The following is a 54347-nucleotide window of genomic DNA, read 5'->3' on the forward strand; positions in this document are numbered from 1 at the left end:
CAGCACGGGGCGGCCGTTGCGCATGGCGCCGGTCCAGCCGAACGCGTAGCCGCCCGGCACCAGGTCGCGCAGGCGCCGCACGTAGCCCGAGGGCAGCGGCGTGGCCTCGCCCTGCAAGGCGCGCAGGTGCCAGCGCAGCCAGCTGGCGTAGGTCGAGGGCGTGGTGGCGTACAGGCTGGCCGCACCAGCGCCTCGCGCCAGAGGCGCAGGCTGCCGGCGCCGGTTGCATCGGCGGTGCCGGCTTCGCGCCACGCGCCCGCGATGCCCAGCGGGCGTGCCACCTCCTGCTCGAACAGCGCGTGGTAGTTCTGGCCGCTGGCGCGCTCCAGCATGGTGGCCGCAAGCGCATAGCCCGCATTCGAATACAGGAAGCCGGTGTCGGCCGCGGGCGGTTGCTGCAGCAGCCAGCGGGCAAAGAACAGCCGGCGTCCGCTGTCGCTGGCGAGCTGCGCATCGGGGTGCGCGGGCAGCAGGCCGAGAAAGCGGCGGAACTCTTCCCTTGCCGTGAACGGCGGCAGGCCCGCGCGGTGCGCGAGCAGGTCGTCCAGCGTCGCGCCGCGGTAGGCCGGCAGCATTTCGCGCCGCAGCTCGGGCAGGGCTTCGGCGATGCGGGTGTCCCAGCGGATCAGGCCGCGCTCGACCAGGCGGGCCGCGATCACGGCCGTCATCGCCTTGGCATCGGCGTCGATGGCAAAGAGCGTCTTGCCGCCGGGGCCGTCCGGCCCGGCCGCGCCCAGTTCGTCGCCCGCGGGGGTGACGTGGCCCGCCACCGCGGCGACGACGCCTTGGGCAAGGCCCTGGGCCGCCGCCGAGACGGCGCGCAGGCGCAGCTCGGCGGCCGCCGTCAGCGTGCCGCCGCCGTCGTCGGGGGTGGTTGTCGCCGCACGCGGAAAGCAGTGCGGCGACCAGGAGCATGGCCGGGAGCGCCCGGCGCGAATTGGCGGCGATGAATGTGGTCACGCGGTGCGACTCCGTGAAGTTCCGGGCGGCTGTCGGTGCAATGAGAAGACCGCATTGTTCGACACCCAACCTTTGGGAATGCTTAAGGTTTCGGCGTGGACAATCCGGGCCATGCATCTCCTGCTCATCGAAGACGACCTGGACCTGGGCCGCGCCCTCTCGCAGGCCCTGAAGGCGGAGGGCTTCAGCATCGAATGGCTGCGCCGCATCGCCGACGCGCCGCGCTCCTTCGAGGGCGATGCCTGCGGCTGCGTGCTGCTCGACGTGAGCCTGCCCGACGGCTCGGGCCTGCAGTTGCTGTCGCGCTGGCGCCGCGCGGGGGTGACGGTGCCGATCGTCGTCATCACCGCGCGCTCGGCGCTGGAAGACAGGCTGGCCGGGCTCGACGGCGGCGCCGACGACTACGTGGTCAAGCCCTTTGCCACGCCCGAGCTGGTGGCGCGCATCCACGCCGTGCGCCGGCGCTATGCGCACCAGGCGAGCGACGTGTGGTCGTTCGGCGCGCTCGACATCGAGCCGCGCAGCCACGTGGTCAAGCTCGCGGGCGCCACGCTCGACCTGTCGCCGCGCGAGTTCCAGCTGCTGCTGGAGCTGGCGCGCGAGCCCGGCGCGGTGATCCCGAAGGGCTCGCTGTCGCAGCGGCTCGACCCGCTGGGCGAGCCGGTGGACTTTGGCGCCATCGAGGTGCACGTGTCGAACCTGCGCCGCAAGATCGGCGCCGAGCGCATCAAGACCGTGCGCGGCGTCGGCTACATGCTCGCGGCATGAAGTGGCTGTTTCGCCGCAGCCTGGTGCGGCGCGTGGCGCTGTCGCTGCTGATCGCCTTCACGCTGGCATGGCTCGCCGTGGTCGTGTACCTGTACGTGAGCTTCCGGTTGACCATGCACACCGACTCGGGCGTGGTGCTCCTGGGCCGTGAGCTCAACATCACCCTGGCCGACGTCGAGCGCGAGGACGTCGCCGTGGCGACGATCAAGGCGCTGTCGCGGCAGATCAACGCCATGCGCGCCTCCGAGGCGGAACTGCCCGGCGAGGTGGCCTTCATGCTGCAGGACCATGACGGAAAGCTGCTGTACGCGTCGCCCCAGATCGCCGGCCATGCGCTGCACGGCGAGCCCGGCCGCATGGTCGACGTGGTCCTGAAAGGCCAGCGGTACTGGCTCTACGAAGGGCGCAGCGCGCGGTGGACGGTGTGGGTGGCCGAGCCGAACGGCGGGCTCTCGTGGGTGCTGATGTTCATCGGCAGCTCGCTCTTCATGCCGTTCCTGATCGCGTTCCCCTTCGTGCTGGCGCCGGTGTGGATCGCGGCGGCGCAGGGCCTGAAGCCGCTGCGCATGCTGGGCGAGCGCATCGACACGCGCAGCGCCGAAGACCTGTCGCCGCTGGGCTTCGAGCCGCGCTATGCGGAGCTGGTGCCGCTGGTGAAGGCGCTCGAAGGGCTGCTTGCGCAGTTGCGCGGCAAGGTCGAGCGCGAGCGCTCCTTCGTCAACGACGCGGCGCACGAGCTGCGCACGCCGCTGGCCGTGATCGGCGCGCAGGCCCATGTGCTGGCGCGCTCCAACGACCCGCGCGAGCGCGAAGAGGCCGCGCAGCACCTGACGCATGCCATTGCGCGCGGCTCGCACCTGATCCAGCAGCTGCTGGAGCTGGCGACCATGGACGGCGGAGAGCATCCCCAGACCCAGCGCATCGACGTGGCCGAGCTGATGCGCCGGCACCTCGCGCAAGCCTCGAAGGACGCCGACACGCGGCAGCTGGAACTGGTGCTCGAATCGCCCGACAGCCTGCTGTTCGACCTGCCGGTGCCGCTGTTCGAGTCGGTGCTGCGCAACCTGCTCGACAACGCCGTGAAGTACGTCGAGGTGGGCGGGCAGGTCGTGGTCACGCTGCGGCACGCGGAGGGCGCGCTGGTGCTGTCCGTGGTGGACAGCGGGCCCGGCATTGCCGAAGCCGACCGGGCGCTGGTGTTCGAGCGCTTCCATCGCGGCGCGGACGCATCGACGCAGGGCACGGGCCTGGGGTTGGCGATCGTGCGGCAGGCCTGCCAGCGCATGGGCGGAAGCATCGAGCTGGCGCAGAGCCCCGGCGGGCGCGGGTGTGCGTTCACGGCCGTGATTCCCGGCCGGCTGCTGCCCATGCCGCCGCGCGCGGCGCGCGGCTGAAACAACGACAAGCGGGCAGGCGGGCAGGGGTCTACTTGCGCGCGGGTTCGCGGATGGCGGCGCGCGCCAGCCGCCATGCCGCGAACAGGAACGCCAGCGGCAGCACCACGGTCTGCAGCACGAACAGCGCAATGAGCTTCACGATGCGCTCGGCCCAGTCGGAGGCCGACTTCAGGATCTGGTCGTAGGTCGCCTTCAGGTTGGGCAGCTTCGGCAGCCAGCGCTCGACGCGGTCGCGCCAGCCTTCTTGCGCGGCGGGCGCTTCCTGCGTGGCGTCGACCACGGCGGTGGGCGACTTCTCGATGCCCGACAGCGCGACCTGGTAGTCGTCGGCCATGAAGGCGCGGTACAGGCCCTCGTTCGCCACGGCGGCCAGCGGCACCGCGAAGCGCACCAGCAGCAGGCCGATCAGCGCCGACTGCAGCCAGCGCGGCGAGCTGCCGCGCCGCCAGCGCCAGCCGATCCACAACAGCGCCACGCCGCAGACCAGCACCGACATCAGCTGGTGCGCCCCGATGTTCAGCAGCACCAGCTGAATGCCGAAAGACACGCTGGCCGCGAGCATGACCGACGCGAACTGTTCGATGAGCTCGTTCAGCGGCTTCAGCGCCTGCCCCGGCGCAAAGCTCACGCCGACGCCGCCCGGCGTGGCGTCGACCTGCGTGCCCTGTGCCACCGACACCACCGCGCCCAGCGCGCGCGCCGCGGCAAAAGTGGTCAGCGCGCGCTTGAGCCCGTCGTTGACCTGGGCGCGCGCGGGCGCGTCGATGGGCGCGACCCAGCAGCCGACGATCACCAGCACGGCGATAAGAACGAGGTAGGCGCGTTGCAGCAGAAGGGGCTTGGGCAGGGGCATGGGGGCATTCTCCATGCGGCGCGCCTAGCTTCTGCGCGACCCCGTGGTGGCGCGGGGCTTGCCCGGCGTGCCGGGCAGCAGGTGGTCCAGCGGCAGCGCGGTTTCCGACTTGATCTCGCGCAGCACGATGCTCGAGCGCACGTGCGTCACGCCGGGCAGGCTGAACAGCACCTCGTGCAGGAAACGCTCGTAGTGCTTCATGTCGGGCACCGTCACGTTCAGGATGTAGTCCGCCGGCCCGGTGGCCGACACGCAGCGAATGATCTGCGGGCTCGCGGCCACGGCCTCCTCGAAGCGCTGCACCATCGCCTCGCTGTGGCGGTCGAGGTTCACCTCGGCCACGGCCGACACATGCAGGCCCACCTGCTCGGGGTCGACCAGGGTGGTGTAGCCGCGAATGACGCCGGCGGCCTCCATGTCCTTGATGCGCTTCCAGCAGGGCGTGGGCGAGAGCCCGACGGTCTCGGAAATCTGCTGCACCGTCTGCCGGCCGTCGTGCTGCAGTGCAGAAAGAATCTTGAGGCAATGCTCGTCAAGAGAAACAGAACCGACGTTCATGGCGATTTCCGAGAAGATTATTCTTAAAACAAGGGTCTGCGCTAGTGTATTGAAGAAGCACTTCCGCAGTGTGTCGCAGAACAATTCCCGGCATGAACGCTCCCCACGACATGGCCGCACTCAGACGGCCCGGCTACCAACTCTCCGACAACCTCTGGGCCCCCTCGGGCTCGGTCTTCATCACCGGCACGCAGGCGCTGATCCGCGTGCTGGTGATGCAGGGCCGGCGCGACACGGCGCGCGGCCTGCACACGCAGGGCTTCGTCAGCGGCTACCGCGGCTCGCCGCTGGGCATGGTCGACCAGGCCATCTGGAAGGCCGGCGAGCGCTTCAAGGACACGGGCATACGCTTCGTGCCGGCCGTGAACGAAGAGCTGGCCGCCACGCAGGTGCTGGGCACGCAGCGCGTGGAGTCCGACCCCGAACGCACCGTCGAAGGCGTGTTCGCCATGTGGTACGGCAAGGGCCCGGGCGTCGACCGCGCGGGCGACGCGCTCAAGCACGGCAACGCCTACGGCTCGTCGCCGCACGGCGGCGTGCTGGTGGTGGCGGGCGACGACCACGGCTGCGTGTCGTCGTCGATGCCGCACCAGAGCGACCACGCCTTCATGGCCTGGCGCATGCCGGTCATGCAGCCTTCGTGCGTGGCCGAGTACCTGGAGTTCGGCCTCTACGGCTACGAGCTGTCGCGCTATTCGGGCGCGTGGGTCGGCATGGCTGCGCTGTCCGAGGTGGTCGAGAGCGCCGGCACGGTCGACCTGGACGAGATCAACGCGCGCGTCGAGGCCTGGGAAGACGCCGACACCGTGCGCGGCGCCACCGGCCACCGCGCGCCGGCCGACGGCCTGCACTACCGCTGGCCCGACCTGCCGTCGCTGCGCATCGAGTCGCGGCTCGAAGACAAGCTCGCGGCCGTGGCCGCCTTCACCAAGCGCAACAGCATCGACCGCGACGTGATCGTGAGCGCGCACGCCAAGGTCGGCATCGTCACCTGCGGCAAGGCGCACCACGACCTGATGGAGGTGCTGCGCCGTCTCGAGCTGTCGCCCGAGCAACTGGCGCGCGCCGGCGTGCGGCTCTACAAGATTGGGCTGAGCTTTCCCGTCGAGCAGACGCGCATCAAGGCCTTCGCGCGGGGGCTCGAGGAAATCCTCATCGTCGAAGAGAAAGGCGCCGTGGTCGAGACGCAGCTGCGCGACATCTTCTACAACGCGCCGCCCGACGCGCGCCCCGTGCTCGTGGGCAAGCACGACCGCGAGGGCCAGCCGCTGGTGTCGGCGCTCGGCGAACTGCGGCCGTCGCGGCTCATCGAGCTGGTGGCGCACTGGCTGGCCGTGCACTTCCCCGACAACCACGACCTGGGCGACCACCTGCAGCACGTGCGCGACTTCACGCCGCCCGAGCTGCTGGGCAACGCGAGCGATGCGGTCAAGCGCCTGCCGTACTTCTGCGCGGGCTGCCCGCACAACACCAGCACCAAGGTGCCCGAAGGCTCGACGGCGCGCGCGGGTATCGGCTGCCACTTCATGGCCAACTGGATGGACCGCAGCACGGCGGGGCTGATCCAGATGGGCGGGGAGGGCGTCGACTGGATCTCGCACGCCATGTTCACCAAGACGCCGCACGTGTTCCAGAACCTGGGCGACGGCACGTACTACCACTCGGGCTACCTGGCCATTCGCCAGGCCGTGGCGGCCAAGGCCACGCTGACCTACAAGATTTTGTTCAACGACGCGGTCGCGATGACCGGCGGCCAGCCGGTCGACGGCGTGATCAGCGTGGACGCCATTGCGCGGCAGGTCGAGTCCGAAGGCGTGAGCAAGGTGGTGGTCGTGAGCGACGCCATCGGCAAGTACGACGACATCAAGGGCCGCTTTCCGCAAGGCACCGAGTTCCACGACCGCGCCGCGCTCGACGACGTGCAGCGCCGCCTGCGCGAGATGCAGGGCGTGACCGTGCTCATCTACGAGCAGACCTGCGCGGCCGAGAAGCGCCGCCGCCGCAAGAAGGGCGAGCTGGCCGACCCGCCCAAGCGCCTCTTTATCAACGAGGCGGTGTGCGAGGGCTGCGGCGACTGCACCGTGCAGAGCAACTGCGTGGCCGTGCTGCCGCACGAAACGCCGATGGGCCGCAAGCGCAAGATCGACCAGACCAGCTGCAACAAGGACTATTCCTGCGCCAAGGGCTTCTGCCCCAGCTTCGTGGGCGTGACCGGCGGCAAGCTGCGCCGCAAGAGCGGTGCGCTGGCCGCGGGGCGCGATGCGTTCCTGCACCGCGTGGCCGCGTTGCCGCACCCCGCCGCGCATGCGTGGGCCGCGCCGTACGACCTGCTCGTCACCGGCGTGGGCGGTACCGGCGTGGTGACGGTCGGCGCGGTGATCGCCATGGCCGCGCACCTGGAAGGCAAGTCGGCCAGCGTGCTCGACTTCATGGGCTTCGCGCAGAAGGGCGGCTCGGTGCTGAGCTTCGTGCGGCTTGCCGATTCGCGCGAGCGGCTGAACCAGGTGCGCATCGACACGCAGCAGGCCGACGCGATACTGGCCTGCGACGTGGTGGTGGGCGCGTCGGCCGATGCGCTGCAGACCGTGCGGCACGGGCGCACGCGCGTGCTCGCGAACATCCACGAGATTCCGGTGGCGGAATCGCTGCGCAACCCCGACGCCGATCTGCACGTGGACCTGCTGCTGGAGAAGATGCGCTTCGTGGCCGGCGAAGAACAGGTCGAGACCTTCGATGCGCAGAGCCTGGCGGAAGAGTTCCTGGGCGACACGCTCGCGGCGAACATCGTGGCGACCGGCTATGCATGGCAGCGCGGGCTGGTGCCGCTGAGCCTGGAGGCGCTGATGCATGCGATCGAGCTCAACGGCGTGGCCGTGGCCGCGAACCAGTCGGCGTTCTCGCTGGGACGCTTGGCCGCGGGCGACCCGGCGGCGCTCGACCAGCTGCGCGCGGCGCCGGCCGATGCGCAGTCGGCGCAAGCCGATGAACGCTCCGTGGACCAACTGATCGCCGATGCGCGCCGCCATCTGACCGGCTACCAGAACGCCGCATGGGCCGCGCGCTTCGAGACGCGAATTCGCGGCCTGCAGGCGCGCGAGGCGGCACTACAGGGCGGCGATGCGAGCTTGCCGTTCACGCGCAACGCGGCGCGCAGCCTGCTCAAGCTCATGAGCTACAAGGACGAGTACGAGGTGGCGCGGCTCTACACCGACGGCGCGTTCCTCAAGAAGCTGTCGGAGCAGTTCGAAGGCGAGCTGAAGCTGGAGTTCCACATGGCGCCGCCGGTGGTGGCGCGCGGCGCGCACGGAAAGGCGCCCGCCAAGATCCGTGTCGGCAGCTGGATGCTGCCCGCGATGCGCTGGCTCGCGCACGGCAAGCGGCTGCGCGGCACCGCGTTCGACCCCTTCGGCCGCACCGGCGAACGGCGTGCCGAGCGCGAGCTGATCGTGCATTTCGACGGGCTGTTCGATGCGATGGCGTCGGAGCTGTCGGCCGACAACCAGGCGCTGGCCGCGCGCATCGCGGCGCTGCCGCTGTCGATTCGCGGCTTCGGCCATGTGAAGCTCGGGAACCTGGAAGCCGCGCAGGTGCAGGAGGCGGAGCTGCTGCACCGCTTTGCGCCGGCGCGCTACCCGAAGCCGGCGCGCACGGCGGGCGCGGGGCAGATCCGCGGCATCGCGATCGTGGCCGGCGCGCGGTAGCTGAAGCCGTTCAGCCTACCGCCTTGATGAGCTTGTCGCGCCCTGCCTTCGCGAGCATGGACGCGACCGCGCACGAGGCGAGCCGCGCCGATTCCGAATCGGCGCGGCTCGTGAGGATCACCGGCACCTTCGTGCCCAGCACGATGCCCGCCGCGTAGGCGCCGCCCAGAAAGGTCAGGCTCTTCGCGAGCATGTTGCCCGCGTCCAGGTCGGGCACGATCAGCACGTTGGCGCGGCCCGCCACCTGCGAGGTGATGCCCTTGATGCGCGCGGCCTCGGGGTCGATGGCGTTGTCCATGGCCAGCGGGCCGTCGAGCACCGCACCGGTGATCTGGCCGCGATCGGCCATCTTGCACAGCACGGCGGCGTCGAGCGTGGAGGGCACCTTCGTGTTGACGGTCTCGGTGGCCGACAGCACGGCCACGCGCACCGCCGGCATCTGCAGCGCGTGCGCCAGGTCGATCGCGTTCTGCACGATGTCGACCTTCTCTTCGAGCGTGGGCGCGATGTTGATGGCTGCGTCCGAAATGATCAGCGGCTGCGCATGGCCCGGCACGTCCATCACGAAGCAATGGCTGATGCGGCGCGAGGTGCGCAGGCCGCCTTCGCGGCGCACCACCGCGCCCATGAGCTCGTCGGTGTGCAGGCTGCCCTTCATCAGCGCATCGACCTCGCCGCGCAAGGCCATCGCAACAGCGGCATCGGCGGCCGCGTGGCTGTGCGGGGCGTCGACGATGGTGATGTGCGAAAGGTCGGCGCCGATTTCTTGCGCGGCGGCCTCGATCCTCGCGCGCGGGCCGACGAGCGTGGGGGCAATGAGGCCCAGCGCAGCCGACGCGAGCGCCGCCTCGAGCGACACGGCATTGGCCGGATGAACCACCGCCACGCGCAACGGCGGCAGGCCGCGCGCGGTGGCGATCAGGCGGTCGTAGTGCGGGTGGGCTGCGAGAGACGAAGACGCCATGCGGGCTCCTGGAGATGAATGGGAAGGATGCGTTGCCGCAACGGTACTTGAAAAAAAAGTCGCTCGAAGTGGTTGACGGTGAAGTAAAGACTATTTACAGTCCAACCCACTCGACGCCAACAGGACACACCGTGAACACCGCAACGATCCGCATCTACGACACCTGCCCCGAAACGGGCAACGTGTTCGTGCGCGTCGCATCGCATGCCGGTGTCGCCCTGGGCCTGCTGCCGTCGCTGCAGCAACTGCCGCGGAACCCCAATTCCGTGCCGCAGCCGCAAGCCAACCTGTGGCCGTGCGACAGCGACGATCGAATGCATCCGGGTGGAGTACGCGCATAGGCGCAGGACTCCCAAGCGCTCTTCAAAAGAGGCCCGGACACCGCAAGGTGCCGGGCCTTTTGTTTTTTCTTCTCGACTACCTTCCGACGCAGTGATCGTGCCGCGCGGCACAGGGCCAAGGCCTTGTGAATGCTCTTTTGAACACTCGCACCACATACATCGCCCCGGTGACGCAATTGGTAGACGTGTCCGCCTTAGAAGCGGAATTCTGGGAGTTCGAGTCTCCCCTGGGGCACCAATTTTTCTTGAACGGATTTCTCTGGGTGTACTGTCAATCTGGTAGACGGCCTGCCTTGGAAGCAGGAGGCTGCAGGTTCAAATCCTGCCACCCAGACCAGCATTTCTTGTTCGTCTTTTTTCTTCGCGTGTGTAGCTCAACTGGCAGAGCACTGGACTCCAAACCCAACGGTTGAAGGTTCGAATCCTTCCGCGCGCGCCATCTATTTTTCTTGTCGGCCCTTCGCCGATCTGCGCCATGGCGATGGACTTGCCGGCGCGGATCGCACCGATCAGGCCGATCCGCTTCGGTTCTCCATCCAGCGCACGACGCTGGGTCCATAGCTGCGGGGCGCCTTTGCGTCAACACGCCTCGACAGATCGGCCAGTGTCTGCCTGGCCAGCGCCTCGTGCATGCGTTGCTCGGCTTCCAGCATGACCTCATGTATCGAGCAGACACCCTGCGCGGCCCAGCGCGGTGCGTTGCCGTCGAACACGGCGCAACGCACGCGCACCTCACGGCATTCGAATAGCGGCTTGACGCCGTCGATCGCATGCACGACATCGAGCACGCTGATCTCGGAAGCCGGCTTGGCCAATCGAAACCCGCCGTTCTTGCCTTCGCTTGCAACCGTCAGGCCGGCCTTGCGCAACTTGGTGAAAAGCTTGGCCACGTAGTCGATGGACACGCCCTGCAGATCTGCCAGGTCACGCACGCTGGCGACAGTCACGCCGGTGGGCGGGCCGGAAAGATGAAGCAGGCAATGCAGGCCGTATTCGACGCCAACGCTGATATGACTCAATCGATTCCCCCGTGGTCCGGATGCAGGCTTGCTGGGATCCTGCTTGAAGTCCGTTACTTCTTGTCGATGGAAACCAGGTCTTTGTCGTTGCTGTCCGCGATGAAGATCGCAAGCAGTTTCGCTGGTTCGGTGGTGCTCGCATTGTCGCTCACGGCGTGGTGGGCACCAGGTGCTTCCGTCCAGCTCTCGCCCGCATGAAAGACCTGTTCCTTGCCGTTGTCCAGACGGCTGCGGATCGCGCCCTCGAGAACATAACCCACGACGAAGGCCTTGCCGTGGCGATGCGCCGGCGTCTTGCCGCCCGGCGCATAGCTGACGACCAGCGCGGTCATCGTCTTGCCGGGCACGTTGGCGATGGCATGCGCGAACGCAGGCGAGATGGTTTCGCGCGGCGCCGCAGGTTCGGCGGCAACGGCGCAACCCGCCGCCAGCATGACGGACGCGGCAAGCAATTTCATGGACATCGTCGGTAGATGCTTCATTCGAAGGTCCTTGGTTTTTGAACTACGATTCTATTTGTCCGAGTTTCGATGTCAATCCATGCCCTTGAAGTCCGTCAGCGGATCGCGAAGCGCTTGCTTTTCTTTACTACGACAAATAGAGTCGTAGTAAAGGTTCAGCGCCGATTCGCATCCCGTCGGGAAGGCGCGGGGCGATTCATGGGTTCAACAACGCTGGAGTATTGAGATGACAAAACGCATTCTGGTTATTGGTGCCGGTTTCGCTGGCATGTGGAGCGCATTGGGCGCGGCGCGCCTGCTCGACCAGGCTGGAAAGGCCGACGGCTCGGTCGAGATCGTGCTGGTGGCTCCCGAGCCTGCGCTGCACATCCGCCCGCGCTTCTACGAGCCGCCCGTGGACGCCATGAAGGCGCCCTTGACCGACGTGCTCAACGCCGTGGGCGTTCGGTTCCAGCAGGGCCGGGTGACGCAGATCCGTACCGGCAAGAAAGAAGTCGACTTCGTCACCGCCGAAGGGGTCGGCGAGACGCTCTCGTATGACCGACTCGTGCTGGCCGCGGGCAGCAGGGTTGCGCTGCCTCCGGTGCCGGGCTTGCGCGAGCACGGGCTGAGCGTCGACCAGTTCGACGAGGCGGTGCAACTCGACGCGCACCTGAAGAACCTGGCCGCGCTTCCCTCGACACCTGCCCGCAATACCGTGGTGGTGGTCGGGGGCGGCTTCACCGGCATCGAGACCGCCGCCGAGATGCCCGCGCGAATGAGGCAGGCGCTGGGCGCCGCTGCGGACGTGCGCGTCGTGGTCATCGAGCGCGAGCAGGCGATCGGCCCCGAACTCGGCGCCGGCCCGCGGCCGGTGATCGAGCATGCGCTGAAAGAGCAGGGCGTCACGTTGAAACTCGGTACTTCCGTGGAGTGCGTCGACGCCGAAGGATTGCTCACGTCGAGCGGCGAGCGCATCGATGCGCTCACCGTCATCTGGACCGGCGGCCTGCGCGCCACCGCGCTGACCGAGCAGATTCCCGGCACGCGCGATGCCGTGGGCCGTCTGCACGTGGACCGCAACCTGCATGTGCTCGGTGTCGAGCATGTCCTGGCAACCGGAGACGCGGCGTTGGCCGCCACGGACGACGACGGCAACTTCGCCATGATGTCCTGCCAGCACGCCATGGCGCTGGGTCGTTCGGCCGGCCACAACGTGGCCGCCGACCTGCTCGGCCTGCCGCAGATCGCGTACAGCCAGCCCAAGTACGTGACCTGCCTGGACCTCGGCCCGTGGGGCGCGGTGTACACCGAAGGCTGGAACCGCGAGGTCAAGATGGAAGGCGCGCAGGCCAAGGCGCTCAAGCACCAGATCAACACCGAGTGGATCTACCCGCCGGCGGGTGGACGCGCCGAGATCCTGCTGGCGGCCGACCCGCAGCGCGTGGTTGTTGCCTGAGGCCGTTGGGCTGGCGCGCATGCGCCAGGCAAACGCAACCCGAGCGCAGTCGAAAGGCCATCGGTAGATAGCCCGATAACACCTTTGCGTTCGCGCGGCGCAAGATGCGTATCCTGAAAATACCCAGGAGACAACGTGGGAGAACTTCTTTCTCTCCTGCGCTTTAGCGCCGGATCCGGCCATATCTGGCTGGACGAACAGCGCATGCTGTTGATGCACGCGCGGGCGCTGGCCGAACTTCGCAAGGAGCTGCTCAATTCGCTAGGCATCGAGAGGGCACGCGGCCTGCTCGTGCGCATGGGTTTCGCATCGGGCGTGCGCGACGGCGAAGTGGCGGTACGCGAACGCCGCGCGGGCATGCGCGCCGAAGATGCCTTCATGCTCGGGCCGCGCCTGCACTCCATCGAGGGCATCGCCTCGGTGGAGAAGACGCACCTCGAACTCGACATCGCCACCAAGCATTTCCACGGTGAGTTCCTGTGGACCAACTCGTGGGAGTGCGACGCGCACGTGGCCGACTTCGGCTACGGCGAAGACCCGCAGTGCTGGTCGCAGATCGGCTATGCGTCGGGCTACACCACCGCCTTCATGGGGCGCTTCGTGGTGTTCAAGGAGGTCGAGTGCACCAGCATGGGCGACAGCCGCTGCCGCATCGTGGGCCACCCGGCCGAGGAGTGGCAGGACGAGCACTACCTGGAGTATTTCCGCCCCCATCACGTGGCCGAGAACCTGATCGAGTTCAACCTCGGCCTGCAGCACATCCGCCGCCTGCAGCCGCGCCGCGAGTACGACCAGAAGCTGGTGGGCGTGTCACCGGGCTTTCGCGCCGCCTTCGACCTGATGCGCAGCGCGGTGGACAGCGCCATCACCGTGTTGCTGCTCGGCGAGACCGGCGTGGGCAAGGAGGTGTTCGCGCGTTGGTTGCACGACAACGGCCCGCGCGCCAAGCAGCCCTTCATCGCGGTGAACTGCGCGGCCATTCCGGCCGAGTTGATGGAGGCCGAGCTGTTCGGCGTGGAGAAAGGGGCCTACACCGGTGCCCACCACGCGCGCGCCGGCCGCTTCGAGCGGGCGCACGGCGGCACGCTCTTCCTGGACGAAGTAGGCGACCTGCCGCTGGCCGCGCAGGTCAAGCTGCTGCGCGTGCTGCAGACCGGCGAGGTCGAGCGACTGGGCGCCGAGCAACCCATCAAGGTGGACGTGCGCATCGTGGCGGCCACCAACGTCAACCTCCAGCAGGCCTTGCAGGCGGGGCGTTTTCGCAGCGACCTGTTCTACCGGCTCAACACTTTTCCCATCTCGATTCCGCCGCTGCGCGAGCGCACCGCCGACATCCCGGCACTGGTGGCCCGCTTCGTGGAGAAGTACAGCGCGCTCTACGGCAAGAAGCTGCGCGGCCTGACCGACAAAGCCGCGCGCGACATCCAGAAGCATGCCTGGCCCGGCAACATCCGCGAACTGGAGAACGTGATCGAGCGCGCCGTGCTGCTGGCGCCCGACCTCGGCGACATCGAAGCCAGCCACCTGTGGATGCAACCGCCAGGCGCGCCCGCCGACAGCCGCATCGACGCGAAGGGACAGATCAGCAGCGCCCCCGAGACCGGGGCCGATGGCAGCGAGCTCGACGCGCTGTGCCACCGCGTGCTCGAGCAGGGCATCGACATTGCCTCGCTGGAGACCCGGCTCATGCAGACCGCGATGCAGCGCGCCAAGGGCAATCTCTCGCATGCCGCGCGCCTCCTGGGCATCACCCGGCCGCAGCTGGCCTACCGGCTCAAGAGGGAAGGCCTGCCGCCGTCCTGAGCGGTGGCGGTTTTTCACCATTTGATCAAGCTGCACTGCAGCAAATGATCAAACGAGCATCCGGGACTTCCCGGTGCTTTGGCTTCGCAGGCGCAGCGAGCCCATGTAAATCAATCACTTAGCCGCGCTGGCACGCCCGTTGCCCTTATGAGGCCGGGCGGCGCCTTTGCCGTTCACCCCTTGATGGATTGAACAAGTGATTTCCTCGATACCGCCAGAGCACCGCAGCGGCAGCGCTGCACAGATGACCGGCCAGCCGTGTTTCGTGCGCGTCACCGGCACGCGGGCCGCGCGCTTCGTGGAGTTCGAGTTCGCCATCGGCGACCCCGAACTCGCGGTCGAGCTGGTGCTGCAGTTCGACCAGTTCCGCGAGTTCTGCACGCGCCACCAGGTGCGCCACCTGACGACCGAGGAGGGCGCCCGGCTCGACTTCGAACGCATGAAGTGGCGCTTCGGCGCGCCCGGCATCGACCACTGAAAACCCCCCGAGAAAACCCAAGGAGACCATCCCGTGCAAGTCGAAATCAAGACCTCCGACATCCGGCCCATCCGCCAGACCTTCTCGCACGTGGCGCGGCGGCTCGGCGACAAGCCGGCCTCGCGCTACCAGGAAGCCACGCTGGACATGCAGCCCACCGCCAACTTCCACTACCGCCCGCTGTGGGAGCCGCAGCATGAGCTGTACGACAAGCGCCGCACGGCCATCGTCATGGCCGATTGGTACAGCTTCAAAGACCCGCGCCACTATTACTACGGCGTCTACACCATCACGCGCGCCCGCCAGCAGGAGGGCGCCGACCGGCAATTCGAGTTTGCCGACAAGCGCCAGCTGCTGGCGCAGGCGGACGCCGCCACCCGCGAGTCGCTGCAGCAATTGCTGGTGCCGCTGCGTCACTACGAGTGGGGCGCCAACATGAACCACAGCTACTGCTGTGGCTACGGCTACGGCACGGCCATCACCCAGCCCTTCATCTTCGCGGCGATGGACCGGCTGGGCATTGCCCAGTACCTCTCGCGCATCGGCCTGCAACTGGACGGCAATTCGGGCCGCGCGCTCGACGCCGGCAAAGAGGCGTGGATGACGCTCCCCGCCTGGCAGGAGGTGCGCCGGCTGATGGAGAACCTCTTCGTCACCAAGGACTGGTTCGAGGTGTTCGTGGCGCAGAACCTGGTGTTCGACGGTCTGCTGTACCCCCTGGTGTACCGCCACTACGTGAACGCCAGGAGCGACGCCACCGGCAATGCGCTGGCCATGCTCACCGAATTCATGAACGACTGGTTCGACGAGAACGTGCGCTGGGTCGACGCCACGCTGAAGACCGCGGCCGAGGAGTCGCCGGCCAACGCCGAACAGCTGGCGCACTGGTATGCGAGCTGGCGCGGCCAGGTCGTCGAGGCCCTTGGTCCGCTGGCAACGCTGGCGCTGGGCAACGAGGGTGCGCAGCTGCTGCAGACCTTGCGCACGGCGCTCGACACGCGCGTCGCGCGCCTGGGCATCGCGGCCTGACCCCTCACCCGATTCGAGAAACCAAGGAGACCCCATGACAACCGCCACCGCAGAACTGTCCCGCCCGCCCGTCTTCATCGCGCTGCAGACCGGCGAGGCCGCGCGCGCCATCGTCGCGGCCATCCTGGCCGACAACCCGAAGGCCACGCTCACCGAATACCCCGCGATGGTGAAGATCGATGCGCCCGGCCGGCTGGTGATCCGCCGCGAGTCGGTCGAGTCGGAGGTCGGCCGCCGCTGGGACCTGCAGGAGCTGCACCTCAGCCTGATCTCGCTCTCCGGAAGCATCGAGGAGACCGACGACGAATTCACCCTCCACTGGGGCGCCTGAGCGCCCGCACAAGCCAAGGACAACGCCATGACACAACAAGCAGCAGCAAGTACCCCCGCCAAGCGCCTCGGTCTGAAGGAGCGCTACGCAATGATGACGCGCGGCCTCGGCTGGGAGACCTCCTACCAGTCGATGGACGACGTGTTTCCCTTCGACAAGTTCGAGGGCATCAAGATCCACGACTGGGACAAGTGGGAAGACCCGTTCCGCCTCACCATGGACGCCTACTGGAAGTTCCAGGGCGAGAAGGAGAAGAAGCTCTACGCCATCATCGACGCGTTCCAGCAGAACAACGGCCAGTTCAACATCAGCGACCCGCGCTACCTGAACACCCTCAAGCTGTTCCTCACGGGCGTGTCGCCGCTGGAATATGCGGCGCACCGCGGCTACGCGATGGCCGGGCGGTCGTTTCGCGGCGTCGGCGCGCGCGTGGCCTGCCAGATGCAGTCGATCGACGAGCTGCGCCACGCGCAGACGCAGTTCCACACCATCAGCCACTTCAACAAGTACTTCAACGGCATGCACGACCCGCAGCACATGCACGACCGTGTGTGGTACCTGTCGGTGCCCAAGAGCTACTTCGAGGACGCGATGAGCGCGGGGCCGTTCGAGTTCATCACGGCCATCTCGTTCTCGTTCGAATACGTGCTCACCAACCTGCTGTTCATGCCCTTCATGAGCGGTGCCGCCTACAACGGCGACATGGCCACCGTCACCTTCGGCTTCTCGGCGCAGAGCGACGAGTCGCGCCACATGACGCTGGGCCTGGAGGTGGTGAAGTTCATCCTCGAGCAGGACCCTGCCAACGTGCCCATCGTGCAGAAGTGGGTCGACAAGTGGTTCTGGCGCGGCTACCGGCTGCTCGCGCTGGTGTCCATGATGATGGACTACATGCTGCCCAAGCGCGTGATGAGCTGGTCGGAAGCCTGGGAGATGTATTTCGAGAAGAACGGCGGCGCGCTGTTCGAAGACCTCTCGCGCTACGGCATCCGCATGCCCAAGTACCACGAGGTCGCAGCCAAGGAAAAAAGCCGCCTCTCGCACGAGGTGTGGGCCACCTTCAACAACTACGGCCACGCGGCCAACATCAACGTGTGGGCGCCGCGGCCCGACGAGATGGAGTGGCTCGCCGAAAAGTACCCCGACACCTTCGACACCCTGTACCGCCCGCGCTTCGAGTGGCTGGCCGAACAGGAGAGGCAGGGCAAGCGCTGGTTCAACAACACGCTGCCCATGCTGTGCCAGACCTGCCAGATCCCGATGGTCTTCACCGAGCCCGACGACCCCACGAAGATCTGCTACCGAGAAAGCACCTACCACGGCATGAAGCACCACTTCTGTTCCGACGGCTGCAAGGACATCTTCGACGGCGAGCCCGAGAAGTACGTGCAGGCCTGGCTGCCGGTGCACCAGATCTACCAGGGCAACTGCTTCCCCGAGGGCACCGACCCGACGGCGGAAGGCTTCAACCCGCTGGCCGCGGTGCTCGACTACTACCACATCGAGGCGGGCGCGGACAACGGCGAGTTCAACACCTCGCCGGACAAGGCGAACTGGGAACGCTGGACCGGCCAGCACCTGCCGAGCCAGCCCAAGGCCGCCTGATCTTCATCCACCCCTTGCGCCCGCCGTGCAGATCGCACGGCGCGGGCGGAGCACATCCCGAATCAAGGAGACCCACATGTCTGTTGTTGCACTCGCTCCCGGCTACACCGGCACCGTCGCGGACAGCGAAGACCGCTTCCATGGCAACCGCCTGCTGTACATCGGCTGGGAAGACCACCTCTTGTTCTGTTCCCCCGTCTGCCTGCCGCTGCCCGCGGCCATGCCCTTCGGCGCGCTGCTGAGCGACGTTCTGCCCGGCGTGTACGGCAGCCACCCCGACTTCGAAAAGATCGACTGGGCCGCCACCCAGTGGTTCGATTCCGGCAAGCCCTTCACGCCCGATGCGGCCAAGTCGTTGGCCGACAACGGGCTGGTGCACAAGTCGGCAATCCGCTTTCGCACACCCGGCCTGAACGGCATCAAGGGCTCGTCGAGCTGAAGGCCCGGCTGTATCAAGGAGCAATGCCATGAGCTTCCAGATCATGATCGAGCCGCTCGGCCAGGCCGTTGCCGCGCAGGAGGGCCAGACGGTGCTCGACGCCTGCCTGCGCGCCGGCGTATGGCTGCCGCATGCCTGCGGCCACGGCGTGTGCGGCACGTGCAAGGTGCAGGTGCTCGAAGGCGAGTTCGAGCACGGCGACGCCTCCAACTTCGCGCTGATGGACTTCGAGCGCGACGAGGGCAAGATCCTCGCGTGCTGCGCCATGGCGCAGGCCGACCTGGTCATCGAGGCCGAGATCGACGAAGACCCCGACGCGCAGTTCCTGCCGCTCGCGGACTTTCATGCCGAGCTGGTCGAGGCGCGCATGCTCACGCCCACCATCCGCGGCCTGTGGCTGCGCACCGACCGGCCGGCCTCGTTCCAGGCCGGGCAGTACGTGATGCTGCACGTGCCCGGCGTGGACGGCGCGCGCGCCTTCTCGATCGCCAATGCGCCAGGGGCGGATCTCATCGAGCTGCACGTTCGCCGCGTGCCGCAGGGCCGCGCCACCGGCTGGCTCCACGACGAATTGCAGGCGGGCGAGCGCCTGCGCTTCACCGCGCCCAACGGCCGCTTCTTCGTGCGCAAGTCGGCGCAACTGCCCATGATCTTCGTGGCCGGCGGCTCGGGGCTGTCGAGCCCGAAGTCGATGGTGCTCGACCTGCTGGCCGAAGGCTGCACGTTGCCGATCACGCTGGTGCAGGGCGCGCGCAACGCCGGCGAGCTGTACTACCGCGAGCTGTTCGAGGAACTCGCCGAGCGGCACCCCAACTTCACCTATCTGCCGGTGTTGTCGGACCTTGCCGACTCGCCCGAGGGTTCCGACTGGACCGGCGCGCGCGGCTACGCCCACGAGGCGCTCAAGGCCCATTTCGCCAACGACTTCCGCGGCCACAAGGCCTACCTGTGCGGACCGCCGCCGATGACCGAGGCCTGCATCGCCACGCTGATGCAGGGCCGCCTCTTCGAGCGCGACATCTACACCGAGAAGTTCTTCACCGCGGCCGACGCCGCTTCGGCCGCGCCGCGCAGCCCGCTCTTCAAGGCGCTGTGACATGGAAGCCCCCATGAGCTTTTCCGTGGCCATCGGCAACACGCAGGAGCGCTACCCCTGCCGCACCGACCAGACCCTGCTGGGCGGCATGGAGCAACTCGGCCGCAAGGGCATTCCCGTCGGCTGCCGCGGCGGCGGCTGCGGCGTGTGCAAGGTGCGCATCGAGTCGGGCGCCGTGCGCCGCGAGCGCATGAGCCGCAGCCACGTCAGCGTTGCCGAAGAGGCACAGGGCTACGTGCTGGCCTGCCGCGCCTATCCGCAGAGCGATCTGCAGCTGCAGGCCGTCGCCGCATTGGCGCGCTGCCTGGAGCGCCGTCTTTCACCCCGTTCCCCCACCACCAACTGACCCCACCCGAAGGAGACTCACCATGGCACTCACAGGCGTTTTGCGTCCCGGACACGTGCAACTGCGCGTACTGGACATGGCTGCCGCCATCCGGCACTACACCCAGGTCATCGGCCTGATCGAAACCGCGCGCGATGCGCAGGGCCGCGTCTATCTCAAGGCCTGGGACGAGCACGACCACCACAGCGTGGTGCTGCGCGAGGCCGACCAGGCCGGCATGGACTTCATGGGCTTCCGGGTCGATTCGCCGGCCACGCTGGAGAAGCTCGCCGCCGACCTCAAGGCCAGCGGCCTGGCCGGCGACATGCAGTGGATCGATGCCGGCGAGCACCTGCGCACCGGCAAGCGCTTTCGCTTCACCGTGCCCACCGGCCATTCGATCGAGCTGTTCGCCGAGAAAGAAAAGGTCGGCAACGGCATGCCCTACGAAAACCCCGAGATCTACCCCGAAGACCTCAAGGGCATGGCGCCTTCGCGCTTCGACCATTGCCTGCTGTACGGCGACGACCTGGACGGCACCATGAAGCTCTTCACCGAAGTGCTCGGCTTCGAGCTGGCCGAGAGCGTGGTGGCCGGACCCGAGCGCATGTACATCGCGGCCTTTCTTTCATGCTCGACCAAGCCGCACGACATCGCCTTCATCCGCCATCCGGAGAAGAACAAGTTCCACCATGCCTCGTTCCTGCTGGACAACTGGGGCGAGGTGCTGAAGGCGGCGGACATCATCTCCAGGAAGCGCGTGTCGCTGGACATCGGCCCCACGCGGCACGGCATCACCCGCGGCGAAACCATCTACTTCTTCGACCCGAGCGGCAACCGCAACGAGGTGTTCTCCGGCGGCTATGTGTTCTATCCGGACAAGCCGCCGCTGGTGTGGACCGACGACGAACTCGGGCGCGCGATCTTCTATCACGACCGCAAGCTCAACGAGAACTTCCTGAGCGTGCTGACCTGAGGAGCGGGCGATGAAGCAGTTCATGAACTTCATCGGCGGCGAGTTCGTCGCCACCTCGAAGACCTTCGAGAACCGGGCGCCGGTCGACAACCGGCTGATCGGCCAGGTGCACGAGGCCGGCGCGGCCGAGGTCGACGCCGCCGTGCGCGCGGCCCGCGCGGCGCTGGACGGCGAATGGGGCCGCATGAGCGTGGCGCGCCGCGTGGAGCTGCTGCATGCGGTGGCCGACGAGATCAACCGGCGCTTCGACGACTTTCTCCAGGCCGAGATGGCCGACACCGGCAAGCCCCATGCGCTGGCCTCGCACGTGGACATTCCGCGCGGCGCGGCCAATTTCAAGGTGTTTGCCGACATCGTGAAGAACGTGCCCACCGAGAGCTTCGAGATGGCCACGCCCGACGGCGGGCAGGCCGTCAACTACGCGGTGCGCTCGCCGCTGGGCGTCATCGGCGTGGTGTGCCCATGGAACCTGCCGCTGCTCCTGATGACCTGGAAGGTCGGTCCCGCGCTGGCCTGCGGCAACACCGTGATCGTGAAGCCTTCGGAAGAAACCCCGGCCACCGCCACGCTGCTCGGCGAGGTGATGAACGCCGTGGGCATTCCGCCGGGCGTCTACAACGTGGTGCACGGCTTCGGCCCCGATTCGGCGGGCGAGTTCCTCACGAGGCATCCTGGCGTGAACGGCATCACATTCACCGGCGAGACCCGCACCGGCGAGGCCATCATGGCGGCGGCCGCCAAGGGCGTGCGACCTGTGTCCTTCGAGCTGGGCGGCAAGAACGCGGGGCTGGTGTTCGCCGATGCCGACTTCGACAAGGCGGTGGCCGGCATCGCGCGTTCGGCCTTCGAGAACTGCGGCCAGGTGTGCCTGGGCACCGAGCGGGTCTACGTGCAGCGTCCCATCTTCGAGAAGTTCGTCGCGGCGCTGAAGCTCAAGGCGGAGGCGATGAAGCCCGGACCTTCGGAGGAGGCCGGCGTGGGCATCGGTCCGCTGATCTCGCGCGAACACCAGCAGAAGGTGCTGTCGTACTACCGCAAGGCGGTGGAGGCGGGCGCCACCGTGGTCACCGGCGGCGGCGTGCCACAGATGAAAGGCGCGCTGGCCGAAGGCCATTGGGTGCAGCCCACCATCTGGACCGGCCTGCCCGAGACGGCCGCGGTGATCCGCGAGGAGATCTTCGGCCCGTGCTGCCACATCGCGCCCTTCGACACCGAGGAAGAAGCCGTCGCGCTGGCCAACGCCACCGACTACGGGCTGGCCACCACCGTGTGGACCCAGAACCTGGGCACCGCGCACCGCGTGGCCAGGCAGGTCGAGGTGGGCATCTGCTGGGTCAACAGCTGGTTCCTGCGCGACCTGCGCACCGCATTCGGCGGGGCCAAGGCCTCGGGCATCGGCCGCGAAGGCGGGGTGCACTCGCTGGAGTTCTACACGGAACTGCGCAATGTGTGCATCAAGCTGTGAGGACCGTGCCGTGAACAACCCCGAGATCGCCCGCAGCGTGCGCACCGGCGCCTTCGACACCAACGTGCACGACATGGGGCAGGGCGCGCCGGTGCTCCTCATGCACGGCTCCGGCCCGGGCGTGAGCGCGTGGGCCAACTGGCGGCTGGTGTTGCCGGTGCTCGCGAAGACGTGCCGCGTGGTCGCGCCCGACATGGCCGGCTTCGGCTACACACAGCGCGTGCCCGGCGCGGCCTACAGCATGGACGCATGGGTGCGGCAGGCGCTCGACCTGCTCGATGCGCTGGACATCGAGCGCGCCGACGTGGTCGGCAATTCCTTCGGCGGCGCGTTGGCCCTGGCACTGGCCATCCGTGCACCGCACCGCGTGCGCCGGCTGGTGCTGATGGGCAGCGTCGGCGTGCCCTTCGACATCACGCCGGGGCTGGACGCGGTATGGGGCTACACGCCGTCGTTCGAGAACATGCGCCGCATCATGGACGTGTTCGCCTTCGACCGGGCGCTGGTCACCGACGAGCTGGCGCGGTTGCGCTACGAGGCCAGCATGCGGCCGGGCTTCCAGGAGTCGTTCGGCGCGATGTTCCCCGCGCCGCGCCAGCGCTGGGTCGACGCCATGGCCAGCCCCGAGGCCGCGATTCGCGCGCTGCCGCACGAAACGCTGCTGATCCACGGCCGCGAAGACCAGGTCATTCCGCTGGCCACCTCGCTCACGCTGGCGCAGTGGATTTCCCGCAGCCAGCTGCACGTGTTCGGCCGCTGCGGCCACTGGACGCAGATCGAGCACAGCGCGCGCTTCGCCCGCCTGGTGGGCGACTTCCTGGCCGAGACCGATCCACCGATTCACTGAAGAAAAAGCAAACCCATGGACACCACTCTCATCCACCAACTCGGCGACGAGCTGTACGGCGCGCTGCGCGGGCGCAGCGCGGTCGAGCCGCTCACCAGCCGCCACGAAGGCATCACCATCGCCGACGCGTACGGCGTGCAGCAACGCATGATCGCGCGCCGCACCGAGGCCGGCGAGCGCATCGTCGGCAAGAAGATCGGCGTGACTTCGCGCGCGGTGATGAACATGCTCGGCGTCTACCAACCCGACTTCGGCTATCTGCTCGACGGCATGATCGTCGGCGAGGGCGAGAGCATCGACAGCAGCACTCTCATCCAACCCAAGGCCGAGGGCGAGATCGCCTTCATCCTCAAGCGCGACCTGATGGGCCCCGGCATCGGCAACGCCGACGTGCTGGCGGCCACCGAATGCGTGATGCCGTGCTTCGAGATCGTCGACTCGCGCATCCGCGACTGGAAGATCAAGATCGCCGACACGGTGGCCGACAACGCCTCCTGCGGCGTCTTCGTGCTGGGCGACAGCGCGGTGGACCCGCGCCGCATCGATCTCTCCACCTGCGGCATGGTGCTCGAGAAGAACGGCGAAATCATCGCCACCGGCGCAGGGGCCGCGGCGCTCGGCTCGCCCGTCAACGCCGTGGCCTGGCTGGCCAACACGTTGGGGGCGCTGGGCATCGGCCTGAAGGCCGGCGAGGTGATTCTTTCGGGCGCGCTCGCGGCCATGTTCCCCGCCAAGGCCGGCGACAACTTCCGCGTCTCCATTGGCGGATTGGGCGATTGCTCGGTCCGCTTTCACTGAAGAAAAGGAAAACTTCCCATGACGAAAAAGATCAGGTGCGCACTGATCGGGCCGGGCAACATCGGCACCGACCTGCTCGCCAAGCTGCAGCGCAGCCCCGTGCTGGAGCCTGTGTGGATGGTGGGCATCGACCCCGAGTCGGACGGCTTGAAGCGGGCAAGGGAAATGGGGCTCAAGACCACGGCCGAGGGCGTGGACGGCCTCCTGCCGCACGTGCAGGCCGACGGCGTGCAGATCGCGTTCGACGCCACCAGCGCCTACGTGCATGCCGAAAACAGTGCCAGGCTCAATGCGCTCGGCGTGCTGATGATCGACCTCACGCCGGCGGCCATCGGCCCGTTCTGCGTGCCGCCCGTCAACCTGAAGGACCTGATGGCGCGGCCGGGAGAGCGGCCCGTGAACGTCAACATGGTCACCTGCGGCGGGCAGGCCACCATTCCGATGGTGGCGGCCGTCTCGCGCGTGCAGCCCGTGGCCTACGGCGAGATCGTTGCCACGGTGTCCAGCCGCTCGGTGGGGCCGGGCACGCGCCGCAACATCGACGAGTTCACCCGCACCACGGCCGGTGCGGTCGAGCGCGTGGGCGGCGCCGCCAAGGGCAAGGCGATCATCATCGTCAACCCGGCCGAGCCGCCGCTGATCATGCGCGACACCGTGCACTGCCTGACCGAGGACACGCCCGACGAGGCGCGCATCACCGCCTCGGTGCACGAGATGCTCGCCGAGGTGCGCAGGTACGTGCCGGGCTACAGGCTGGTGAACGGCCCGGTGTTCGACGGCAAGCGGGTGTCGATCTACCTGGAGGTCGAAGGCCTGGGCGACTACCTGCCCAAGTACGCCGGCAACCTCGACATCATGACCGCCGCCGCCGCGCGCACCGCCGAGATGTTCGCCGAGGCAATGCTCGCCTCCGCCCCGCCGATCGAAGCCCTCGTGGCATAGGAACCACCCCATGACCCCAACGAACCTGAAGGGCCGCCGCGTCACCGTGCACGACATGACGCTGCGCGACGGCATGCACCCCAAGCGCCACCTGATGACGCTCGAACAGATGGCCAGCATTGCCACCGGCCTGGACGAGGCCGGCGTGCCGCTCATCGAAGTGACGCACGGCGACGGGCTGGGCGGCAGCTCGGTCAACTATGGCTTTCCGGCCCACACCGACGAGCAGTACCTGGGCACCGTCGTTCCGCTGATGAAGCAGGCCAAGGTGTCGGCGCTGCTCATTCCCGGCATCGGCACCGTCGACCACCTGCGCATGGCGCACGGCCTGGGCGTGCACACCGTGCGCGTGGCCACGCATTGCACCGAGGCCGACGTGTCCGAGCAGCACATCGCCATGGCACGCAAGCTCGGCATGGACACCGTGGGATTCCTCATGATGGCCCACATGGCTTCGCCGCAGACGCTGGTGAGCCAGGCACTGCTGATGGAAGGCTACGGCGCCAACTGCATCTACGTGACCGATTCGGCCGGCTACATGCTGCCCGACGACGTGACGGCGCGCATCGGCGCCGTGCGCGCCGCGCTCAAGCCCGAGACCGAACTGGGCTTTCACGGGCACCACAACCTCGCCATGGGCGTGGCGAACTCGATCGCGGCGGTGGCCGCGGGCGCGAACCGCATCGACGCCGCCGCCGCGGGCCTGGGCGCCGGCGCGGGCAACACGCCGATGGAAGTGTTCGTCGCCGTGTGCGAGCGCATGGGCATCGAGACCGGTGTGGACGTGTTCCGCATCCAGGACGTGGCCGAAGACCGCGTGGTGCCCATCATGGACCACGTGATCCGCGTGGACCGCGACTCGCTCACGCTCGGCTACGCGGGCGTGTACTCCAGCTTCCTGCTGTTCGCCAAGCGGGCCGGGGCGAAATACGGCGTGCCGGCGCGCGAGATCCTGGTGGAACTCGGGCGGCGCGGCATGGTCGGCGGGCAGGAAGACATGATCGAAGACACGGCCATCACGCTGGCCCGCAGGCGAACCAGCGGCCACGCGGCCGCACAGGAGACACACGCATGAAGCTCGACGCCGCCACCATCGCCGCTCTCGCGCAGCACCTGGAAACCTGCGAGCTCGAGGCGCGCGACACCCCCAAGATCACCGACGAATATCCGCACATGGATTGGGATGACGCCTACGCCATCCAGAACGAGATCCGTCGCCGCAAGCTCGAACGGGGCCACCGCATCATCGGCCTGAAGGCCGGGCTCACCTCGCACGCCAAGATGAAGCAGATGGGCGTGACCACGCCGGTCTTCGGCTTCATGGCCGACAACTTCGCGGTGCCCGAGGGCGGCGAATGCCGGGTGAGCGAGCTGATCCACCCCAAGGTGGAACCCGAGATCGCCTTCGTGACGAAGCGCGCGCTCAAGGGGCCGGGCTGCCACATCGGCGCCGTGCTCGCGGCCACCGACTTCGTGCTTCCCGGCATCGAGGTGATCGACAGCCGCTACCGCGACTTCAAGTTCGACCTGAAGAGCGTGGTGGCCGACAACACCTCGGCCTCGCGCTTCGTGGTCGGCGGGCGCGCCGTGTCCGCCGGCGAACTCGACCTGCGCACCACCGGCATCGTGCTGGAGAAGAACGGCGAGCCCGTGGCCTTCGGCGCCGGTGCTGCCGTGCTGGGCCATCCGGCCGCGGCCATCGCGATGCTGGCCAATCACCTGGGCGCGCGCGGCGAGGAGATCCCGGCCGGCACGCTCATCCTGTCGGGCGGCATCACCGAGGCGGTGGCCGTGAAGGCGGGGGATTCGGTCACGCTCAAGGTGCAGGGCATGGGCAGCGTCGGGCTGCGCTTCGTCTGACGAACTGAAGAACGAAAGAAGGAAAACACGCCATGCCGTTTGCACAGATCTACCTCATCGAGGCCGAACCGAAGACCAGAAGCGCGCGCTGATCGAGAGGGTGACGAACGCGATCGTCGAAGCCGTCGGTGCCCCCAAGGAAAACGTGCGCGTGTGGCTGCACGACGTGCCCAAGGAGAACTGGGGCATCGCCGGGGTATCCGCGAAAGACCTCGGGCGCTAGCCGAGTTTCATCCACGTCTTGCGGGGTGGACATCTCGTTCGAAGCCTGCACCCGCGCGCACGGCTTTCGTCGCGAAAGAAAAGTCAGTAGCCGAGCGTCGCGGCCCCGGGGCGCCGCCCGCCGGCGCCGGAGGCCTGCTGGAAGGCCTGGGTGATCAGGCCCGTGGTGGTGCTCGCGAAATAGCGCGCACCCCACTGGGCATACTTCGCCTCGTCTTCCGGGGTGAGCGCGATCACGCCGCCGCAGTTGCCTGCGTCCCGGATCGCGCAGAGCGCGCGCTGAATCGCCGCCTCGACTTCGGGCGCCTTCCAGTTGTTGTCGAAGCCCATCGCATGCGACAGGTCGTTGGGGCCGACAAAGACCGCGTCCACGCCGGGGACCGCCGCGATCGCAGCCGCCTGCTCGACCGCCTCGGGCGTCTCGATCATCACGATCAGTGCCACGCCCGCGTTGCTGCGCTCGGTGTGCGCCACGCCGGGGAATGCACCGTAGCCGGCGGCACGGGGGCTGAACGCGCTGCCGCGCCTGCCCACGCGCGGGTATCGCACCTGCTGCACCAGGTCGCGTGCCTCCTCGGCACTGCCCACCATGGGGATCTGAACGCCGCTGGCGCCCATGTCGAGCACGCGCGAGATGTCGTGGCGCAGGCAGCGCACGACGGGCACGATGCCGCTCGAACGCGCGGCCCGCAGCATGTGCTCGGTGGTCTCGAGGTTGGCGCTGCCGTGCTCGTTGTCGAGAATGACGAAGTCGAAGCCCGCGTAGCCGCACATCTCGACGATGGCCGGGCTCGGCAGCGAATTGAACAGGCCGCGCAGGCGCTGGCCGCTCTTGAGCAGCGCGGGCAGGCGCGTGTCCAACGGGTGGTGGGGGTGGTCCATGGTTCGTTTGTCCTTCAATGGATGTCGTCGGCTTCGCGCATGGCGGCCTCGATCTTCGCCAGGCTGAAGCCGGCGGCGCGCGCGGCCGCCAGCAATGGTGCTTCCTTGCGCCGCACGAGGTCAATGCAGGCGGGAAGGGCCTGAAGACACTGCGGCGGGATGCATACCGCGCCGTGGCGGTCGGCGTGGATCAGATCGTCGTGCGCCACGCGCAGGCCGAATACTTCCACCGGCGTGCCGATGCTCTCGACGTGCACGAAGGCGTGCGAGGGGCCGATGCTGCCGGCCAGTATCGGAAAGCCGGGCGACAGGTCGCCCAGGTCGCGCACCGAGCCGTTGGTCAGCACACCGGCCACGCCCAGCCCTTCGTGCACGGCCGAGTTGACTTCGCCCCAGAACGAGCCGATGCCGGGACGCTCGTCCAGGTCCTGCATCACGACCAGCGTGGACACATCGTTCACCGGTGCCACGTGGCGGTAGTAGTCGAGGCGCAATTGCCGCATGTCGGCGTCGGGGCGACTGGACGGCTGCGCGGCCCGGATGCATGCCGTGCGCGCAAAGCCCAGCATGGGCGCCATCGGCCGCGGTGCGGCCACCAGCGTGCCGTGGGTGAAGCCTTGCGCGCTGCGCCCACCCATGGCGAGTTCGAGCGCATTGCAGATCGTGGGTGTGTCGACCGAGCGCAGCTTGCGGACCAGTTCCGCACTCAGCACGGATTTCACCGCGGCGGTGCTCATTCGAGCGTCACATGGTTGGTCTTGATGAGCTCGGCGAACTTCAGCGTTTCGTCCTGGATGAATTGGCGGAACGCCTGCGGCGTCATCGGCTTGGGCGTGAAGCCCTGCGCCGCCAGCCGCTCGACCACCGAAGGCGTGCGCAGCACCGCGACCACTTCGGCGTTGAGCCAGGTGACCACCGGCGCGGGCGTCGCGGCCGGCGCGAGCAGACCCAGCCAGGTGGCCGCCTCGAAGCCGGGCACGCCGGACTCGGCCAGTGTCGGCAAGTCAGGGGCGAGCGGGGAGCGCGTGGCGCTCGTCACGGCCAGCGCCTTGGCCTGGTTGTTCCTGGCAAAGGCAAGCGCGGTGGTCATGTTGTCGAACTGCATGTCGATCTGGTTGCCCGCCAGGTCGACCAGCGACTGGCTGCTGCCCTTGTACGGCACATGCACCGCCTTGCCGCCGATGCGGTTGAGGAACATCAGGGCCGTGAGGTGCTGCGAGGTGCCGTTGCCGCTCGATCCGTACGACACGGCATCGGGCTTCGCCTTGACGACCGCAACGAGCGACTTCACGTCGGTCGCGCCCGACTTGTTGCCCGCCAGCAGCACGAGCGGCGTACTGGCCAGTTCCGTCACGGGCGCGAAGTCCTTGTCGACGTTGTAGCCCAGCTTCTTCAGCAGCGTGGGGTTGACCGACAGCGCGGTCTGCGTGCCCAGCAGCAGCGTGTAGCCATCGGGCTTGGCGCGCGCGACGAACTCGGTGCCGATGCCGCCACCCGCGCCGGCCTTGTTGTCGACCACCACGGCCGTGCCCCAGCGCTTGCCGAGCTCTTCGGCCACCAGCCGCGCGACGATGTCGGTGGCGCCGCCAGGCGCGAAGGGCACCACGATGGTGACGCGGCCGGTCGCGGGGTAGCCGCCCGGGCCGGCGGCCGTCTGTGCCGCCGCGAGGTTGCCGATGCAGCCGGCGACGGCGATTGCCGCCAGCACGAGCTTGCGGCGAAGTTGTTTCACGGGTGTGTGTGTCATGGTGTCTTTCTCATTCGGCCTGGATGCCGGCATCCTTGATGACCTTGCCCCACTTCGCGATCTCCGATTGCTGGAACGCGGCGAAGGCCTCCGACGTGCGGCCGTCAGGCTCCACGCCAAGACCGCGCAGCTTTTCCTGCACATCGGGCATTGCAACGATGGCGGCGATCTCGCGCGCGAGCCGGTCGACCACGGGCTTGGGCGTGTGGGCAGGCACGAACACGCCCTGCCACGACTGCATCTCGAAGTTCGGCGCGCCCGCTTCGGCCAGCGTGGGTACGCCCGGCAGGCTGGCCAGGCGCTTGGCCGCCGTCACGCCGAGCACCTTCACGCGCTTGCCGTCGATCATGGGCCGCGCGGCGGCCACGGTCTCGAACACCATGTCAATCTGGCCGCCGACGAGGTCGACGATGGCCTGCGAGCCGCCCTTGTAGACGATCTGTCGCATGCGCGTGTGCGTGATGTTCTCGAACAACTGGCCCGACAGGTGCTGTGAGGTACCAGGGCCGGCGGTGCCGTAGGTGAGGCTGTCCGGCTTTGCCTTGAGCTCGGCGATGACCTGGGCCACCGAATTGAAGCGGCTGCCCTCTGGCACCACGAGCACGTTGCTCACCATGCCCACCAGGTTGACCGGCACGAAGTCCTTCACCGGGTCATAGCCCAGGTTCTTGTTGAAGAACGGATTGACCGCGTGCGTGGTGATGGTGCCGCCGATCACGGTGTAGCCATCCGCCGGCGCGCGCGCGACGGCCTGCGTGCCGACGATGCCGGACACGCCGGGCCGGTTGTCGATGATCACCGGCTGGCCCAGCCGTTCGCCCAGGTGCTGGGCCACCAGGCGAGCCACGCCGTCGGACACGCCGCCGGGGGAAAAAGGCACCACGTACTTGATCGGCTTGGTGGGCCAGGCGGCGGGCTGCGCGTGGGCGATGCCGGTTGCGCCGGCGAAGGCCAGCGCCGCCAGCATCGTGAGGCGGATTCGGGGGCTCATGGAAGATGTCTCCTTGGATGGAATTGGAATGGGATGTGTCCCGCTCAGGCGGGCTTCGAAACTCTTGTCTTGCGGCGCGCGGCGCGCACGGAGTCGCGCTCGACCACGCGGCAGGGAATCACCACGTTGCGCGGCTGCGCGTCGTCCTGCATTTGCTCGTGCAGCAGTTCGACCGTGGCCTCGACCATCGGCTCCACGCCCTGCACCACGGTCGTGAGGCGGTAGGCGCCCCAGGCTGCCTGCGGCACGTCGTCGAAACCGATCACGCTCACGTCGTCCGGCACGCGCAGGCCCAGTTCCTGGCGCAGCACGTCCATCACGGCGATCGCCATGTGGTCGTTGGCGACGAACACGGCGTCCGGGCGCTTCGTGGCCGGCACGCCGGCGAACATGGCACGCGCCGCGTCGCGCGCGCGCTCGAAGCTGTAGTGCCCGACTTCGCGGCGGAACACCGAAATGCCGGCCTGCGCGAGCGCCTCGTTGAAGCCGCGCTCGCGCTCGAGATTGGTCGACGATTTCTCCAGCCCCGCGAGAAACGCGATGCGCTTGTGGCCGCGCTCGAGCAGCAGCCGCGCCACCATGCGGCCGCCTTCGCGGTTGTCCGAGGTGACCGAGCTGGTGGTGTGTCGCGCGAAGGCGCTGATGTCGGGCACGCGGTTGAACAGCACCACCGGCACGCCCGAGTCGGCGCACTGGCGCGCAAGGTCGGGCGACAGCATGGCCGAGGCCATGACGATGCCGTCGATCTGGTATTGCAGGATCTCGTCGAGCACGCCGTCGGTCTCGTCGCCGTCGCTGATGAACATCAGCACGTGGTAGCCCTGCTTTTGCAGCTTCTGCGACAGCTTCTCGATCACCAGCGGGTAGAACTGGTTCTCCAGGTAGCCCATGACCAGCGCAATGATCCGGCTGCGCCGCGTGATCAGGCTGCGCGCCATGGCGTTGGGCCGGTAGCCCAGCGACTTGGCCGCGATCATCACGCGGGAACGCGTGTCCTCGGACACGCTGGCGCCCGGCGTGAAGGTGCGGCTCACGGCCGACTGCGACACGTTGGCCAGCCGGGCCACGTCCTGCGCGGTGGCGTTCGACCTCATGCCGCGCTCCAGCCGCCGTCGAGCATCAACGCGCTGCCGGTCATGAGACTGGAGGCTTCGCTGGCCAGGAACACCACCGCGCCCATGATTTCTTCCGTCTTCCCCAGGCGGCCCAGCGCGATGCGCTGCGTGACCCATCCGCGAAACGCGGGGTCGGCGAACATTCCGGCCGTCATCGCGGTCTCGATGAAGGTCGGGCAGATGGTGTTCACGCGAATGTCGGCGGGGCCCAGCTCCCAGGCCAGCGCCTTGGTCATGCCCTCGATCGCGTGCTTGCTCGCGCAGTAGAGCGTGCGGCGCGGGCTGCCGACCACGCCCATCTGCGACGAGATGGTGATGATCGAGCCCGGCAGCTTCGCCGCGAGCAGGCCGCGCGCCACCGCCCGTGTCACGTAGAGCGTGGCCTTCACGTTGAGGTCGAACACCGCGTCGATGTCCTCGTCCTGTGCGTCGACCAGCAGCTTGGGCCGGTTGAGGCCTGCGTTGTTCACGAGGACCTGGAACGCGGCGACCTTGCCCAGCGCGGCGGTCACGGCCGCCGAGTCGGTCACGTCGAGCACGAGGTGGTCGCAAGCACCGCCTTCGGCGCGGATCTGCGCGCAGGCTTCGCGCAGCTCGTTTTCCGAGCGTGCGGCCAGGGTGACGTGGGCGCCGGCACGCGCCAGCGCGGCCGCCGCGGCCAGGCCGATGCCACGGCCCGCGCCGGTGACCAGCGCGCGCTGGCCGTCGACCCGGAAGCTCGCAGAGCGGGGCAGCGCGTTCATCACGACAGCGCCGGCACCGGCTGGTACCACGGCACCTCAGCGCGCGTGCCGTAGCGGCGCACGCGCAGATTGGCCTGCTCGCCGTGGCCGGCGAAGTTCTCCATGTGGCACAGGCGCGAGCAGTACTCGCCCATGAGTGCGCTGGCCTCGTCGGTCAGCACCTTCTGGTAGGTGCAGGTCTTCAGGAACTTGCCGACCCACAGGCCGCCGGTGTAGCGCGCGTTGCGGTTGGTGGGCAGCGTGTGGTTGGTGCCGATCACCTTGTCGCCGAAGCTCACGTTGGTGCGCGGTCCGAGGAACAGCGCGCCGTAGTTGGTCATGTGCGCAAGGAAGTAGTCGGGGTCGCGCGTGAGCACCTGCACGTGCTCGAAGGCCAGCTCGTTGGCTTTCTCCAGCATTTCTTCCTGGGTGTCGCAGACGATCACCTCGCCGTACTCGGCCCAGCTCACGGCGGCGATGGCGGCGGTGGGCAGCACCTTCAGCTGGCGTTCGATCTCGGCCATGGTGTCGTGCGCGAGCTGCTCGCTCGTGGTCAGCAGGATGGCGGGCGACGTGGGGCCGTGCTCGGCTTGCCCCAGCAGGTCGACGGCGCACATCTCGCCGTCGGCGGAGTCGTCGGCGATCACCAGCGTCTCCGTCGGACCGGCGAACAGGTCGATGCCCACGCGGCCGTACAGCTGGCGCTTGGCTTCGGCCACATACATGTTGCCCGGGCCCACCAGCATGTCGACCGGGGCGATGGTCTGGGTGCCCACGGCCATGGCCACCACGGCCTGCACGCCGCCCAGCACCAGGATTTCGTCGGCGCCCGCCATGGCCATGGCGGTCACGATGGCCGGATGGGGCGCGCCTGGTACGGCGGCGCGGTGGCCACCACGCGCTTCACGCCGGCGACCTTGGCGGTCAGCACGCTCATGTGCGCCGAGGCAAGCAGCGGATACTTTCCGCCGGGGATGTAGCAGCCCACCGCATCCATCGGGATGTTGCGATGGCCCAGGATGACGCCGGGATGCGTCTGGACTTCCACGTCTTTCATCGAGTCGCGCTGGATCTGCGCGAAGTTGCGCACCTGCTTCTGCGCGAAGGCGATGTCCTCGATCTCGCGCGCGGACAGGCTCTTGCGCGCCTTCTCGATGGCATCGCGGGAGAGCCGGAAGTCCGCGGGGTTCCAGTTGTCGAACTGCCGGCTGTAGTCGCGCACGGCGGCGTCGCCGCGTGCTTCGACGTCCTTGATGATGCCTTCGACGGTGGCACGCACCTTGGCATCGTCATCGGCTCGGACTTGCACGTCCTTGCCGCGCTTGAGGTATTTGATCATCGGGTGTTCCCAGTGGTTTGGCGTTGCATACGAATGCAATGTCAAAGCCTTGCATGCGTATGCAAATAGGGAAAACCCTGTGTCGCCGGCATGCCCGCGCGGGATCAAGAACGCCTGGTGACCGCGCGTCGCCGTGCCCTCACGGGGTCGATGCGCCTGCCGGATGCGACCACATGCGGCCGCACCTTCGCGCCATCACACCGCCGTGGTGCGCGCGATCGCCTCTTGCATCGGCATGACCGACGCGTATTTCTGCGCCATGTCGAAGAGGTTCGCATCGTGCGGCCCGATCGCCCGGTCCCCCACGCAGTCCGAAACCACCAGCGGCATGAAGCCCGACTGCATCGCATCGACCACGCTGGCGCGCACGCATCCGCTGGTGACGCAGCCGGCCACGACCAGCGTCCGCACGCCGCGTTGCGCGAGCCAGGGCGCGAGCATGGTGCCGAAGAAGGCCGACGGCGTGCTCTTGCGCACGACGTATTCGCCGGGCGCGGGCGCCAGTTCGGCCACGATGGCGCTGTCATGGCTGTCCTCCTTGAGGGTGAGCATGCCGGGCACCTTCAGGCAGAACACGTTGCTGTCGGCATCGTCGTCGGAAAACACGATGCGGCTGTGCGCAACGGGCCACTTCGACGCCCGTGCATGCGCCAGCAGCTCGGTGGTCCTGGCGATGGCCTGCGGGATGTTGCCGCCGCCGAACACCGCCGGGTTCGCGAAGCCGTTGACGAAGTCGATGATCAGCAGGCCGAAGGGCGCCTTCAGCGGCAGCGGCGTGCCGAAGCCCTGCCGGGCGTAGGCCGAGATGTCGCCCGGCACGCCGGCCGTTGTTGCGATGACGTCGCTGGCGTCGATGGCGTCGATGGCGTTGGTGGTCGGATGGGTCATGCGAGCCTCCCGCGCGCCGCGGCATGCGCCAGGCCTTGCGCGTCTTGCACGACGCCTTCGATCACCGTGGCCTGGCCGTCGAGCCTGACGGTGCAGCGGCGCATCGGAATGTCGATATGGCAGGCGGTGGTGCGATGCCCGCCGGCTTCGTTGTTCGGGCCCATCGACCAGAGGAAATTGCCCTCGAAGGCCCGGGCGTCCATGCCGATGTGCGTCTCCTTGTCGTAGTGCGCGAGCATCGACCAGTGCGCGCGCGGTTGCAGCCCCCAGCCGATGTGCGAGACGGCATAGGCCTCGGGGTCTTCGTACGACGCCATGTATTCCTTCAGCAGGTCGCCCTGCAGGCCGCCTTCTATGGCGACCACGTAGCCGTTCTTGATCTCCAGGCGGATGGGTTCGGTCGCGTACTCTTTCATGGGCAGCAGGATGTCGCCGCGGTCGAGCACGACAACGCCGTTGCTGCGGCCCTCGTTCGGCCACGTCAGCACGAAGCCGCTGGGCCAGTGGTCCCAGCGGCCGGGCTCGTCGACGAAGCCGTACTCGCGGATGGCGGGGAATTCGCCGAGCTCGCAGCGCAGGTCGGTGCCTGCGGCCGACGTGACATGGAAGCGCGTGGCCGCCTCGATGAGCTTCGACGCCGCCGTGACCCGCGCGCGATCGGCCTCGGTCGGCACGAGGCGGCAGAGCACCTCGGGCGGCTCCACCGCGAGCAGGATCCTGGCGCCCGCCGCCAGAATTTCGTGCTGCTCCGGGGAGAACAGCAAGGTCATCAGGTCCAGCACGAGGTGGCTGGCCTTGAGCGCGGCAATGGCCGCGGGGTTGCCCGTGAGAGGCGTGGTGCCCAGGTAGGCGAGGGCGTCGCGGCTGAGTGATTTTTCGGCGTTCACCGGCGGCAGGTCCAGCCGGTTCACGCGCGCGCCGAATTCGCTTGCCGCGGCAATCGCGCAGCGCAGCGTCTGCGCGTTGGTGTCGGCGCCGGTCAGCACGGTCACCACCTGGCCGGCCTCCAGTCGGGAGAGGGTCAGGACCTGTCGCCAGGCTTTGATCAGATCGATGTCGCTGACGGACATGGGATGCTCCTTTGCGTTGAATGCGGCGTCGTGCGTCAGGCCAGCGCGTGGCCCAGGAAATCGCCGAAGGCTTCATGGAAGCCTTGCTCGTTGTCCCAGGGGATCATGTGGCCCGCATCCGCGACGCGCGTGTGCAGGGTCTGGGGCGCAAGGGCTTGCCACTCGGCCACGTCCTCGTCGCGCACCACGTCGCGCGCGCGGCGGTCATCAGCAGCAGCGGCGTGCGCACGCGGGCCAGGTCGGCATGGATGTCGTCCTTGCCGAAGTCCTCGAAGCTGCGCACGATCGCGGGCTCGAAGCAGGTGTGCAGCCATTGCGCGCGCAGCTGCAGTTGCGCGTCGGTCCAGGTCGGGCAGAAGGCGCGCATGTCTTGCGCGCTCATGCCCCGCGTGGCCAGCCGGATCGAGTCCACATACCAGGGGAGCCTGGCCGGGTAGGCGCGGCGGCCCGGGCCGGACACCGGCGGATCGACGGCGACCAGGCGCGTGAGGCCCGCAGGTTCGCGGCTCGCCGCCCGCACGCCGATGCGCGCGCCCATCGAGTGGCCGACCAGCGCGTAGCGCGAAAGCCCCAGCGCCTGGGCGACGGCGATCACGTCCGAGGCTTGGGCGTCCAGGCCGTAGTCCAGGTCGGGGCCCGACGACGACAGGCCGCGTCCGCGCACGTCGAGCACGTAGGTGTCGAAGTGGCGACCCAGCCGTTCGGCCACGAAGCCCCAGGTCGCGGCCGGGCTGGTGATGCCGGGGATCAGGATCACGGCGTCGCGGCCGGCGCGCTCGCCCTGCGCGCCGCCGTAGCGAAGAACGTGCTGGCGGATGCCGTTGGCGTGCAGCTGCAGGCCGTGCTGGAAAGTGGTTGGCATGGCGAACGTTCCCCCGGGGTCAGGCCGCCTGGCGCGGATAGGCGCCCGACAGCAGCGCGCCGGCGCCGGGCACCACCGGGTCCAGGCCCAGTGCGTCGAGGATGGCGTAGGTGGTGGCGATGGACGCGGTGAGCACAGGCTTGCCGGTCTGCGCCTCGACCTGCGACACGGCGGCCAGCGAAGGCATCTGCACGCAGGCCGACAGCACGATCACGTCGGCGTCCGCGTAGTTCATGCCGGCGACGATGCCCGGCAGCTTCGCGGGGTCGTGCCGGCCCACGTCGAGGTTGTCCGGGATCTCGAGGGCGCGCCAGTCGACGATCTCGAAGCCTTCGTTGGCGATGTAGTCCATCACCAGCTGCGTGAGCGGAATCATGTAGGGCGCGACCAGCGCGATCTTGCGGGCCTTCATGACCTTGAGCGCATCCACCAGCGCGCCCGCGCTCGTGATGACGGGCGCGGCGGAATCGTTGGACGCCGTGCGCTGCGTGAGCCGCTGCTGCGACACGCGGTGGTAGCCGCGCCCCATGGCCATGATTGCCACGAGGCAGGCGTAGCCCAGCACGTCCATGCGCGCGTCGCTGAGTTCGAGCGCGCACCGGTCGCTTTCCGCGTCCATGGCGGCCAGTTCTTCCTTCTGGACCTTCTTCATGCGCATGCGGCTGGAGTGGAAGGTGAACTGGTCGTTCGGGCGAAGCCGCGAGTGCGCCCGCAGCATGGCGGGCACCTCGGTCTCCATGGTGGTGTTGGAACTCGGAACGATCTGTCCGATGCGATAGGTCTTGGTCACGGTGTTGCTCCTGTAGTGGCGATATAAAGCGTATACGCTCAATATAAGCGATGAGGATGACGCACGCAACCGGCTGATCTATCTTCTTGGCAATCGTGTTCTATAGCTGTAGTGGCTGATTTATCGGTGTTGTTAGGGTAATCGATAGGTCGATGGAAGACCGTGTCTCGTTGACAAATAAAGTGTGTACACTTTAAATACGCCCACTTTGAATTCCACGGGAATTCGCCTCGTCACCGGGTCATTCCCTTTCCCGACTGCAACACCTTGTCAACCCACAGGACAGAACAGATGTCAAAAACTCCCCGTATCGCCGTCATCGGCGCAGGCCTGGGCGGCGCGTCGGCCGCCGCGCTGCTGCTGCAAGATGGATTCGACGTTCGCGTCTACGAACAGGCGCCTTCGTTCGCCCGCCTGGGCGCCGGCATCCACGTCGGGCCCAATGTCATGAAAATCATGCGTCGCATCGGCATCGAGGACGTGATGAACGCGCAGGGCTCACACCCCGAGTGCTGGTACAGCCGGCACTGGGAAACCGGCGATGTGCTGGCCCGCATTCCGCTCGGCGCGCATGCTGTGAAGGAATACGGCGCGAGCTACCTCACCGTGCATCGCGGCGACTTCCACGCGTTGCTGATGAAGGCGCTGCCTTCGTCGGCCGTTGCGTTCGGCAAGTTCCTCACCAGGATCGAAGACCTCGGCCACGTGGTGCGAATGGAGTTCGCGGACGGCTCGGTCGAAGAGGCCGACCTCGTGATCGGCGCGGACGGCGTCAACTCGCGCATCCGCGAAGAGCTGCTGGGCCACGAGCCGCCCAAGTACGCGGGCTACCTCGCGCACCGCGCCGTGTTCCCGACGCCGGCCGTCAAGGCGGGCATGCTGCCCTTCGACGCCTGCGTGAATGGTGGAGCGAAGACTGCCACATGATGACCTACTTCGTTACGGCCAGGCAGGACGAGATCTACTACGTGACCGGCGTGCCCGCCACCGAATGGAACCTGAACGACCGCTGGCTGCCGAGCAGCAAGGAAGAGATGCGCGAGATCTACAAGGGCTGGCACCCCACCGTGCAGGCGCTGGTGGAAGGCACGGTCGAGGTGACCAAGTGGTCGCTGCTGGAGCGCGACCCGCTTCCGCTGTGGAGCCGTGGGCGCATGGCGCTGCTCGGCGATGCCTGCCACCCCATGAAGCCGCACATGGCCCAGGGCGCTGCCATGGCCATCGAGGACGCCGCGATGCTCGTGCGCTGCTTCAAGGAAGTGGGCGCGGAGCACCACGCGCAGGCCTTTGCGCTCTACGAGGCGAACCGCGCGGCGCGCGCCAGCAAGGTGCAGCGCATTTCGCACGAGAACACCTGGCTGCGCACCAACGAAGACCCCGCATGGTGCTTCGGCTACGACGTGTTCAGCGTGCCGCTGGTCGATGCCGGCGCCAAGACGCCCGTGGCGGCCTGAACCCAAGTCTTCCTTCGAACATCGGTGGCATGCCTGCACCGGATGCAGCCGGACAAGCCCAGCCCCTCAACAACGCTTCCAACCAAGACAAGCAAACCATGGCCTCACCTTCCATCACCATCGAGCAGGGAATCCGAGACGCCGGTGTCGGCCGATTCCAGTACCGGCTCTTCGTCATCTTCGGGCTGGTCTGGCTCGCGGACGCGATGCAGGTGCTGTCGATCGGGTTCTCCGCGCCCTCCATCGCCAAAACCTTCGGCATCACCGTGCCGCAGGCGCTGCAGACCGGCACGCTGTTCTTCGTGGGCATGTTGATCGGCGCGTTCGCCTTCGGCCGGCTGGCGGACCGCATCGGGCGGCGGCCCGTGCTGATGATCGCGGTGGTGATCGACGCCATGTGCGGCGTGGCCTCGTCCTTCGCGCCCGAGCTGGGGTGGCTGCTGGTGCTCCGCTTTCTCACGGGCATCGGCGTGGGCGGGACGCTGCCGGTCGACTACACCATGATGGCGGAGTTTCTGCCCGCCGACCGTCGAGGGCGCTGGCTCGTGCTGCTCGAGTCGTTCTGGGCGGTGGGCACCATCTGCCTGGCCGTGCTGGCGCTGGTCGCGCTCTCGCACGGCGACGACGCATGGCGCACGATCTTCTTCGTCACCGGCATTCCCGCGCTGGTGGGCGTGGTGCTGCGCTTCTATGTGCCCGAGTCGCCGATGTTCCTCAACATGGCCGGGCGCCCCGAAGAGGCGCGCGCGGTGCTGCAGCGCGTGGCCAAGGCCAACGGCGTGACGGCGCGCATCGGCCAGCTGCAGCCGCAGCAGATGCCGCGCAAGTCCGTCTTCGCGCTGTTCTCGCATGGCCTGCGGCGACGCAGCATCTGCCTGCTGGTCGCGTGGATGCTCATCTCCATCGCCTACTACGGCGTGTTCGTCTACCTGCCCGTGAAGCTGGCCGGGCAGGGCTTCTCGTTCATGCGCGGCCAGGTCTTTCTCATTTGGCTGGCCGTCGTGCAACTGCCGGGTTTTGCGCTGTCCGCCTACGGTGTCGAGCGCTGGGGCCGCAAGCCCACGCTGATCGGCTTTCTTGTTCTCAGCGCGGCCGGTTGCCTGCTGTACAGCCTGGGCGAGTCGACGGTGGTGGTGGTCGGCTCGACGCTGCTCATGAGCTTCTCGCTGCTGGGCACCTGGGGCGCGCTCTATGCCTTCACGCCGGAGGTCTACCCGACCGACCTGCGCGCCAGCGGCATGGGCATGGCCGGCGCGATGGCGCGGCTGGGTGGGCTCTTTGCACCCGCGCTGGTGGCGCCGGTCATGGCCAGCCACTTCACGCTGTCGCTGCTGCTGCTCTCCACGTTCCTGGTGGTGTCCGCGTTCACCATCGGCATGGTGGACGTGGAGTCGCGCAATCGCGCGCTGGATTGAGGCGCCCGGTCTTTTGCTTTCGCCGCCATGGGGGGTGGCCGGCCGATTCGCGGATACCATTTGAAATTTCAAGCTGTACCGCCGTGACTGAATCCGCTTCCTCCGTGCCACGCGACGATCACTACGACTTCTCGGCGCAGGTCGGCCACCTGCTGCGGCGCGCGTACCAGGCGCACGTCTCCATCTTCCAGCAGCTGATTCCGGATTCGCAACTGACCGCCGCGCAGTTCGTGGCACTGTGCGCCGTGCGCGACAGCTCTCCGTGCTCGCTCAATGACGTCGTGCGAGCGACGGCGATCGACCAGGCAACGGCCCGAGGGGTGGTCGACCGGTTGAAGGCCCGCGAGCTGCTGGCGGTGTCTCCGGACCCGGAAGACGGCCGCAAGGTCTTGATCCAGCTGACGAAGGAAGGGCAACGCCTCGTCGACCGGATGATCCCTTCCGCACGGCAGATCAGCGAAGCGACCTTCGGCGCTCTCAATCCGGCGGAGCGCGTTGCCATCATCTATTTGCTCGAGAAGATGAGCAGCCCGGGTCCGGACGACGCGGCGAAGGGCTGAGCCGCCAGCGCCAGGCCGTGCCGAGCCGGCGCTTCGTGTGTGTGCATGTTGGGGGGCGACAGTGGCCGGCATCGAGGCGGTCCCCTGAGCGGTTTTTTTTCTCCCTGGTCTCTACCTCTACCAGCGCCGAACCACTGTCGAGACGCAGTGTGCGCGACCCAGGTGAAGTCGCGGCGAAGTCCATGTGGAAGTTCCGTGAAGCGATACCGGTCGTCTTGCCCGGCGCGACTCCCGTCCGGCCTCGGGGCGCCGTGTCGTTCGTGGGAACACCCCGCGCGCGCGTCGGCTTCGCGGCTTGCCATACAGTCGCGCGTCATCGGCCAGTGGCGCCGATGCGTTCTTCTCCGACGACGCACTGACGCAACCCCACCATGTCTTCACGCTCCATTCCGAACATCGACCGCTTTCCCCGGCTCTCCCTGCTCGACGGGCCCACGCCCATCCAGCGGATGGCGGGGCTGGAGGCGCACCTGGGCGCGTCGCTGCGCGGCGTGCGGCTTTTCGTGAAACGCGACGACCACATGTCGCTCGGCGGTGGCGGCAACAAGCTGCGCAAGCTCGAGTACCTGTTCGGCGAGGCCGCGAGCGAGAAGGCCGACACCGTCATCACCGTCGGCGGCCTGCAGTCGAACCACGCACGCCTTACGGCGGCGGCCGCCGCGCGCGCCGGCATGGCCTGCGAACTGGTGCTCGGGCGGCCCGTGCCGCGCGACGACGTCGACTACGAGCGCAACGGCAACATGCTGCTCAACGACATCCTCGGTGCGACCCTGCACACGCTGCCGGCGGGGGCCGACACCATGGCCGTCGCCCAGGCGCGCGCCACCGAGTTGCGCGCCAAGGGCCGCCGCGTCTACGTCGCGCCGCTGGGCGGATCGACCGCGGTGGGCGCGCTGGGCTATGCGCGCTGCGCCGCCGAGATCGTGCAGCAGGCCGAAGCCCTCGGCGGGCTCGACTTCACGAAGGTCGTGCTCGCCAACGGCAGCAGCGGCACGCATGCCGGCCTGGCCGCGGGCTTTCGCGCGCTCGGCAGGCCGGCATCGACCGTGCGCTCTTTCTCCACGCTGCTGGCCGGTGAAGATGCGCGCGGCAAGACGCGCGAACTGACGGCCGCCACGCTCGCATTGCTGGGCCTGGACGCCACGCTGAGCGATGCCGACATCGAAGTCGACGGCACGCACCGCGGCCCGGGCTACGGCATTCCGACCGACGCGATGATCGACGCCGTGAAGACGCTCGCCAGAACCGAAGGCCTGCTGCTCGACCCCGTGTACTCCGGCAAGGCTTTCGGCGGCTTGCTGGCCGATGTGAAGGCCGGGCGCTATGCGGCCGGCGCCAACGTGCTGTTCGTCATGACCGGTGGCGCGCCGGGCCTGTACGCCTACCGCCGCGTGTTCAACCCGGCCGAAGAAGAAGAATGAAGGCGGCTTACTTGAGCGCCGCCGCGATCTCCTGCCTGTCGCTGCTGCGCGTCGCGTTCTCGTAGGCGGTCTTGCCGCTGGCGTCCTTGGCGTCGCGCTTCGCGCCCAGTGCGAGCAGCGCCTTCACGCCTTCGAGGTTGCGGCCCTCCACCGCCATGTGCAGCGGCGTCCAGCCCTGGAAGTCGCCCTTGGCGTCGATGTTGGCGCCTTGCTTGGCGAGCAGGTCGATCAGCTCGGCGGAGCCGTCGTAGGCGGCTGTGTGGATGGGGTACCAGCCTTCGTCCGTCTTCAGGTTCACGTCGGCGCCGCAGGCCAGCATCTTCTTCACGAGGTCGATTTTTTTCTTGGCCACCGCGTGGGAGAAATTGGTGTCGCCGCCGATGTCCTTGGCCGAAGGCGCGAGCTTCTTGCACTCGGCGGCGCCGGGTTTGTTGGCCGGCTCGGCGGCGAGCGTGGCGCTGGCCGCAAGGCCGAGCAAGACGGCGGCAATGGCTTGCAGCGTGCGTTGATGTCTGGGGTGTTTCATGGATCCGGTCCTCCTTGTTGTCGATGAGATTTGCCGGCGCGTTGCAACGAATAGCAAGCGTCGGACCCGCGCGAATATAACGAGGCGCCGCGCCCTCGATTGCGCTACAAAAGTCGTCCCCGAATCGCATGCGTACGTTGCTTAATTCTTTCTGATTCAAACCCGTGGGAGAAGAAATTAAATCCGGCCTTCAGCCCGAAAAATCGTCGTCCTCTCCGGCTCCGGCGTGAGCGCCGAAAGCGGCCTGCCGACGTTCCGCGATGCCAAGGGCCTGTGGAACACCTATGCCTGGCAAGAGCTCGCCAGCCCCGAAGGCTGGCGCCAGCACCCCGAGGCGGTGCTGGCCTTCTACAACGAGCGCCGGCAGAAAGCGTGGCAGGCGCAGCCGAACGCCGCGCACATCGCCATCGCGTCGCTCGAGCAGGCGTATGAGGTGGTCATCGTCACGCAGAACGTCGATGCGCTTCATGAGCGCGCGGGCTCGCGCCACGTGGTGCACCTGCACGGCCAGCTCGCGTACGTGCGCGGCTCGGCCGGCGCGCAGCCCAGGCGCTATTGCGTCGAGGGCAACCCGATCGAGATCGGGCAGCTCTGCGAAGATGGCACGCAGCTGCGGCCCGACATCGTGTGGTTCGGCGAAGCCGTCGAGAACTTCGAGGCGGCCCAGGCGCATGTGGAGAGCGCGGCGCGCGTGCTGGTGGTGGGCACGTCGCTCACCGTGAACCCGGCCGCGTCGCTGGTGCGGTATGCGAACCGCGAAGCGCAGAAGGTGCTGGTCGCGCTGGACATGGAAGACGTGCCGCGCGGCTTCACGTTTCTGCAGGGCAGGGCGACCGATGTCGTGCCCGCGCTGGTGGCGAAGTGGCTGGGCGAGGCGCAAGGCGCCCGGCTGCGTTAGCGCCTTGGCGCGCGCGAGCGCGAGCTATCGGGACGATGGTTCGGTAAAAGTCGTGTCGTGCCCGGTGCCGTTCCGATGCGCCGTGCGCACAGCTACGCGGTGGCGTCGAACGCCTCGTGGTACTTCACATCGCCCGTCGCCCACTCGCCGCTGAAGCAGATCGCCTGAAAGTATTCCGCGGGCACGCCCGGCAACGTCAGCCCCGGCCGCACCACGAACCCGAAGCGCCCGTAGTAGGCCGGGTCGCCCAGCAACACGCAGCCTGCCGCGCCGGCTTCGCGCAGGCGTTGCAGCGCACGCTGCATCAGCGTTGCTCCGATGCCTTGCCCCTGCCGGTCGGGCGCCACCGAGATCGGCCCCAGCCCGTACCAGCCGCGCGCGCCCGAAGAAACGGACACCGGCGACACCGCCACATGCCCCACGATGTCTTCGCCCTTCAATGCGACCAGCGACAGCGTGAGCTGCCCCGTGCGCCGCAGCGCGTCGACGATGAATTGCTCGGTGTGGCTCGTGTGCGGCGCGTTCGCGAAAGCGGCGGCCGTCAGCTGCGCGATGGCTGCCGCGTCGGCGGGCAGCTCGTCGCGAACCTGCGGCTCGGGGGCCATGCGGCGCTGGGTGGAGGTGTGGCTGCTGTGCAGCACGTCCTTGGGTTTTTCGATGTTCATCGCGGGAGATCGTAGGCAGGCGGGGTGGTGATGTCCACGCTTGAAATATGCGCGGCATGGCTTGTAGTGGATGCGCTTGTCATTCGGGCTGCTTACTTGATGGGGGTGATCGATGCGGGAAAGATCAGCACGTCTGTCTGGTGGTTGCCGTTGTCCGAATGGAAGAGCTTGCCGGTGACCCTGACCGTTTGTCCCTTGAGACGCTTGAACGCCAACATGTTCTTTTCGTCGAGTGCCATGTGCAGCAGCACCACGTTTTTCTCGGCGGGCCAGTCGCGCGGCTCGTCTTCTGGAGCGGAGATGGGCTTGGCGAGCCGTATCGCGGGGAACTTGAGCTTCGCGCCGTCGGGTGTCATGCCGTCTGCGGAGAGCAGCGTGCCTTGCAACGTGACGATGGCGGGTTCGTAGGCGAGGGGCTTCGCGGTTGCGAGCGAAGCGGTGAGTGCGAAGGCCAGGGCGATGAGTGCGCGAGTCATTGGGGCAAGGCTGGTGAGGTCAAGGTGGAAGCAATGGACGTGTCTTGCATGGCGAATTTCTCATACTGGATTCGTGATGGGCTTCACGGTACTGCAAGCGTAGAATGTACGCCAATGGCGTAGTCTTGGGCGCATGCTCACCGTCGTTGAAACACCAACTTTTCAGAAGCTATGGCCGAACTATTGGACAGAGGACGAGCGCGGTGAGTTCGCAGCCTACATCTCGGAGAACCCCGACGCTGGAGATCTTGTCCAGAAGTCAGGCGGGGTTCGCAAGGTGCGCTGGAGCCGTGCCGGATCGGGCAAGAGCGGTGGCGTGCGAATCGTCTATTTCAACCGCGGCAGGTTCGACGAAGTCGTCTTGATGTTGATCTATGCCAAGGCGAACCTCGATTCGATCTCTGGCGAAACCTTGAAGGAGTTGCGCGATGCCGCAGAAAAAGCCAATGAGTGATGCCGAACTGGCCGCCTTCGAAGCGAGCCAGGACTTCGAGGCGTTGCTGGTGCAGTCGGCACGCGAAATGGGCGCGGGCAAGACGCGCAAGGTCTACACGCCGGTCGTTGCCGCGCGTGAGAACGCGGGTTTGTCGCAGGCCGGGTTTGCGCAGCTGCTGGGCGTGTCGGTGCGTACGTTGCAGCAATGGGAGCAGGGGCGTCGCGAGCCGACTGGCGCGGCAAAGACCTTGATTGCCATTGCACAGAAGATGCCAGAAGCCCTGAGGGCCGTGGACCCGAACCACAAGAAACCGCGGCCGGCGCACGGCCGTGCGAAGGTCAAGAAAACCAAGGCTTGATGAGTCACGTCGACACGCGGCCCATTGATCGCAGTGGTTCGAATCAAAGTCCGCGTGAACCCCAATTTGTTCACTGCGCGGGGCTTCCGCCAACGCACTTCTGTTCTTACATTCAATGACCGCCGCGCCTCACGGCGGGACATTGATGCGCACACCGCAGCGATGTCGATGTGAGGCACAAAAGGCGACGGCCAAGGTGCGCTAACACCATGGCCGTCTGACCAATCAACGTGCACATACTTTGGAAAGAGAGCACATCGAATGGCTGATCAAATTATCGCCGGGCGAGCCACGCCCCAATCCCGCAGCGCCGCTGCCCCCACAGACGCTGCCGATCTTCTTGAGAAAAAGTCCACCCAATTGCAAGCATTGCTGAAATGTTGCTTCGGGGACTGCAGCGAATGGTTCGACGGAATCGGGAAGGTGAATCGGGACAGCGTGATGTGGGTTGCGTCGGACTTGGCTGATGAGGTGGCCGAGCTTTCGCAGCAGGTGCTGATGCGGATCAACGCGTCGGACCACGCGGCGCCTATGTGAGTGCCGCAAGCGGCGACAACCGCTCGCGAAAGTAGTTCGCGGTTTCTTCGTCGCTGCAGTAGACGTAGCACCCTTTCATGCCTCGCGTCATCAACGTGCGGTAGGTGTTCTTGATGATCAAGTCCGCCTCTGCGACGGCCTTCTTCGGATCGGTCTTGAACCGCGTCTTGTAGCCGTGAAGTGCTCCTCGTGCACGCCTCGTTCCTCGGGTACAGCCATGACTTCACCGTCACGTCCGATGAGTTCTCGTCGACTCGTGTGTTGATGGTTGTGAAATTCGGCCGCTAGTGTTTCTCTGGCGCAGGAAGGTTGCAAAGTCGATCTTCTTTGGTAGTGATTGCAAAGTCCGGTTACGCTTATCGCATTCGTTATGGAATGTGAAAAATGGAGCCGTTCGATCCTTTGGCTGTCGAGAACGTCGGAGTGACACTAGCCGTAGAACTTGTGGAGCAGATGCTCCATGCACTGCCGCCTGCAGAGAGATTCGCGGGCGCAGGGGTTTATGCCCTTTACTACCTAGGCAACCACCCCGCCTATGCAAGGCTCGTTGCTTTGGATGGGGGGAGGGCGGGGGCAAGTACCCTGTTTACATCGGCAGCGCGGTGAGAGAAAACGTCAAACAGGGATTCAGTCCGCGGCCTACCAGTCAAGCAAGACTTTGGACCCGTCTGGGACACCACGGCGAATCGATTCGAGAAGTTCAGGATGCGGGCCTTGATGCAGGATTTCGATTGGAAGACTTTCGCTGTCGATTTTTAGCGTTGAACGACGCATATGTGACCCTGGCGGAATCAGTTCTTATCGCTACTTTCCGGCCCGCATGGAATGGCATGGGCTTTGGAAGCAAAGTTGTGGGTGTTAGGCGCGAAGGACAGATTCCATCCCTGTGGGATTCTCTTCACCCAGGACGAGGGGGGCGTCCTGCGGGCAACGTTGAGCAACGTGCTAAAGCAGAGGCCAAGATTCAAGAGAGCATCGATAAGCTCTCGGAACTGCCCTCTGACCCACGCTCCGCCAAGATGATGGAGAAAATTAAGAGGTTCCTTTGAGGCGATCGTGCACACGCTGCACGATCACATGGGCGAGCTTTGTGGGAACGGCATTCCCTAGTTGTCTCATCGTCTCGGACCAAGAGCCATGGAAGATCATCTCGTCCGGAAATGTCTGAAGACGTGCACTTTCTCGGACAGTGAAGTAGCGAACCGTACCGTCAGTGCGACGCAGCATATTCTCCCCCCCTGGAACGCCATGAACCCCGGCCTTAAGTGTCTTTGCAGGCTCATCAAGCGGGCTACCCGTATGTCCTGGATAGGTACGAGCTCCAGGCTGAAAGCGATGATCGGGGAACGCCTTTGCCAGCAAGGGATGGAGCTCGGGATCGGGTAGGTCCGCAATAGCATCTCTGACGGTAACCCATGGGGTCTCGGCTGGCGGAGCCTTGAGCTTCTGCGCACGAGCCTTTCCAGATTCGTCATCCGGCCGATGGCGCTTAGCGACCTTGTGGCGCTCCCAATATTCCCCACTCCGCCATTGGCTCCACAGCAATGCATCGTTGGAGTGGGTGTGAATTGGGTATTCCCATGTCACATTCATGTCGGATCGAAATCCAACAATAAGAATTCGCTCACGCTTTTGAGGTACTCCATAGTTCGCGGCATTGAGTACCCGCATGGCGACTTTATATTGAAGTCCTCGAATTTTCCCTCGCGCCTTGTAGTCCTCTAAACGAAGAAAGTGATCGTGCCAAGGCTCCTTGGTTTTGGCGGTTAGGCTTGGATATTGAAGTTGAAGGCAGATATATTCAAGATAGCTCGAGAAGCTGGCGCGAGTAAGTCCTTTTACGTTTTCAAATACGAAAGCCTTCGGCTGCAGCTCTCTGACAGCGCGAATTGCCTGCGGAAACATATCGCGCTCATCAAGAAAAGCACGATGAAGCCCACCCATGGAGAAGGGTTGGCAAGGTGGCCCGCCGGTAACGAGGTCAATCGTTTTTGAAATGTTGGAGAAGCTGACGTCTCGCACATCCCCTTGAACGAGTGGCCAGGTAGTAAATGGCGCAAGACCAGCTTTTTTGTTTTGACGAATTGTGTCGCAAGCCCAAGGGTCCCAATCAACGACAAGCTGAGGTTTGAAGCCCGCCTGGCTAACTGCCATTCCCAGTCCGCCAGCACCGACGAATAATTCGACTGCGTTCATGAATCAAGAAACTCTCTAATTCTTAGTGTGAGTGCCTCTTTATCACGAATTTGGCACTCCCAGATTGTCATTACATTCCAGCCCGTCGACTCTAGTTTTTTTTGGATTTCAAGGTCTCGCCTTTTGTTTTCTTCTAGCTTGGGTATCCAAAAATCAAGCCTTGATTTTGGCAGCCGTGCTAGGCGGCATGTGGGGGCGTCATGTCTGTGCCAAAAGCAGCCGTGAACAAAGATAATTTTGTGTCTGGCTACAAAAACTAGATCAGGTTTCCCTGGAAGATCTTTTTTGTGCAACCGATAGCGATATCCCATGCCGTGAATGAGTCGACGCACGATTACTTCGGGGCGTGTCCCAGTGGCGCGCACTCTACTCATCCGTTCGCTGCGCTGAAGTGGCGTCAGAGTATCCATGAGCTATTTTTTGCCATGCACAGCCCTTTTACAACGCCACGATGCTGTGCATTCAGTGTTGTCGTGTGCTCTTTTCGCGTCTTGTTTGGCGCAGCAGAAAGCAAAAAGGCCACCCTTTTGGGGTGACCTGACTGCTTGATACCACTATCAAATTTTGGTGCCGGAGAGATGAATCGAACACCCGACCTTCTCATTACGAATGAGCTGCTCTACCGACTGAGCTACACCGGCGAAGCCTCAGATTATAGCCAAAAAATCAGGCCTTCTCTGCGTGGTACTGCGTCAATCTCTCAACTTCGTTTCGAGAACCCAACATCACGCTCACGCGCTCGTGCAGTTTGGTGGGTTTCAGGTCCAGGATGCGCTGCTTGCCGTTGGTTGCGGCGCCGCCGGCCTGCTCGACCAGCCAGCTCATGGGGTTGGCTTCGTACATCAGGCGCAGCTTGCCGGCCTTCTCGGGCTCGCGCTTGTCCCACGGGTACATGAAGACGCCGCCGCGCATCAGGATGCGGTGCACGTCGGCCACCATGCTGGCAATCCAGCGCATGTTGAAGTCCTTGCCGCGCGGGCCTTCCTTGCCGGCCAGGCACTCGTCGATGTAGCGCTTCACGGGCTCGTCCCAGTGGCGCATGTTGCTCATGTTGATGGCAAATTCCTTGGTGTCCGCCGGAATCTGGATGTCTTCCTGCGTCAGCACGAAGCTGCCTTGCTCGCGGTCGAGCGTGAACATGGCCACGCCGTTGCCCACGGTCAGCACCAGGGTGGTCTGCGGGCCGTAGATGCAGTAGCCGGCCGCCACCTGCTGGGTGCCTGCCTGCAGAAAGTCGCCTTCCTGCACGCCGGGGTGGTCGTCGGGCTTCTTCAGCACGCTGAAGATGGTGCCGATGCTCACGTTCACGTCGATGTTGCTGCTGCCGTCCAGCGGGTCGAACATGAGCAGGTATTCGCCCTGCGGGTAGCGGTTGGGCACCACGTGGATGGATTCCATTTCCTCGCTGGCCATGGCCGCGAGGTGGCCGCCCCATTCGTTGGCCTCGATGAGCACTTCGTTGGCGATGATGTCCAGCTTCTTCTGGATCTCGCCCTGCACGTTCTCGCTCTCGGCGGTGCCGAGCACGCCGCCCAGCGCGCCCTTGTTCACGGCCTGGCTGATGCTCTTGCAGGCGCGGGCGACCACTTCGAGCAGCAGGCGCAGCTGGCCGGGAATGAGGCCGTCGGCGCGCTGTTGTTCGACGAGGTAGCGGGTGAGGGAAATCTTCTGTTGAGCCATATGCTTTCTGTTCAGTCTCTTCTTGCTTGGTTGCCGGCTCAGTTGCCAGCTAAGGCGCGGGTCACTACCTCGTGGGTGTCCTTGCTCAGGTCGGGCTTGGCGGCCACGCGGGCAATGGCCTCGCGCGCGGCGCTGCGGTACGGCTCGGCCAGCTTGCTCCAGCGGTCGAGCGCGCGCGCAAGGCGTGCGGCCACCTGGGGGTTGATGGCGTCGAGCTCGATCACGCGTTCGCTCCAGAACACATAGCCGGCCGCGTCGGGGCGGTGGAACGCGCCGGGGTTGGCGCTGCAATACGCAAAGATCACGCTGCGCGCGCGGTTGGGGTTCTTCAGCGAGAAGTCGGGGTGCTTCATGAGCTGCTTGACCAGCGGCAGGATGTCGCCGCCGCGGTCGGTGGCGCCGGCCTGCAGCGAGAACCACTTGTCGATGACCAGCGCCTCGTCCTTGAAGATGGCGTGGAAGCGCGCCAGCGCCTGCGCCGCCAGGGTGTGGCCCGACGACACGAGCGCGTTGAGCGAGTTGAAGCGGTCGGTCATGTTGCCCGCGTCCTTGAACCGCTGCAGGGTCTTGCCCGGCCACACGACGTCGCCCGAGGCGCGCGCCGCCAGGCACAGAAAGTTCAGCGCCATGCCGGCCAGCGCGCGGCGGCCCGACGAGGTCGGGTCGGGGCTGTAGGCGCCGGTGTCGTGGTTTTCTTCGTAGGCCCATTGCCAGTCGGAAAAGAGGGCGATGGCCAGCTGGGCGCGCATGGCTTCGCGCACCAGGTGCACGCGCTGCGGGTCGACCACGTCGAGCTGTTCGGCAATGTAGGTTTCCGACGGCAGCGTGAGCACCAGTTCCTTGAAGGCGGCATCGAGCTGCGGGTTGCGCAGCACGCTGCGCATGGCGTCGATGTAGGCGTCGTTCAGCACCGGGGCGGCGTCGGTGGCCAGGGCGGCAATGCCCTGCAGCGCGGCGCGCAGGCCCAGGCGCTGGCCGGCTTCCCAGCGGTTGAACGGGTCGGGGTCGTTGGCCAGCAGGGTGAGCAGCTGGGCGTCGGTGTACTCGAAGTCCAGGATCACCGGCGCGCTGAAGCCGCGCAAGATCGAAGGCACGGGCTCGGCGTCCAGGCCCACGAAGGTGATCTGCTCGCCGGCGCGCGACAGCACCAGGGTGCGCGTGCCGCGGGTCACGTCGCTTTCGCCTTCGAGCTGCAGCGGCAGTTCGCGGCCGTTGGCGTCGAGCAGGCCCACGTTCAGCGGAATGACGAAGGGTTCCTTGGTCGGCTGGCCGGGCGTGGGCGGGCAGCTCTGCACCACGCTCAGGGTGTAGCTGCGGTTGGCGGGGTCGTACACGCCGTGGGCCGCAAGGCGCGGCGTGCCGGCCTGGCTGTACCAGCGCTTGAACTGGGGCAGCAGGCGGGCCAGTTCCGAATCGGGGTTGGCGTCGGCAATGGCCTGGGCGAAATCGTCGCAGGTCACGGCCTGGCCGTCGTGGCGCTCGAAGTACAGGGTGATGCCCTTCTCGAAGCCCTTGCGGCCGACCAGCGTCTGCATCATGCGGACGACTTCGGCGCCCTTTTCATAGATGGTGACGGTGTAGAAGTTGCTGATCTCGATGTAGCTGTCGGGCCGCACCGGGTGGGCCATGGGGCCCGCGTCTTCGGGGAACTGGGCGGTGCGCAGCACCCGCACGTCCTCGATGCGCTTGACGGCGCGGGCCGAGGCGTCGGCGCACAGGTCCTGGCTGAACTCCTGGTCGCGGAAGACGGTGAGGCCTTCTTTCAGCGACAGCTGGAACCAGTCGCGGCAGGTCACGCGGTCGCCGCTCCAGTTGTGGAAGTACTCGTGGCCGACCACGCTTTCGATGTTGCTGTAGTCGGCGTCGGTGGCGGTGGCCTGGTTGGCCAGAACGTACTTCGTATTGAAGATGTTCAGGCCCTTGTTCTCCATGGCGCCCATGTTGAAGTCGCTGGTGGCGACGATCATGAAGCGGTCCAGGTCCAGCGGCAGGCCGAAGCGTGACTCGTCCCACAGCACCGAGTTGATCAGCGAGTTCATCGCGTGCTCGGTCTTGTCGAGGTCGCCGGCGCGCACGTACACCTGCAGCAGGTGCTCCTTGCCGTTGCGCGCCTTGATGCGCTGCTCGCGCGCCACCAGCTTGCCCGCCACCAGGGCGAACAGGTAGCTGGGTTTCTTGAAGGGGTCGACCCACTTGGCGAAGTGGCGGCCTTCGGGCAGCTCGCCTTGCTCGACCAGGTTGCCGTTCGACAGCAGCACCGGGTAGGCGGCCTTGGCGGCGCGCAGCGTGACGGTGTACATCGCCATCACGTCCGGACGGTCGAGGAAATAGGTGATGCGGCGAAAGCCCTCGGCTTCGCACTGCGTGAAGAAGGTGTCTTCGCTCACGAACAGGCCCATCAGCTTGGTGTTCTTGATGGGGCAGCAGGTGGTGAAGAGCTCGAGCTCGAACGTGTCGGGCAGGCCGTCGATGACGAGCTGCTCGCCCTCCATGCGGAACGATGCGCCCTGGCCGTTGACCAGCACGCGGGCCAGGTTCAGCTCGTCGCCGTCCAGGCGCAGCGGCTGCACCGGCACCTCGGGGTTGCGGCGCATCTGCATGCGGTTGAGCACGCGGGTCTTGGCGGGGTCCAGGTCGAAGGTGAGGTCGACGGTGTCGATCCAGTAGGCCGGTGCGGCATAGTCTTCGCGGCGAATGGCAATCGGTTGCCCTTGAGCGTCACGCATCAGCATCGAGTGTCTCCAGAAAATTCGAATGGGCGAGTTCGTTGTAGTCGCAAACCGCGGCAATCACATGGGGGCCGGCAAGCTCGGCGGCGGTATGGGTGCTGCACACGGCCACGGCGCGCATGCCGCCGCGGCGCGCGGCCTCGATGCCGAAGGGCGCGTCTTCGAAGACGATGCAGCGCTCGGGCGCCACGCCGATGCGGCGCGCGGCTTCGAGAAAGATCGCGGGCGTGGGCTTGCCGGTGAAACCCTCGTCGCCGCCCACGATGGCCAGCGGCAGTGGGTCCATCTTCAGGCGCGACATCGCGAACTCGATGTTGTGCTTGTCGCCGGCCGTGCCCACCGCCACCTTGAGTCCACGCGCAACCGCCGCCTTGGCAAAGGCGGTAAAGCCCGCCACCTCGGTGAAGTTGTCGTGGAACATGGCGCGGTAGATTTCTTCCTTCTCGTGCACCATGGCCTGACATTCGGCGTCGGACAGCTCGCGTTCGAAAAGCTCGCGCATGCTCTCCGTGCCGGTGCGGCCGGTGGTGCGCGCAAGGATCTCGCTCACGTCGAGCTTCACGCCGTGGTTCTGCGCAAATTCGACCCACGACCGCGCATGCCAGGGCATGGAGTCGATCATGGTGCCGTCCATGTCGAAGATGAAGGCTTCGACCTTGCCGTTCGTCAGGCTCATGAAAATTACACGCCTTGCTTCAAAGAGGCTTCGATGAACACGTCCAGGTCGCCGTCCAGCACCTTCTGGGTGGCCGAGACTTCGACGTTGGTGCGCAGGTCCTTGATGCGGCTGTTGTCCAGCACGTAGCTGCGGATCTGGTGGCCCCAGCCCACGTCGGTCTTGCTGTCCTCGAGCTTTTGCTGCTCTTCCTGGCGCTTGCGCATCTCGTGGTCGTACAGGCGCGAGCGCAGGCGCTTCCACGCCACGTCGCGGTTGCTGTGCTGGCTGCGGCCGTCCTGGCACTGCACCACGATGCCGGTCGGAATGTGCGTCAGGCGCACGGCCGAGTCGGTCTTGTTGATGTGCTGGCCGCCCGCGCCGCTGGCGCGGAAGGTGTCGGTGCGCACGTCGGAAGGGTTGATGTCGATCTCGATCGAGTCATCGATTTCCGGGTACACGAAGATGCTGGCAAAGCTGGTGTGGCGACCGCCCGACGAGTCGAACGGCGACTTGCGCACCAGGCGGTGCACGCCGGTCTCGGTGCGCAGCAGGCCGAAGGCGTAGTCGCCCTCGACCTTGATGGTCGCGCCCTTGATGCCGGCGGTGTCGCCGGGCGTTCGTCTTCGATCTGCGTCTTGAAGCCCTTGCGCTCGGCGTACTTCAGGTACTGGCGCAGCAGCATGCTGGCCCAGTCGCAGGCCTCGGTGCCACCGGCGCCGGCCTGGATGTCGACAAAAGCGTTCAGCGGGTCGGCCGGGTTGTTGAACATCCGGCGGAATTCGAGCTGCTTGATGTCGGCTTCGAGCGCGGAGGCGTCATCGGCAATGGCCTGCAGGCCGTCCATGTCGCCGTCGGCCTTCGACATCTCGAAGAGCTCGGTGTTGTCCGACAGGCCGTTGGTGAGCCGATCGAGCGTGACGACCACATCGTCGAGCGACTTCTTTTCCTTGCCCAGTTCCTGGGCCTTCTTGGGGTCGTTCCAGACGTTCGGGTCTTCGAGCGATGCGTTGACTGTCCTCAGTCGTTCAGCTTTGGCATCGTAGTCAAAGATACCTCCGTAAATCGACCGTACGGACGGTCAGGTCCGCGAGCATTGCGCTGATTTGGTTGATCTGTTCTGCGTCCATGGGGTGTCCTGACTGTGTTCGGGGAAACCGGACATTTTCTCATGCCCCGAAAGCCGCCGAGGAGATGGCCCCGTATTGCTCCTTCCCCCTCTGGGGGAAGGCTGGGATGGGGGCGGGCAGGGCGTGCCC

At 66.6% G+C, this 54347-nt stretch carries 50 protein-coding genes, 4 tRNA genes and 7 pseudogenes; 33 read left to right on the forward strand and 28 right to left on the reverse strand.

The genetic code is table 11. The annotated features are described in order from the left end of the window. Window positions 1-770 (reverse strand): serine hydrolase (locus BMG07_RS15020; RefSeq protein ID WP_198085247.1); only part of this gene is annotated, 770 nt, incomplete at its 3' end. 301 nt (window positions 771-1071) lie between these two features. Between BMG07_RS15020 and BMG07_RS15025 the strand changes: the two genes are divergently transcribed. Together BMG07_RS15025 and BMG07_RS15030 are read left to right on the forward strand one after the other, a co-directional pair. After that, the gene (locus BMG07_RS15025) at window positions 1072-1728 is read left to right on the forward strand and encodes a response regulator transcription factor (protein WP_198085248.1); all 657 of its coding nucleotides are present in this window, start codon (window positions 1072-1074) and stop codon (window positions 1726-1728) included. Next, window positions 1725-3122: an ATP-binding protein gene (locus BMG07_RS15030; RefSeq protein WP_198085249.1), complete on the forward strand. Its 1398-nt coding sequence runs from the start codon at window positions 1725-1727 to the stop codon at window positions 3120-3122. The genes BMG07_RS15025 and BMG07_RS15030 overlap by 4 nt, the downstream gene beginning before the upstream one ends. A 31-nt stretch (window positions 3123-3153) precedes the next feature. Here the strand turns inward: BMG07_RS15030 and BMG07_RS15035 are convergent, their stop codons facing one another. Together BMG07_RS15035 and BMG07_RS15040 are read right to left on the reverse strand one after the other, a co-directional pair. Next, window positions 3154-3978 (reverse strand): hypothetical protein, encoded by an 825-nt coding sequence (locus BMG07_RS15035; RefSeq protein WP_198085250.1) that lies wholly within the window; start codon window positions 3976-3978, stop codon window positions 3154-3156. Between the two features lie 24 nt (window positions 3979-4002). Continuing rightward, the gene (locus tag BMG07_RS15040; protein WP_198085251.1) at window positions 4003-4536 is read right to left on the reverse strand and encodes an Lrp/AsnC family transcriptional regulator; all 534 of its coding nucleotides are present in this window, start codon (window positions 4534-4536) and stop codon (window positions 4003-4005) included. 92 nt (window positions 4537-4628) lie between these two features. Between BMG07_RS15040 and BMG07_RS15045 the strand changes: the two genes are divergently transcribed. Next, window positions 4629-8237 carry an indolepyruvate ferredoxin oxidoreductase family protein gene (locus tag BMG07_RS15045; RefSeq protein ID WP_198085252.1) on the forward strand — a complete coding sequence of 1203 codons (3609 nt, stop codon included), beginning with the start codon at window positions 4629-4631 and terminating at the stop codon, window positions 8235-8237. A 10-nt stretch (window positions 8238-8247) separates the two neighbouring features. On the opposite strand, the pseudogene BMG07_RS15050 reads toward BMG07_RS15045, so the two are convergent. Then, a pseudogene (locus BMG07_RS15050) lies at window positions 8248-9267 on the reverse strand (phosphate acetyltransferase); the annotation flags it as partial. 65 nt (window positions 9268-9332) lie between these two features. Here BMG07_RS15050 and BMG07_RS15055 point away from each other — a divergent pair. The 4 genes from BMG07_RS15055 (at window position 9333) to BMG07_RS15070 (ending at window position 9981) form a co-directional block, all read left to right on the forward strand. Then, the gene (locus tag BMG07_RS15055; RefSeq protein WP_198085254.1) at window positions 9333-9542 is read left to right on the forward strand and encodes a hypothetical protein; all 210 of its coding nucleotides are present in this window, start codon (window positions 9333-9335) and stop codon (window positions 9540-9542) included. A 161-nt stretch (window positions 9543-9703) separates the two neighbouring features. Continuing rightward, window positions 9704-9780 (forward strand) — tRNA-Leu (locus tag BMG07_RS15060). Window positions 9781-9801: 21 nt separating this feature from the next. After that, window positions 9802-9879 (forward strand) — tRNA-Pro (locus tag BMG07_RS15065). Between the two features lie 26 nt (window positions 9880-9905). Then, window positions 9906-9981: transfer RNA gene (locus BMG07_RS15070), tRNA-Trp, on the forward strand. 70 nt (window positions 9982-10051) lie between these two features. On the opposite strand, the gene BMG07_RS15075 is transcribed toward BMG07_RS15070, so the two are convergent. Then, on the reverse strand, window positions 10052-10561 hold the full coding sequence (locus BMG07_RS15075; RefSeq protein WP_198085255.1) for an Rrf2 family transcriptional regulator: 510 nt from the start codon (window positions 10559-10561) through the stop codon (window positions 10052-10054). Between the two features lie 53 nt (window positions 10562-10614). Continuing rightward, on the reverse strand, window positions 10615-10995 hold the full coding sequence (locus BMG07_RS15080) for a cupin domain-containing protein (RefSeq protein WP_269759005.1): 381 nt from the start codon (window positions 10993-10995) through the stop codon (window positions 10615-10617). 253 nt (window positions 10996-11248) lie between these two features. Here BMG07_RS15080 and BMG07_RS15085 point away from each other — a divergent pair, with 253 nt between their 5' ends. From BMG07_RS15085 to BMG07_RS15165, 17 genes and pseudogenes are all read left to right on the forward strand, one after another. Beyond that, window positions 11249-12460 carry an NAD(P)/FAD-dependent oxidoreductase gene (locus tag BMG07_RS15085; protein WP_198085256.1) on the forward strand — a complete coding sequence of 404 codons (1212 nt, stop codon included), beginning with the start codon at window positions 11249-11251 and terminating at the stop codon, window positions 12458-12460. Between the two features lie 204 nt (window positions 12461-12664). Then, complete coding sequence (locus BMG07_RS15090; protein ID WP_374221282.1) at window positions 12665-14263, forward strand: sigma 54-interacting transcriptional regulator; 1599 nt, start codon at window positions 12665-12667, stop codon at window positions 14261-14263. Window positions 14264-14459: 196 nt separating this feature from the next. Further along, complete coding sequence (locus tag BMG07_RS15095) at window positions 14460-14741, forward strand: phenol hydroxylase subunit (RefSeq protein ID WP_307866970.1); 282 nt, start codon at window positions 14460-14462, stop codon at window positions 14739-14741. A 33-nt stretch (window positions 14742-14774) separates the two neighbouring features. Beyond that, window positions 14775-15770: an aromatic/alkene monooxygenase hydroxylase subunit beta gene (locus BMG07_RS15100; protein ID WP_198085258.1), complete on the forward strand. Its 996-nt coding sequence runs from the start codon at window positions 14775-14777 to the stop codon at window positions 15768-15770. 34 nt (window positions 15771-15804) lie between these two features. Then, a complete protein-coding gene (locus BMG07_RS15105) occupies window positions 15805-16101 on the forward strand; it encodes an MmoB/DmpM family protein (RefSeq protein ID WP_198085259.1) in 297 nt (98 codons plus the stop codon). Window positions 16102-16128: 27 nt separating this feature from the next. Next, the gene (locus BMG07_RS15110) at window positions 16129-17706 is read left to right on the forward strand and encodes an aromatic/alkene/methane monooxygenase hydroxylase/oxygenase subunit alpha (protein WP_198085260.1); all 1578 of its coding nucleotides are present in this window, start codon (window positions 16129-16131) and stop codon (window positions 17704-17706) included. A gap of 76 nt (window positions 17707-17782) precedes the next feature. Continuing rightward, window positions 17783-18145, forward strand: coding sequence for a phenol hydroxylase subunit P4 (locus BMG07_RS15115; RefSeq protein WP_198085261.1), 363 nt, complete (start codon window positions 17783-17785; stop codon window positions 18143-18145). 28 nt (window positions 18146-18173) lie between these two features. Next, window positions 18174-19241 carry an NADH:ubiquinone reductase (Na(+)-transporting) subunit F gene (locus tag BMG07_RS15120; protein WP_198085262.1) on the forward strand — a complete coding sequence of 356 codons (1068 nt, stop codon included), beginning with the start codon at window positions 18174-18176 and terminating at the stop codon, window positions 19239-19241. Window positions 19242-19254: 13 nt separating this feature from the next. Further along, complete coding sequence (locus BMG07_RS15125; RefSeq protein WP_198085263.1) at window positions 19255-19587, forward strand: 2Fe-2S iron-sulfur cluster binding domain-containing protein; 333 nt, start codon at window positions 19255-19257, stop codon at window positions 19585-19587. Between the two features lie 22 nt (window positions 19588-19609). After that, window positions 19610-20542: a catechol 2,3-dioxygenase gene (locus tag BMG07_RS15130; protein WP_198085264.1), complete on the forward strand. Its 933-nt coding sequence runs from the start codon at window positions 19610-19612 to the stop codon at window positions 20540-20542. A 10-nt stretch (window positions 20543-20552) separates the two neighbouring features. Next, on the forward strand, window positions 20553-22007 hold the full coding sequence (locus BMG07_RS15135) for a 2-hydroxymuconic semialdehyde dehydrogenase (protein WP_198085265.1): 1455 nt from the start codon (window positions 20553-20555) through the stop codon (window positions 22005-22007). Next, a complete protein-coding gene (locus tag BMG07_RS15140) occupies window positions 21988-22854 on the forward strand; it encodes an alpha/beta fold hydrolase (RefSeq protein ID WP_198085266.1) in 867 nt (288 codons plus the stop codon). The genes BMG07_RS15135 and BMG07_RS15140 overlap by 20 nt, the downstream gene beginning before the upstream one ends. Window positions 22855-22869: 15 nt before the next feature. Further along, window positions 22870-23652, forward strand: coding sequence for a 2-oxopent-4-enoate hydratase (dmpE, locus tag BMG07_RS15145; protein WP_198085267.1), 783 nt, complete (start codon window positions 22870-22872; stop codon window positions 23650-23652). Between the two features lie 18 nt (window positions 23653-23670). Continuing rightward, window positions 23671-24594 (forward strand): acetaldehyde dehydrogenase (acetylating), encoded by a 924-nt coding sequence (locus tag BMG07_RS15150; RefSeq protein ID WP_198085268.1) that lies wholly within the window; start codon window positions 23671-23673, stop codon window positions 24592-24594. 10 nt (window positions 24595-24604) lie between these two features. Next, window positions 24605-25669 (forward strand): 4-hydroxy-2-oxovalerate aldolase, encoded by a 1065-nt coding sequence (gene dmpG / locus BMG07_RS15155; protein WP_198085269.1) that lies wholly within the window; start codon window positions 24605-24607, stop codon window positions 25667-25669. Next, window positions 25666-26454 (forward strand): 2-oxo-3-hexenedioate decarboxylase, encoded by a 789-nt coding sequence (gene dmpH, locus BMG07_RS15160; protein ID WP_198085270.1) that lies wholly within the window; start codon window positions 25666-25668, stop codon window positions 26452-26454. The genes dmpG and dmpH overlap by 4 nt, the downstream gene beginning before the upstream one ends. A 32-nt stretch (window positions 26455-26486) precedes the next feature. Then, window positions 26487-26677, forward strand: a pseudogene (locus BMG07_RS15165) (2-hydroxymuconate tautomerase). Between the two features lie 83 nt (window positions 26678-26760). Here the strand turns inward: BMG07_RS15165 and BMG07_RS15170 are convergent. From BMG07_RS15170 to BMG07_RS15220, 11 genes and pseudogenes are all read right to left on the reverse strand, one after another. Then, window positions 26761-27558 carry an HpcH/HpaI aldolase/citrate lyase family protein gene (locus BMG07_RS15170; RefSeq protein ID WP_198085271.1) on the reverse strand — a complete coding sequence of 266 codons (798 nt, stop codon included), beginning with the start codon at window positions 27556-27558 and terminating at the stop codon, window positions 26761-26763. A 14-nt stretch (window positions 27559-27572) separates the two neighbouring features. Next, a complete protein-coding gene (locus BMG07_RS15175) occupies window positions 27573-28295 on the reverse strand; it encodes an RraA family protein (protein WP_269759001.1) in 723 nt (240 codons plus the stop codon). Then, on the reverse strand, window positions 28292-29290 hold the full coding sequence (locus tag BMG07_RS15180; RefSeq protein ID WP_307866971.1) for a tripartite tricarboxylate transporter substrate binding protein: 999 nt from the start codon (window positions 29288-29290) through the stop codon (window positions 28292-28294). Before BMG07_RS15180 ends, BMG07_RS15175 begins: the two co-directional genes overlap by 4 nt. A gap of 25 nt (window positions 29291-29315) precedes the next feature. Further along, entirely contained in the window at window positions 29316-30296 is a 981-nt protein-coding gene (locus BMG07_RS15185; protein WP_198085273.1) for a tripartite tricarboxylate transporter substrate binding protein, read from the reverse strand. A 44-nt stretch (window positions 30297-30340) separates the two neighbouring features. After that, window positions 30341-31390, reverse strand: coding sequence for a LacI family DNA-binding transcriptional regulator (locus BMG07_RS15190; protein ID WP_198085274.1), 1050 nt, complete (start codon window positions 31388-31390; stop codon window positions 30341-30343). Further along, the gene (locus BMG07_RS15195) at window positions 31387-32154 is read right to left on the reverse strand and encodes an SDR family NAD(P)-dependent oxidoreductase (RefSeq protein WP_198085275.1); all 768 of its coding nucleotides are present in this window, start codon (window positions 32152-32154) and stop codon (window positions 31387-31389) included. The genes BMG07_RS15190 and BMG07_RS15195 overlap by 4 nt, the downstream gene beginning before the upstream one ends. Next, window positions 32154-33472 (reverse strand): annotated as a pseudogene (hisD, locus tag BMG07_RS15200) (histidinol dehydrogenase). The gene BMG07_RS15195 and the pseudogene hisD overlap by 1 nt, the downstream one beginning before the upstream one ends. Window positions 33473-33667: 195 nt before the next feature. Then, a complete protein-coding gene (locus tag BMG07_RS15205; RefSeq protein ID WP_198085276.1) occupies window positions 33668-34360 on the reverse strand; it encodes an isochorismatase family protein in 693 nt (230 codons plus the stop codon). Beyond that, the gene (locus tag BMG07_RS15210) at window positions 34357-35430 is read right to left on the reverse strand and encodes a 2,5-dihydroxypyridine 5,6-dioxygenase (protein ID WP_198085277.1); all 1074 of its coding nucleotides are present in this window, start codon (window positions 35428-35430) and stop codon (window positions 34357-34359) included. The genes BMG07_RS15205 and BMG07_RS15210 overlap by 4 nt, the downstream gene beginning before the upstream one ends. Window positions 35431-35465: 35 nt before the next feature. Further along, window positions 35466-36292: pseudogene (locus tag BMG07_RS15215) on the reverse strand (alpha/beta fold hydrolase). 19 nt (window positions 36293-36311) lie between these two features. Further along, a complete protein-coding gene (locus BMG07_RS15220) occupies window positions 36312-37082 on the reverse strand; it encodes an Asp/Glu racemase (protein WP_307866972.1) in 771 nt (256 codons plus the stop codon). Window positions 37083-37373: 291 nt separating this feature from the next. Here BMG07_RS15220 and BMG07_RS15225 point away from each other — a divergent pair. From BMG07_RS15225 to BMG07_RS15240, 4 genes and pseudogenes are all read left to right on the forward strand, one after another. Next, window positions 37374-38536, forward strand: a pseudogene (locus tag BMG07_RS15225) (FAD-dependent monooxygenase). A 98-nt stretch (window positions 38537-38634) separates the two neighbouring features. Then, window positions 38635-39951, forward strand: coding sequence for an MFS transporter (locus BMG07_RS15230; protein WP_198085278.1), 1317 nt, complete (start codon window positions 38635-38637; stop codon window positions 39949-39951). A gap of 104 nt (window positions 39952-40055) precedes the next feature. Further along, a complete protein-coding gene (locus tag BMG07_RS15235; RefSeq protein WP_307866973.1) occupies window positions 40056-40511 on the forward strand; it encodes a MarR family winged helix-turn-helix transcriptional regulator in 456 nt (151 codons plus the stop codon). Window positions 40512-40882: 371 nt separating this feature from the next. Continuing rightward, window positions 40883-41932: a D-cysteine desulfhydrase family protein gene (locus BMG07_RS15240; protein ID WP_198085280.1), complete on the forward strand. Its 1050-nt coding sequence runs from the start codon at window positions 40883-40885 to the stop codon at window positions 41930-41932. A 7-nt stretch (window positions 41933-41939) separates the two neighbouring features. Here BMG07_RS15240 and BMG07_RS15245 read toward each other — a convergent pair whose 3' ends face one another. Then, entirely contained in the window at window positions 41940-42458 is a 519-nt protein-coding gene (locus tag BMG07_RS15245) for an ankyrin repeat domain-containing protein (RefSeq protein WP_198085281.1), read from the reverse strand. A gap of 226 nt (window positions 42459-42684) precedes the next feature. Here BMG07_RS15245 and BMG07_RS15250 point away from each other — a divergent pair, with 226 nt between their 5' ends. Then, the gene (locus tag BMG07_RS15250; RefSeq protein WP_307866974.1) at window positions 42685-43356 is read left to right on the forward strand and encodes a Sir2 family NAD-dependent protein deacetylase; all 672 of its coding nucleotides are present in this window, start codon (window positions 42685-42687) and stop codon (window positions 43354-43356) included. A gap of 92 nt (window positions 43357-43448) precedes the next feature. On the opposite strand, the gene BMG07_RS15255 is transcribed toward BMG07_RS15250, so the two are convergent. Beyond that, entirely contained in the window at window positions 43449-43961 is a 513-nt protein-coding gene (locus BMG07_RS15255; RefSeq protein ID WP_198085296.1) for a GNAT family N-acetyltransferase, read from the reverse strand. A 152-nt stretch (window positions 43962-44113) separates the two neighbouring features. After that, complete coding sequence (locus tag BMG07_RS15260) at window positions 44114-44497, reverse strand: DUF4431 domain-containing protein (RefSeq protein WP_198085282.1); 384 nt, start codon at window positions 44495-44497, stop codon at window positions 44114-44116. Between the two features lie 133 nt (window positions 44498-44630). Here BMG07_RS15260 and BMG07_RS15265 point away from each other — a divergent pair, with 133 nt between their 5' ends. The 3 genes from BMG07_RS15265 to BMG07_RS15275 all read left to right on the forward strand — a co-directional run bounded on the left by BMG07_RS15265 (window position 44631) and on the right by BMG07_RS15275 (window position 45828). Beyond that, window positions 44631-44951, forward strand: a complete 321-nt coding sequence (locus tag BMG07_RS15265) for a type II toxin-antitoxin system RelE/ParE family toxin (protein WP_198085283.1) — start codon at window positions 44631-44633, stop codon at window positions 44949-44951. Continuing rightward, the gene (locus BMG07_RS15270; protein WP_198085284.1) at window positions 44926-45291 is read left to right on the forward strand and encodes a DNA-binding transcriptional regulator; all 366 of its coding nucleotides are present in this window, start codon (window positions 44926-44928) and stop codon (window positions 45289-45291) included. The genes BMG07_RS15265 and BMG07_RS15270 overlap by 26 nt, the downstream gene beginning before the upstream one ends. Window positions 45292-45552: 261 nt before the next feature. Beyond that, the gene (locus BMG07_RS15275) at window positions 45553-45828 is read left to right on the forward strand and encodes a hypothetical protein (RefSeq protein WP_269759002.1); all 276 of its coding nucleotides are present in this window, start codon (window positions 45553-45555) and stop codon (window positions 45826-45828) included. On the opposite strand, the pseudogene BMG07_RS15280 reads toward BMG07_RS15275, so the two are convergent. Continuing rightward, window positions 45821-45985, reverse strand: a pseudogene (locus BMG07_RS15280) (DNA/RNA helicase domain-containing protein); the annotation flags it as partial. The gene BMG07_RS15275 and the pseudogene BMG07_RS15280 sit on opposite strands and share 8 nt — an antisense overlap. Window positions 45986-46205: 220 nt before the next feature. Between BMG07_RS15280 and BMG07_RS44900 the strand changes: the two are divergent. Next, window positions 46206-46877, forward strand: a complete 672-nt coding sequence (locus BMG07_RS44900; RefSeq protein ID WP_374221283.1) for an Eco29kI family restriction endonuclease — start codon at window positions 46206-46208, stop codon at window positions 46875-46877. On the opposite strand, the gene BMG07_RS15290 is transcribed toward BMG07_RS44900, so the two are convergent. The 7 genes and pseudogenes from BMG07_RS15290 to prfB form a co-directional block, all read right to left on the reverse strand. Next, window positions 46861-48024 carry a DNA cytosine methyltransferase gene (locus tag BMG07_RS15290; RefSeq protein WP_198085286.1) on the reverse strand — a complete coding sequence of 388 codons (1164 nt, stop codon included), beginning with the start codon at window positions 48022-48024 and terminating at the stop codon, window positions 46861-46863. The genes BMG07_RS44900 and BMG07_RS15290 overlap by 17 nt on opposite strands. Then, the gene (locus tag BMG07_RS15295) at window positions 48021-48434 is read right to left on the reverse strand and encodes a very short patch repair endonuclease (RefSeq protein WP_198085287.1); all 414 of its coding nucleotides are present in this window, start codon (window positions 48432-48434) and stop codon (window positions 48021-48023) included. Before BMG07_RS15295 ends, BMG07_RS15290 begins: the two co-directional genes overlap by 4 nt. Before the next feature lie 155 nt (window positions 48435-48589). Next, window positions 48590-48665: transfer RNA gene (locus BMG07_RS15300), tRNA-Thr, on the reverse strand. 25 nt (window positions 48666-48690) lie between these two features. Continuing rightward, window positions 48691-49704 carry a class 1 fructose-bisphosphatase gene (locus BMG07_RS15305; protein WP_198085288.1) on the reverse strand — a complete coding sequence of 338 codons (1014 nt, stop codon included), beginning with the start codon at window positions 49702-49704 and terminating at the stop codon, window positions 48691-48693. 38 nt (window positions 49705-49742) lie between these two features. Next, window positions 49743-52436, reverse strand: a complete 2694-nt coding sequence (gene pepN, locus BMG07_RS15310; protein WP_198085289.1) for an aminopeptidase N — start codon at window positions 52434-52436, stop codon at window positions 49743-49745. Next, on the reverse strand, window positions 52423-53109 hold the full coding sequence (locus BMG07_RS15315; RefSeq protein ID WP_198085290.1) for an HAD family phosphatase: 687 nt from the start codon (window positions 53107-53109) through the stop codon (window positions 52423-52425). Before BMG07_RS15315 ends, pepN begins: the two co-directional genes overlap by 14 nt. A gap of 5 nt (window positions 53110-53114) precedes the next feature. Next, window positions 53115-54218 (reverse strand): annotated as a pseudogene (prfB, locus tag BMG07_RS15320) (peptide chain release factor 2). Between the last annotated feature and the right edge of the window lie 129 nt (window positions 54219-54347).

Origin of the sequence: Variovorax sp. E3 (genome assembly GCF_016082275.1) — a bacterium.
Classification (GTDB): domain Bacteria; phylum Pseudomonadota; class Gammaproteobacteria; order Burkholderiales; family Burkholderiaceae_C; genus Variovorax.

Coding starts and splice junctions, on each gene's coding strand:
- BMG07_RS15025 (WP_198085248.1), top strand. CDS start 1,072: ATGCATCTCCTGCTCATCGAAGACGACCTGGACCTGGGCCGCGCCCTC.
- BMG07_RS15030 (WP_198085249.1), top strand. CDS start 1,725: ATGAAGTGGCTGTTTCGCCGCAGCCTGGTGCGGCGCGTGGCGCTGTCG.
- BMG07_RS15035 (WP_198085250.1), bottom strand. CDS start 3,978: ATGCCCCTGCCCAAGCCCCTTCTGCTGCAACGCGCCTACCTCGTTCTT.
- BMG07_RS15040 (WP_198085251.1), bottom strand. CDS start 4,536: ATGAACGTCGGTTCTGTTTCTCTTGACGAGCATTGCCTCAAGATTCTT.
- BMG07_RS15045 (WP_198085252.1), top strand. CDS start 4,629: ATGAACGCTCCCCACGACATGGCCGCACTCAGACGGCCCGGCTACCAA.
- BMG07_RS15080 (WP_269759005.1), bottom strand. CDS start 10,995: ATGCTGGCGGCGGGTTGCGCCGTTGCCGCCGAACCTGCGGCGCCGCGC.
- BMG07_RS15085 (WP_198085256.1), top strand. CDS start 11,249: ATGACAAAACGCATTCTGGTTATTGGTGCCGGTTTCGCTGGCATGTGG.
- BMG07_RS15090 (WP_374221282.1), top strand. CDS start 12,665: ATGCTGTTGATGCACGCGCGGGCGCTGGCCGAACTTCGCAAGGAGCTG.
- BMG07_RS15105 (WP_198085259.1), top strand. CDS start 15,805: ATGACAACCGCCACCGCAGAACTGTCCCGCCCGCCCGTCTTCATCGCG.
- BMG07_RS15110 (WP_198085260.1), top strand. CDS start 16,129: ATGACACAACAAGCAGCAGCAAGTACCCCCGCCAAGCGCCTCGGTCTG.
- BMG07_RS15115 (WP_198085261.1), top strand. CDS start 17,783: ATGTCTGTTGTTGCACTCGCTCCCGGCTACACCGGCACCGTCGCGGAC.
- BMG07_RS15120 (WP_198085262.1), top strand. CDS start 18,174: ATGAGCTTCCAGATCATGATCGAGCCGCTCGGCCAGGCCGTTGCCGCG.
- BMG07_RS15125 (WP_198085263.1), top strand. CDS start 19,255: ATGAGCTTTTCCGTGGCCATCGGCAACACGCAGGAGCGCTACCCCTGC.
- BMG07_RS15130 (WP_198085264.1), top strand. CDS start 19,610: ATGGCACTCACAGGCGTTTTGCGTCCCGGACACGTGCAACTGCGCGTA.
- BMG07_RS15135 (WP_198085265.1), top strand. CDS start 20,553: ATGAAGCAGTTCATGAACTTCATCGGCGGCGAGTTCGTCGCCACCTCG.
- BMG07_RS15140 (WP_198085266.1), top strand. CDS start 21,988: ATGTGTGCATCAAGCTGTGAGGACCGTGCCGTGAACAACCCCGAGATC.
- dmpE (WP_198085267.1), top strand. CDS start 22,870: ATGGACACCACTCTCATCCACCAACTCGGCGACGAGCTGTACGGCGCG.
- BMG07_RS15150 (WP_198085268.1), top strand. CDS start 23,671: ATGACGAAAAAGATCAGGTGCGCACTGATCGGGCCGGGCAACATCGGC.
- dmpG (WP_198085269.1), top strand. CDS start 24,605: ATGACCCCAACGAACCTGAAGGGCCGCCGCGTCACCGTGCACGACATG.
- dmpH (WP_198085270.1), top strand. CDS start 25,666: ATGAAGCTCGACGCCGCCACCATCGCCGCTCTCGCGCAGCACCTGGAA.
- BMG07_RS15170 (WP_198085271.1), bottom strand. CDS start 27,558: ATGGACCACCCCCACCACCCGTTGGACACGCGCCTGCCCGCGCTGCTC.
- BMG07_RS15175 (WP_269759001.1), bottom strand. CDS start 28,295: ATGAGCACCGCCGCGGTGAAATCCGTGCTGAGTGCGGAACTGGTCCGC.
- BMG07_RS15185 (WP_198085273.1), bottom strand. CDS start 30,296: ATGAGCCCCCGAATCCGCCTCACGATGCTGGCGGCGCTGGCCTTCGCC.
- BMG07_RS15190 (WP_198085274.1), bottom strand. CDS start 31,390: ATGAGGTCGAACGCCACCGCGCAGGACGTGGCCCGGCTGGCCAACGTG.
- BMG07_RS15195 (WP_198085275.1), bottom strand. CDS start 32,154: ATGAACGCGCTGCCCCGCTCTGCGAGCTTCCGGGTCGACGGCCAGCGC.
- BMG07_RS15205 (WP_198085276.1), bottom strand. CDS start 34,360: ATGACCCATCCGACCACCAACGCCATCGACGCCATCGACGCCAGCGAC.
- BMG07_RS15210 (WP_198085277.1), bottom strand. CDS start 35,430: ATGTCCGTCAGCGACATCGATCTGATCAAAGCCTGGCGACAGGTCCTG.
- BMG07_RS15230 (WP_198085278.1), top strand. CDS start 38,635: ATGGCCTCACCTTCCATCACCATCGAGCAGGGAATCCGAGACGCCGGT.
- BMG07_RS15240 (WP_198085280.1), top strand. CDS start 40,883: ATGTCTTCACGCTCCATTCCGAACATCGACCGCTTTCCCCGGCTCTCC.
- BMG07_RS15245 (WP_198085281.1), bottom strand. CDS start 42,458: ATGAAACACCCCAGACATCAACGCACGCTGCAAGCCATTGCCGCCGTC.
- BMG07_RS15255 (WP_198085296.1), bottom strand. CDS start 43,961: ATGGCCCCCGAGCCGCAGGTTCGCGACGAGCTGCCCGCCGACGCGGCA.
- BMG07_RS15260 (WP_198085282.1), bottom strand. CDS start 44,497: ATGACTCGCGCACTCATCGCCCTGGCCTTCGCACTCACCGCTTCGCTC.
- BMG07_RS15265 (WP_198085283.1), top strand. CDS start 44,631: ATGCTCACCGTCGTTGAAACACCAACTTTTCAGAAGCTATGGCCGAAC.
- BMG07_RS15270 (WP_198085284.1), top strand. CDS start 44,926: ATGCCGCAGAAAAAGCCAATGAGTGATGCCGAACTGGCCGCCTTCGAA.
- BMG07_RS15275 (WP_269759002.1), top strand. CDS start 45,553: ATGGCTGATCAAATTATCGCCGGGCGAGCCACGCCCCAATCCCGCAGC.
- BMG07_RS15290 (WP_198085286.1), bottom strand. CDS start 48,024: ATGAACGCAGTCGAATTATTCGTCGGTGCTGGCGGACTGGGAATGGCA.
- BMG07_RS15295 (WP_198085287.1), bottom strand. CDS start 48,434: ATGGATACTCTGACGCCACTTCAGCGCAGCGAACGGATGAGTAGAGTG.
- BMG07_RS15305 (WP_198085288.1), bottom strand. CDS start 49,704: ATGGCTCAACAGAAGATTTCCCTCACCCGCTACCTCGTCGAACAACAG.
- pepN (WP_198085289.1), bottom strand. CDS start 52,436: ATGCTGATGCGTGACGCTCAAGGGCAACCGATTGCCATTCGCCGCGAA.
- BMG07_RS15315 (WP_198085290.1), bottom strand. CDS start 53,109: ATGAGCCTGACGAACGGCAAGGTCGAAGCCTTCATCTTCGACATGGAC.